Below are 54,123 nucleotides of genomic sequence, written 5' to 3'. Positions count from 1 at the left end.
TTTTAAAAAGCAGAGAAAAACAGACATTACAGAGCAAGCTGAATTTATTTGTCATATTTTCGATATGTTTGCATAATTAGTTTTTATTTGGATAACCAGATTAACTTTACTAGTTTCTGTAATCCCAATACAGAAGGAAAATTTCCATGAAAATTCTTTTGGTAGAAGACGATGAATTTACAACTTCAGTAGTTGTACAAGCACTTACAAATTATAACTATCAAATTGAGACTGCAAATGACGGTCAACTTGGTTTGGAGCTGGCAAAAAAAGTTGATTTCGATCTGCTTGTGTTAGATGTTTCACTTCCAGGATTGGATGGAATCAGCCTTTGTCGCCAAATTCGTTTTGCAGGCTATCAAATGCCAATTTTAATGTTGACTGGCAAAGACAGCACTACTATGCGTATCATGGGATTAGAGGCTGGAGCAGATGATTATGTTGTTAAACCATTTGATTTATCAGAGTTAATTGCACGAATTAAAGCTTTATTGCGTAGGGGAAAAGAAATTTTACCGACAGTATTAACTTGGGAAAGTTTGCAGCTTAATACCAATACTAAAGAAGTTACTTATGCTGCAAAACATCTACATCTTACCCCGAAAGAATATGGTTTATTGGAACTCTTTCTCCGCAATCCTCAAAGGATATATAGTAGAAGTGCTCTGCTAGATAAAATATGGTCTTCTGTTGAATTTCCTGGTGAGGAAGCTGTCACAACTCAAATTAAAGGTTTGCGGCAGAAACTAAAAGCAGCCGGTATGACTGTAGATTTAATAGAAACAGTTTATGGATTGGGTTATCGGCTGAGGGGAGAGGAAAAGGATAAATCAATTCAAAGGGAACAGGGGATTTTAGACTCCCACAGAGGAACAGATAATCACATAACTCCCAGTGATGAGCTAGCACAAAAGCATCAAGCCGAAGCAAAAGTGATGGCTGTAGTGGCGAATTTGTGGGAAGAGTTTAAACAGACTTTGGGGGAACAGGTTGAATTGTTTGAGCAAGTACAAGCTCAGTTATCAGACGCAAAGCCAAATCTTTCCTTACTCAAGCAAGCAACAGCACAAGCCCATCGTTTAGCTGGTTCTTTAGGATGCTACAGCCTTCTGGAGGGTTCAACAATCGCAAGGGAAATCGAAAGATTGCTAGAGGAAACTCAAACTACTCCAAAACAAAGTGCAAGCCTGCAGTTAGGAGAATTAATCAAATCACTGAAAAAAATACTGCATCAGCAGCCATCAATGCCTGCTACTAGTTCCTCCTCAAAAGTTTCCTCAAGACGGTTACTAATAATTGACGACGATGCCATACTAACCGAACGAGTTAAACTAGAGGCCAAAATTCACGGCTTCCAAGTAGAGATTGCAACAGATCTGAAAACAGCAAGAACTATACTTGCTCATCACTCTCCTGATGTCATTTTATTAGACCTCTCCTTTCCCGATCCACAGGAGAATGGTTTAAAGCTCTTAGCGGAATTAAATCAGAGCCAGCCTGAGATTCCTGTCTTAGTTTTGACTAGCTGCAATCAATTATCTAAACGAGTAGAAGCTGCAAGTCATGGTGCATATGGCTTTTTAAGCAAAACTATGTCTGCGGCTGAGGTAATTTCTGCACTCACAACAGCACTGAACCAGCATCATCTCACTGAAGCTAAAATCCTGGTTGTAGATGATGACTTTTTGGTACTTAATCATGTGACTGCATTACTGTCACCCTGGGGACTACAACTGACTACGTTAAAAGACCCCCAAAGATTCTGGGAGATATTAGAATACACTGTACCCGATCTACTGATTTTAGATATCGAAATGCCTGATTTCAGCGGTATTGAACTATGCCAAGCTGTACGCAACGATCCTCGCTGGAGTCATTTAGCTGTTTTGTTCCTGTCTGTACATTCTGATACCGAAATCGTGCATAAAGTTTATGCGGCAGGAGCCGATGATTACATCAGGAAACCAATTGTAGAGCCAGAGTTAATTGCCCGTATATTAAATCGCTTAGAGCGGGTACAACTAAGATAAAAATTAACATATCAGTATTATCATCAGTAAATATTTAATTGTTTCATGCTATGGTTCAAAACGAGTTTTTTTACCCCTAGCAAGGTTTGAAGGGTAAAAGTAAAGTTATGTCAGCAAAATGCATTTTGGTAATTGATGATGAAAAAAACCTGTGTACTATTATTCAAGCTTGTTTGGAAAAACTTGGGCGTTGGCAAGTGCTAACAGCCCACTCAGGTAGCGAGGGCTTAACTTTAGCTGAGATTGAGCATCCTGATGCTATTCTTTTAGATGTAATGATGCCAGATATAGATGGACTGGCGCTGTTTAGTAAATTGCAGAGTAATCCTTCAACTCAAAATATTCCCGTAATTTTGCTGACAGCTAAAGTACAGACGGTTGACTTAAATAAATTTGCTCAACTAGGAGTTGCAGGAGTGATTCCCAAACCTTTTGATCCATTGAAACTTTCACATCTGGTAGCTGAAGCTCTAGGGTGGAAATCTTAATGAGGAGCCAGCGCGCCCTAGCGGCTACCCTCCGGGAAGCCGCTAGCTAACGCAACGCCTGACGGCGAACGCGTCTAGCGCCGACTTGTAGCGACTGGCGTGGCAGAAGGGAAAGATTAGTTCTCGTTACCAGGTTGAACCTGATAACGAGGGTAACGGGGGTACGAGGGTTTCGATGCTGTTGCCTCCAGAACTAAAAGTGTTACCTTGAACATAAATTTCCAGCAAAAGTGTCGTTCCTCATAAAATCCTCATTTTTTTATTTTAAGTTATGGGATGAAGCTAAATTGAGGAACAAAAACCATGAGACACAACAGCGATCGCCAAAATTTTGAAACCATTGGCAATCAAACTCCCTCAAAACTCGCAGATAATATCATGTTTGCTGGATATACAAGCATAGTGCATGACTTAAATACGTTAATTGAAGACACTGAACGTTTAAACCATCAACTCGAATTGCTCAGACAGTACTACAATTATCAGCAACAGCTAGTTAGAAACAGAATTTTAACAATCATAGAAAATTATAAAAATTCAACTGATGATTTGTATGCTGATAACTGAAAACAACCGCTTTAGGTTCAAGAAGATGTCTTGTAATAGCGAGAATACTTTGACGGTTGATAAAGTTTCCATTTGGTTAATCTGCATTTAATATCCAATTACAAATAACCAAATCCAAACTAAACAAATTGTGAATACAAACATTTTTCTATATCCTAAAGTCGTTATTTTGGTAAACAGCATCCAAATCATTTACTTTTTAACTGGTTTAAAATGAGAAATCAAATACTCGGTTACTGTTAATTTTACAGGACTTACGCACAAGTTATAGAATAAACCGCAGAGGAAACAGAGGACACGGAGTCAAGAGGATTTTAGAGGGATTTTGCGTAAGTCCTATTTTAGCAGCAGAGGCTATGATTTTATAAATAGTCTCTTACACTTAATCATTAGTATTTCAAAAATCAAGGAAATATTAGAATGTTAACCAGTTGGCAGATATTACAGAGGTTGAGTATATTCGAGCAGTATCTATATAGTGTCATCCGAGAGTTTTTGTACAGCTATGGTGAAGATACTATATGGATTTATGAGGGCGGTACAACTAGCGGTGTATCTACGATTGAGATAGAGGAAACAGATACAGAAATTATCATTCAAGCAGACATTTCCGATATAGAAGCTGAAAATCTTGAAGTTCAAGTCTCTCCAGAAACAGCTTTAATCAAGGGAAAAGAAGTAACACTGACAGAGATTTTTAGTTCCTTTGATTTTGAATTTTGCCCAAGTCAATTTCAAATTGTGATTCCTCTACCTAGTTTGATTCAGCCTCATGCCACAATCGCAGAATTTAATGACGGTATCCTGAAGCTCACTTTTCAGAAATCTTACAATAAAAAGCGGCTAATTAAGGTGAAAATTTTCGACACAAAAGATTATGCACCAGAACCATCTTTAGCTGTAGACGCAGCTCTTGGAATGAATTGGGACAAATTAAGTTTAGTGTTCTCTCCCAGCGAACAGTGTGTAGGAAGTATAAATAATGCAAAATCTAGCTAGCAAAAGAATTCTATTTGTTGATGACGAACCCCATATGCACAAAATTGTCAAAATTAGCCTGGAAACAATCGGAGGCTGGGAAGTAATGGTAGCGAATTCAGGTGCAGAGGGTATAGTCAAAGCAGAGGATCTTAAACCAGATGCCATTCTTTTAGATGTGATGATGCCGGAAATGGATGGCATTGCTTGCCTGAAAAAATTGCAGTTGAATATCCAAGCTCAGTCAATACCAGTAATTTTCTTAACATCAATTTTAAGCTTCACTGAAGCAAATCAGTTCTTGGCATTAGGTGCAGTAGGAGCGATCGCTAAACCATTTAATCCTGTGACGCTAGTTTCTGAGATTGCTAAAATTCTTGGCTGGAACTTAGAGAATTCAGAAACACAAAGGGTACAAAAGCATTACATATCTTAAATCACAGCACAACATCTTTGTATAAACAGCGGTATAAAACAATTATCTAGCCCTTACCCTTCCGCTACTAGCTTAGGTATTGTGAAATAAAATATACTGCCTTTTCCTAAAGTACTTTCCACCCAAATCTTGCCACCGTGTTGCTGCACAATGCTCTTGCAGATAGCTAAACCTAAACCCGTTCCTCCTTTTTGGCGCGAGTCAGTAGCATCAACTTGTTGAAACCGTTCAAAAATACTTTCTAACTTACCATCTGGAATGCCCCTACCTTGGTCTTGAACTTTAAATAAAATTTGATCTGTAAGACATTCCACACTCACTGTTACTTTACTATCTCGTGATGAGAACTTAATAGCATTACCTATTAAGTTGACAAGAGTTTGAATAATCCGATCTGGATCTATCCAGATTGGAATAGAACTAGGCAACATCACAAGTGCAATGTTATTTTCAGTAGCCAGAGGCTGAACAGTTTCTACAGATTGACGCAAGATTTTAGTTGCATCATACCATTGCTTAACCAGAGTTACTTTGTTTGACTCTAAGCGTTCTAGGTCGAGAATATCATTTACCAAGCGCACTAAACGTTCTGTCTCGCTAGAAGCAATTTCCAACATTTGTTGGGCTGATTCTGGTTGCTCTTTGAGTACTCCAGCAGCTAGTAATCCTAAAGAACCACGGATAGAAGCCAAGGGTGTTCGCAGTTCGTGGCTGACAATAGAGATGAACTCATTCTTCATTTTCTCTATTGCCCGACTTTCTGTAATATCTTCTACAGTGCCCACATTACCCATTAATTCACCGGATTCGGAAAAAATGGGAACCGCCATTAATCGACAAAAGCGAACTGTTGCATCTGTGTGAACATAACGCACCTGGGTGCGAAATTCCTGATTTGTTGTTAAAAATAAAGTCCACTGAGGAAAAACAACTTCCAAATCTTCAGGATGAATAAACTGCATCCAGCCATCTCCCAACGCTTCCTCAAAGGTAAAGCCACAGATTGCTTGACAGCGAGGATTGCTGTAGATATTTTTCCCTTGAGCATCTGTTCTAAAAATACCTACTGGTGCAGACTCACTCAAAGTCCGAAATAAAGTTTCGCTTTGCTGTAAAGCTTCTTCTGCCCGTTTGCGATCGCTAATGTCAATACTAACTCCCGTTACAATCCAGCAATTGGCTACTTCATCCCGATGAGAGGAATAAATAGCAGAAATCCAACGCAGCGAACCATCTTTGTGATGGAATCGATATTCTACACCGAAAGTGCGTTCCGCAAAAATACTCTCAAAGTGTGGATAAATAACCTTATCCCGATCGTCTGCAAACACCCGTGACATCCACAACATTTTATCGGTGACAATTTCTGCAGCAGAATAGCCAAAAAGAGTCTCGCATCCAATCGACTGATACTCATATTCCCAGTCTCGATTTGCAAAGACGCGGAAACTGACAATAGAGGCATTCGCCGTGGTGAGAATATTGTCTAACCGATTTTCTGATGCTTTCAGGGCAAGCTCTAGCCGTTTGCGATCGTTAATATTGATGCTGCTGCCCACAATCCGATAGATGCGTGAACGTTCATCCCACAAAGGAGCCAAGCTAGTTATCCACCAAGTATCTTGCCCTCGAAAAGGTAAACATTCTTCATAGGTAATAACTTTTCCTGCTTCTTGACAGGCTCGGTAACGTTGCCGAACAGATGCAGCAACCTCACAAGGAAATATTTGTTCTAGAGACTTACCTTGTATTTCTGCTGAACGCATATTTGTAAAACGTTCGCAGGCGGGATTGAATCCAACTAATTTAAAATCACCGTCTTCGAGAACATCTACCACAAAAATAGCTTGTTCAACACCATTATAAATACTGCGTAAAAACTGCTCTTTTTCTTGCAGTGCCTTCTCAGTTTGAACACGCTCTGTAACATCCTGAGTAGTGCCATACAGACGAATCACTTGCCCATCGGCATTGAAATCTGCATAACCAATTCCCTCAATGTAGCGAATAGAACCATTAGGCTGAGGATTGAGCCTAAGTGTCAGTTTGTATGATTCACCTGTTGTAATTGCTCGTTCAACCGCTTTGTGCAATTTTTCTCGATCATCTGGGTGATAGAGATGCAAATTCTCAAGATAAGTGGGTTCTTTATATGTCGGATTTCTATGTAAGATGTGGAATAGTTCCTCTGTCCAGGTGATTTTTTGGGTAGCAATATCAAATTCCCAGTTGCCGATACGGGCAACTTTTTGGGCTTCTGTAAGGAGAGTTTTGCTTTTACGTAGCGTTTCTTCAGTAAGTTTAAGGTCAGTAATATCAAATCGGACACCATCCCAAATTATCCGCCCATCATCCATAGCGCGAGGGGTTGAGCATAAACGCGTCCAGCGAATATTGCCTTCAGGGGAATATTCCCGCACCTGAACATCAAAGACTGACATTGTTCGTGCAGACTCCTCCTGCTTCTGACTTACGTAGAGGAGATCCTCTGGAATTAAAGTATTATACAGAAGATTTGGATCTGCTAAAATTGCTTCGGGTTTCAGTCCATGTGCTTTTTCAACACCAGCACTAAAATAGTAAAAGCGATAGCTACCATCCAGTTCCCGCACAACCTGGTAAATGTAGCTTTTGGGAATATTATCCCCAATTGCCCGCAAAAAAGCTTCTCGCTCTTGTAAAGCTTGTTCTGCTCGTTTGCGAGCATCTATATCTCTGTGAATGCCAGCCATTCGTAAAGGCTGGGTATCTTTATCCCGCAATACAACCTTGCCATAATTGGCAATCCATTTCCACTTGCCCGATTTAGTTCGCATTCGGTATTCAAAAGCATAGGGAACAGAACTATCCTTCAAGTGAGCCTGCAAGACATTCATCACCCAGGGTTTATCGTCTGGATGGATACATTTTTCCCAGGTGCTAAACTCAGCTGGAAGTTCATCGGTTGCATAGCCCAGCATTTGTAGCCAGCGGGGGCTGAAATATACTTCCCCCGTTGCTAAATTCCAGCCCCAGATACTATCTCCAGATGCTTCCAAGGCTAGTTGCAATCGTTCTTCACTCTGGCGCAGTGCTGCCTCTGTAAGTTTTAATTCGGTAATATCGCGTCCAACCGACTGAAATTCAATAAAATTTCCTTCATCATCAAATAGCATTCGGTTAACCCACTGTGTCCAGCGAATTTCCCCTTTACCATCAATCACCCGATTCTCAATAGTTATGGTAGGGTTTTCAATACTCATTGACTCTAAAAGTTGAGCCACCCGATCTCTGTCTTCTTCATAGATAACAGGGTTGTAACTCTTACCAACAATGGCACGCCGCTCAATGTCAAAGTAACGGCAAAACCCCTGATTAACAAATAAAACAGTACTATCTGGCAAAAAACGAGCTACCATTTCCGTCTGATCTTCTACAATTGCTTGGTAGCGGGCTTGACTGTATTGAAGTGCTTCTTCCTGCTGCTTGCGTAGAAGCGTAGCGGCTTGCTGTGAGGCATCGCTAATATCAAAGACGATTCCCTGAAGCACTAGGGTTTGCCCATCTGCTGCCAGTGCAAGTTTGGCTTGATCTTGCACCCAGATAGTTCTACCGTCGGATCTAATCATGCGGTACTTGCAGCATAAGGGTTTACCCGTAGCAATGGTAGCGGCGATTTCTTGCTGAAGGCGATCGCGATCCTCTGGATGCACATATTCTACCCAACTCCTAAAAAATTCCGGATTCCACTCTTCGGCTGAAATACCGAGGAGTTGTTGCAGTTGAGGGCTAATGTAAGCAAATTCTAAGGTTGCGGTGATGGGCAAAGTGTAGACAACTCCAGGAATTTGCTCAACGAGATTGCGGTACTGCAACTCGGCTTGTTTAAGGTGGGTTTCTATCTGTTGTAAAGCTTCCAGAATACCTTCAAGCGTGATTACACCTACTAGTTGCTCTTGTTCGTCCAAAATTGGCAAGTGGCGGATTTTGTGATGGCGCAGCAGGTGTAGGATATGAAATAAACTGTCTAACTGCGATTCTTTGATGGTGATGACTGGATGAGTCATTACATCTGATAGAGTGGCAATGCTTAAATTCACCCCAGAAGCGATCGCCCCAACTAAGTCTCGCCCAGTAAAAATGCCAACTAGCTGTCTGTGCTCGAAGACTAAGACATAACCTGTTTTACTATGGTTCATGGCTGTCACTGCAGCCTCAACTGAGGTATCTGGTGGTAGAGTTACCAGACATGGCTGAATCAATTCTCTTTGGGGCAATGCCACCATACTCTTAGGTATAAAAATTAATGCATTAATATTTTAGTTCTAGCTACACAGCAAATCATTCTTTGGAAAAATGCGCCCAATGAGTTCCCCTAATTCCCATCAGAAGCCGGAGAACTGGGTTTTAAAGGCTTGGCAAAATAAAAAGCCCCAAACGGGGCTATAAATAAATGTTACCGTATGCTCAGTAAAAAGCAATACTCTTCAAGCATCCGCCTTGTACTGTGTAATAAATATTGCCATCTAAAAATGAGGAAATTCTGAGGAAAGTCTGAGAAGTAGCCAATATCACTTATCTACCTCTACTGCCACGCGGTTTGCACTCAGTGAGTGAATCTCTAAGAGCGCAGTGGCTCCTTCCTTCTTATCAATCAATTGGATGCGGTAAACAGCTCTACAAACCCCCGTTTTCCTAGCAAAAGGGTTGTGCTTTTGTCTGGTGATCATTGAAATGGCAGAAAATCAAGAATCTGAGCTAATTGCTAGATTCCTCAGATTTTCCTCATTTTTTAATTTTAAGCTAAAGAGAATAGTAAATAAGGAGCCTTTTATAGATTTTAAATTTACTCATCAACCAAACAAAAGTAAAAAATACCTCTTTTCTGTGTTTGAAAATAGAATCAAAAACCTCCTAATTTAGGTTTGAAATTATATACTATCATCACTATTATTCAGATAAATATATAGTATATTAACAGACTGAAATACCTTCTCTCAAAGAAATTAGAGATAATTACTTATATTTTTGAAACAAAGAATATAGGCGAGAGTCTCTATTTTTTATTTCTTATTTTGGATAATTTTCTTAATTGAATTGAAAATTCATTATTTCTACTGAAGTATTTTTTAGCTATAAATTATACATTCATAAATCATGGCTTTAAGCCTTTATCAAAGCTAAATATCGGTAAAGTTAGTTTAAATTATACCTGCAAATTTACCTTAATAGTTTTTGAGGTAAATGTCCTTAACTATGCACTCCTGAAACTTTAAAGTTTTGGGTGAATTGAAAATGGCAATTTCTCGATGAATTGTCAAGAAAAAATCCTGCCTCTTTTGGCAGGACAAATGTTGATTGAATAAACACACTTCCATCATGCCAAAACCCAAGCAAATTTTCAAACAGCCATCAAATTTCTATCGTTCTTTGGTAGCAACAGCATTATTAGCTAATGGCATTTTCCAGTTTGTTGCACCTGTATTAGCTGAAGGAACCGCTGCTGGACAGTCTATCAGCAACACGGCGACTGCTACTTACGAAGACCCAGATAACCCAGGTAACACAATAAATGCAACATCCAACACTGTTACCGTAACAGTAGCGGAAGTAACAGGTATTAACGCCCAAGCAATTGGTATAGACGATAGTACAGGTGGTACAGTTCAAGTAGGTGACGTATTAACTTACAGATTCGCAGTTACTAACATTGGTAACGATCCTACCAAGTTCAATATTCCTACCGCAGTCACACTGACGCAATCAATAGCAGGTGCAGGTACAGTAGGAACTATAGAATATAGTACAGATGGTGGTGTAACCTGGATTTCCGCTGCAACTACCCCGGTAACAGCTGACCCAGTTCCAGTATATACTCCAGGTGTGAAGATCGGCTCAACTACAGTTGATGTGGGTACGGTATTAGTTCGCGTACCCGTAACGGTTAATCCTGCTGCCACACCAGGTACAACTATTAACGTCCGATTAGGTAATACACCCGATCCTAATACTCAAAACCAACCTTCAAGCGTGAGCACAGCTACTGAAGAACTTAGCACCAAAGATTTAGATGATAGCGATCCTAATGATGTAGATGGTTCACCAATAGGGGGAGAGAAAGAAGCATCTGCAAATCAAACGGCGACTGTTGGTAATAAAGATTACGCTCTGGCAACCTTAAAGAAAACTCAGACTAACTATAGCAACAATAGTACCCTAAGTATCATCACTGATGATACTATCATCTATGGATTAAGCCTGAAAGTTGAAAGTAGCGATACTACAGGACAGAATATTACACCTTCTGCATTAAAGGGTAGCTCAATTACTGTAGACGGTGTTTCGGAATCTCGTATTTTGATTTCTGATGCTATTCCCGCAGATACAGAATTAGACTTAAGTACACCACCTACACCACCTAATGCAAATTGGGAACCTGTTTATACTACCGATCTTGTAACTACAGATGCTAACGCAGCCGGATGGAAACGCTTTAATGCTGGAGCGTTACAAAGTGGTGATACAGTAACAAGTGTCACTCGCGTCGGTTTTATTAACACAAATGCGATTACTTCTGTTCCAGCTAATGGAACAGAGATTACTGGCTTCTCAATCAAAGTTAAAGTTAAATCAACAGCTACAGCACCTTTAACTATTGCTAACATAGCCCAAGTATTTGGTAGCACAGACAGTAATAACCTGCCAGTATACGATGAATCAGGCGACAACAACCCCAGTAACTACGATCCTACTAGCGGTAATACATTAAAGTTTCCGGGAACTGATAGCAATGGTGATGGTGTCCCGGATACTATAGCAGCTGGTGATGTGGATGACGGTTATATTAATACACCAACTAATCCAGAGACAGGCTCAGAAGCCACTAACAATGGTAACGATGGTACTGGGCCTCTTGGTGAAGCTAATGTTTTGACAATTAATACATCTAGTCTGTTCAATGGCCCCAATGGCCAACCAGGAGCCTTAGGCCCTACCAATGATAATAATACGGACTTTACTAACAAGTCTTCTCTTGTTCCTGCTAATACAACACCCGGTAGCACTATCGATCCATCGGTGGTGACATTTACTAACACTGTTCAAAATGGTGGTAGTGCTTCCGCTTCCATTGTTTTAGTACCCACACCGCCAGCAACAGCCACAGATTTACCTTCAGGTACTACAGTAACAATTACCGATCCTGACAATACATCGAATACAGCAACATATACCTATAATGGTTCTGCTTTTACTTTAACTAGCGGTACACCAGTGACACTGACTGTTGGTGCTGCTAGCACAGACAATTACACTGTGGATGTTAACTTACCAGCAGGTACTCCACTCTCTACAGACACAGAAAAAGGTTATCCAGTACCCATTACAGCATTTGTTGATGGTGATGCTGACAAGGTGCTAGATTCTGGTGAAATAACTAATATCACCATTGACCGTGTATATACTGGCTTCTTGAAGTTGGTGAAGTTCTCCCGAATATTAAAGGGAACAGGCCCTGATGTAGGTGCTGGTCAGGGTGATTTTGAAAGTACACCGACAACCAATGGTTACGATCCTAATACCAGTGTTGCTGATGTACCAAGAACTCCTGCACCGGGTAACATTATCGAGTATCAAATCCGTTACAAGAATATTGCTGCTGAAGATAATGTGAGCAGTACATCTAGTAATAACGTTGTTCTTAATGTTAACAATTTGGTAATTACTGAAAGTGGTATTTTAGGCGCTAACAGTAATTGGGCCTTAGATAATGATACAAACGGAATCATTGATACTAGTAACGTTGTTGGTTCTGCTGTAGATTCTGTCCCCGCAAGCGCAACAATTACTCATTTTGAAGGTGCGGCTGGTAATACTTCTGCTTCAGACCAAACAGGTATTACACAGGATGATGATGTTACCAAGTATGTGAATACTATCACGGTACAAATTGCGCCTGGTGTGCAAAGAACCTTTACTTTCCAACGGAAGGTGAACTAGGAGGAAATTGTAGGTTGGATTTGTTTACACCAACCTACATAGATACGTTGAACCCAGAACTTTTGAAATTAAAATAGGTATTAGCCATGAAAAGTTTTTCTCTTGCTAGTATTGGAGCAGTTGCGATCATTGCCGCAACACCATTTGTTACACTGACATTAGTATTAACACCTGTGTGGCAGCCCAGTAGTGCGATCGCTCAAAACGCCAAAAAAGGGCCAGTACAATTGCGCCTAGAAGCAGAAAAAAAAGTGGTGCAACAAGATAAGCAAGGTAAGCAAATAGTTACTTGGCAAGCTTTGCAAGGGAAAGTAACGGTGCAACCGGGAGACGTATTGCGTTATATAGTAACGGGTGGCAACAATGGCGATAAAGCAGTGAAGAACCTCACCATCAATCAACCAATTCCCCAAGGAATGGTGTATGTACTGAAATCTGCTACAGTCAACGAAAAACAAGGCGCAAAGATTACCTACAGCATTGACGGCGGACGTAGCTTTGTTGAAAATCCCACAATCAAAGTTACTCTCTCGAATGGCAAACAAGAGACTCGTCCAGCACCAGCAACTGCTTACACTCATATCCGCTGGAATTTTGGCACATCTGTTCCCGCCCAAGAGAAAGTAAAGGGAACTTATCAAGCTCAGGTGCGCTAAGTCGATTTTAGATTTTTGTTTTTAGAGACGTTGCAACATAACGTCTCTAAAGAAATCGTCAAAAATTTCCACAGATCTGGGTGCAGGCTCAAACCCAGTTATCGTCAACTTTAACAGGAGAAAAATTCAGTGCGCCGTCAAAGTTTGCGACATCAGATTTCTGATGGTGGCTGGTTTCAGCATTTCGCAGCAACCATTTTAGTGGGAAGTTTTTTACAGAGTCCAATACCTGTTTTTGCTCAAATCAATAACGGGATTGCGCCTACAGCAATCACTAACCAAGCTACATATATCTATACAGATCCTAGCAGTAAACATACATATCAAGGCAGTTCTAGTTCAATTAACGCTCGTTCTAAACCCTTAATTGACCCTTTAGGGCGGATTTTAGGTTGTGGAGGGCAAGTTCTACCTGATTATCAAGGCTTTTCTATGGCTTTGTACGAACCTAATCCCAACGATCCGACGGGTACGGAACTAGGAAAATTGCTTTCCCTAACTAGAACAGAGGTTCCCGATATTCCTAATAACGGTATTCCTAAAGGAGTCAACCCAAATTCGGAAAACAGTAACCCCTTCTTCCTCACGAATACAAGTGAGGGTTACTACAACTTCTTATTTGACCAAAATAAGGGGCAAACTGCGAAGGGTAAAACTTATATTTTGGTAGTCAATCCGCCTGCTGACTCTATTTATACCCAACGGCGGATCAAATTAGAAATAGTGGACAGCACGGGTGAAGGTGAAAACCTGCTCGTCCAGTATACCGCTACTTCTTTAGATGGTTTGCCAATCAGTATTGAAGGTCAAACCCAGCTGAGTCACACAGTTTTAATATCTGACGCTGAACGAATCGGACTAGAGTTATTACCCTTGCAATTGGACTTGGGATTGTGCCAAACACAACAGGTGCAGATTATCAAAACAGGCGATCGCGCAACCGCTGAACCGGGAGATACGGCAATTTACCGCCTGTCACTCAAAAATCTTGTTGATACTGATTTGCATAACATAGTAGTGACTGATACCTTACCGCTAGGTTTCAAATTTCTGCCTAAATCCGTGCGGGGTGAGGCTGATGGTCAGCTAGTCAACGTCACAGCAGAAACTAGTGGTTCACAAATCATATTTCGGACTACAGCAACTATTCCATCTGGAAAGGTACTAAATATTGCTTACGCTGCTCAACTGACTCCCGATGCTGTACGTGGTTCCGGGCGGAATTCAGCAATTGTCAATGCCCGAAGGACTGACAACAATTTCGCTGTCAAAGACGGGCCAGCAACACATCAATTGAAAATTCGACCGGGAATAGTCTCTGACTGTGGCACAATCATCGGTCGCGTGTTTGTAGACAAAAACTTTGATGGCGAGCAACAACCTGGTGAACCTGGGGTTCCTAATGCAGTGATTTTCATGGCAGACGGTAACCGCATCACCACAGATCCAAATGGTTTGTTCTCCATTGCCAACGTATTACCAGGAAATCACACAGGCGTTCTCGATCTCAGCAGTCTTCCCGGTTATACTCTCGCACCCAATCGACGCTTCCGCGAACGCAATAGCCAATCTCGTTGGGTGCGTTTAGAGCCTGGTGGCATGGTACGCATGAACTTCGCAGTCACGGAGGCGAAGAAATGAAAACCAAATTGCGCCACATCAATATTTTCTATTTGACATTAATCGGGGCTGTGAGTTTGGTTGTGTACCCTGTCATAGCTAAGGCAGAAAATTCTGTGGTTGCACAGCAGCAGAACCTGACTGAAGAACCTTCAAACGGAGATTTCCTCCCCTCTTTGTTAACTGAGAAGGCAGTAGAAATCACAGATAATACCAAATCCGAATCGAATACCCTCTTTTACCCTACAGGCTGGAAGCCTGTGGCTATACAAACAAAGCCCGCCTACGCGGGCTATACAAAAAAGGGTTTGAACAACTCGATTTGGTATAAGTTAGATGTTGGACTGATAAATCAACCATCCACTAAATCTGAGCCAGAACCCGTTGGTATACAGCCATTTCAACCAGCATCTGATATCCAATTGCCTAGAGGCTTACAACAAGTAGCATCTGGAAGTACCGAAAAGCAATCTGTTACTGGTGCTATACGGCCCTTTCAACCAGCATCTGATATCAAGTTACCTAGAGGTCAAAAAATCGCCAATGGTGCAGAGGATGTAGGGAAGCAGGGAAACAAGGATACACAAACACCAATCCCTTCCATTGCAACCTGGGTAAAAATCCTCTCTCCCACGCCCGACACCGTAGTTGATGTAGCCGCTACTACGGTAATTGTGCAGTTTCCTGAAGGTGCAAGTGTGGAATTGCGGGTGAATGGCAACTTAGCAGACACCTCCCTGATTGGACGGACAGCAACTGATGCGACAACACATTTAGTAACGCAGACATGGTATGGCGTCTCCTTAAAGGAAGGAGAAAATATTATCACTGCCCAAATAGTAGGTTCTGCTGAATCTCCTGTAAGTGCGCGGGTAATAGTAAGAGGCGCACCCACACAAATGAAGTTAGAGACTGTGGAGGGAAGGATCCCAGCAGATGGACGTGCCACGGCAACAGTGAAAGGACAATTGCTAGATAGTAATCACAACCGCTCTAAATGGGATGCTGTTGTCACTTTGACATCAACTGCTGGAGAGTTTGTGGGGACAGATTTCAAGCCCAATCAACCAGGATTTCAGGTGGAAATTAAGGAAGGGGAATTCACAGCCAACCTGAAATCAAGTTTAAATGCTCAAACAGTAACAATCAGAGCTAACACTATTAATTTAGAAGCCTTTACTCAACTGCAATTTGAAACAGCGCTGCGTCCTAGTATTGTCACTGGTGTGGTGGATCTGCGTTTAGGAGCTAGAGGTACAAATTATTACGGTAGTTTCCGTGATTTTCTCCGCCCTGACAAAGACAACAGAACGCAATTGGATTTTAACTCGGCGGTATTTGCTACGGGTGCGATCGGTGATTGGTTGTTTACTGGTGCATATAATAGTTCTCGCAGCCTCAACGAAAACTGCAACTGTGATAATCGCCTGTTTCGCAGTTATCAATTCAGTGAGCAAAACTATCCTGTTTACGGTGATAGCTCCAGAGCAGATGTTGTCGCTCCTTCGATTGACAGCGTATATCTGCGTTTTGAGCGTTCAACTAGCATTCCTGGTACGGCTCCCGATTATGCCATGTGGGGTGACTACAACACAGAAGAGTTTGCTCGCCCATCACAGCAATTTACCTCGATCACCCGCCAACTCCACGGTTTGAAAGCCAACTACACCTTGGGAAATTTTCAATTTACAGGTTTCTACGGCAACCATCTAGAAGGTTTCCAACGGGATACTATTGCTCCCGACGGTACTAGCGGCTATTACTTCCTCTCTCGCCGCATACTGGTTCCAGGTAGCGAAAATGTTTTTCTAGAGTTAGAAGAACTGAATCGTCCCGGTAGTGTACTGGAACGCAAGCAGCTAAACCGAGGGCCAGACTACGAAATCGATTACGATCGCGGTACTTTATTATTCCGCCAACCGATTCTCCGCACTGATGTCGATCAAACTGGACAAGTTTTAGTTCGTCGGATTGTTGTTACCTACCAATACGACAGCAAAGACTCTAACAGCAATATCTATGCAGGTCGCTTGCAATACAATTTGTCTCGTACCTTTAATCAAGAAAGTTGGTTAGCCGCAACTTACATTAAAGAAAATCAAGGGTTGCGCGGCTTTGAACTCTACGGCGCAGATGCAGCGATCGCTCTGGGTGATAAGGGTAAGTTGATAACAGAATATGCCCATTCCACTAATGATTCTGATGTGATGGGCAAAGTTAGTGGTGAAGCTTATCGTATAGAAGCCCAAGGGCAGATATTCAAAGCTATCCAAGGACGTGCCTATTATCGTTTTGCCGATACGGGTTTTGCCAATAATGCCACTATTAGCTTTGTACCTGGTCAAACTCGTTATGGAGCACAGTTAACAGGTCGAGTTTCCCCAACTACAAATCTACGAGTGCAATACGACCACGAAGATAATTTTGGCATCGCTCCCCAACCACTAGATACCTTTGCAGAACTGTTTGCACCCCGTGTTCAAGCAATCCCTGGTAGTAAAGTTGATAACTCCCTGACAACGATTACCGCCGGGATTCAACAACGCTTTGGTCGTACCACTGTTGATGTGGACTGGATTCATCGCAACCGAGAAGATCGGATTCCGACAAATGCCCTCACTAGTAAATCCGATCAATTGCGATCGCGCCTCACTCTCCCCCTCGCAAAGAACCTCACTTTCCAAGCCCAAAATGAACTGACCTTATCTTCCACAAAAGATACTGTTTATCCAGACCGTACTATCTTGGGGCTGAATTGGGCTGTAATTCCTGGTGTCAATGTCAGTCTTGCTCAACAGTTTTACACTGGCGGTCAATTTTCAGGTAACTCCATTACTAGCCTCAGTGTCAATGGCGAATACAAACTCGGTTCAGATACTACCTTAATTGGTCGTTACTCAATTTTAGGCGGTGCTAACGAACTGACTACTCAAGGTGCAATTGGTTTGAATAATCGCTGGACTATTGCTCCTGGTTTGCGGCTGAATCTGGCTTACGAACACGTATTTGGTAGTTTCTTCAGACGGACTGCTGTGGGTTCGCAATTTGCTCAACCCTTTGCTCCCGGACAAAGTGCCTCTGCGATTGGGTTTGATGGTGGCGATAGTTACAGCGTTGGCTTAGAATACAGCGATAATCCTGAGTTTCAGGCTAGCGCTCGCTACGAGCATCGTAGTTCCTCTGGTGGTTCCAATACCGTCATCTCAGCAGCTGCTACGGGTAAAATTTCTCCTGCTCTCACAGCTTTGGTACGTTATCAGCAAGCAAGTTCTGCCAATCAAAAGCTGACGGGACTCCCAGATACAGCAAACTTGAAGGTGGGTTTAGCCTACCGCGATCCTGACAACGATAACTTTAACGCCTTATTGCGTTATGAATATCGCAAAAATCCAGCAACCATCCCTGACACCATCCTTTTCGGAAGTGGAACGGGTTCTGAGGATCATACCTTTGCCTTAGAAGCTATCTACGCTCCTAACTGGCAATGGGAATTCTATGGCAAATACGCTCTGCGTCATAGCACCTCTTATCTAGCGAATGATTTAGTGGGCACGAGTACGGCAAATCTAGGACAACTGCGAGCTACCTATCGCCTGGGATATAGCTGGGATTTGGTAGGTGAGGCTCGCATCATTAATCAATCTAACTACACTGAAACAGGCTTTGTCCTAGAAGCAGGCTACTACCTCAATCCCAACCTGCGCCTTGCTGTGGGATATGCCTTTGGTAAAGTCGATGACCGAGATTTTTCCGGTACACGTTCCGCAGGCGGCCTCTATTTGGGCTTAACACTCAAACTCAACGAATTATTCGATGGCTTTGGACAGCAGAAAGTTGCTCCACCCCAGCAACAAGAATCTGCGGTGAAATCGGTGGTTGATCGAGCAGGGGAAAGTAGGAAATTAAAAATATGAAACTATTGATGTGGAAACCTATATCAAGCGATCGCCCAGTAAATACCGATAACACTGGTAGATTCACCGCAAGATTGGGAAACCTAAAGGCTGGAGAACGGGTAAGTGCGATCGCTATTCATCCCCAGTATGGAACATCTGAACCAGCCTATCCTGCATTAATTCGTCCTATCAGGAATTATTAATGCTCCCCTCATATTTAACCTAATTTTTAACTTGGATACTCGGTTTTTATCTCAAAATCAAATATATGGAACTCATCATCAAAACAACTAGAAACATTGCTAAAAGACTGAAGTTATGCTGGCGTTTCATATTTAGAAATATTCTTAAAAATATTCCAAAGTTGTTAGTTAATATATTGATACTTTTTACTAAAAATGTCCTATGTTTATTCAGTGAACTATCATGTAATTTCACTAAAAAACAGAAGAAACAACCAGTTAAAAAACACAAATTTGCCAGATTTATAATAACTACCTTAACAGCCTTTATATTTACTATTAATTTTACAGGAATTGGGCTATTTTTTTCACCACCAGCGTTAGCCGCAGCTAGTTTAATTATTGAACCCCTAACATGGGATTTTGTGGGGTTAGATAGTAATAACGTTAACGTTGGCCCAAATACTTATGTTATTGGGGCGCGAGTCTGTAATGTAGGTAGTAGTCCAGCTAATAACTTAACGATAACATTTAATGCTAGTGGAAGCAGTGCCATTAGTTTACAATTTCCTGCATTTCAAACTATAAGTAAAAACACAGTTCCCGGTATTCCTCAATTAGTTTCATTACCGAGTGGGCCAGATCCAGAAATTGCTTATCCTAACTCAGGAGGAGGACAAACTAGAAGAGCAAAGTACAACATTAACTTTACTCCTCCTAATTGTTTTGATGCTTATTACAACATTAAAGTTGCTCGTAACCCTAGCTCTTATGACGCCACATTACCATATCAAATTACAGCTTCTGCTGATAATACCAGCCCTGTTTCTACCCCAGCCGGTAGACAATTGTATGTAGAAAGATTAATTTCTCAAGCACGTAACAGCATCTTGTCTTTTACTAACTTAACCACCGGTTCTAACACTGTTTACGTGGGTGGAACTTATGATTTTGCACTCAAAGCTGCAACAGCTACAGCTTATCCCCAGTTAGTATTAACTTCAGACTTTCCTAATATTGTTTTTCAATTATTGCGGGTAAAAACTACTTACGAAACTCCCACAGGAACAGTAAATAGTACCGTTTATGCTGATGCTTGTGGGTGGATTTCCGATCCGAGTTTTATAGGTTATCATACGAGTTCTAGTGCTTGTAATGGCATTAACTATCCTAAACAGTATGGTGATGGCAGTGATAGTGATGCCAAAGTTGGTAATAATGTAACTACTGTTTATACTATTAAAGTTTTAGCAATGCCATCTACTGCTGGTGTAGCTAACCCTGTACCAGTCAGTCACTTAATTTTAGATTATTCTGGTTCTAGTTATCACTACAACGCTGATAATGGTACAGGTTTAGGACTAACATACATTACAGTTGTAGACGCTCCAGATTTAACTATTAACAAAACTGCACCGACTAGTCCTTTAACCGTTGGCACAAATTTCAACTATACATTAAATATTTCCAACCTCAGCACCACAGCCGGAACTAATGGTACAACTACTATCCAAGAAAACCTTCCTAGTGGAATGCAATTTCAAAGTTTCACTGGTAGCGGTTGGAGTTGTAAAAATGCTTTAGGTAATGCTTGCACTGCGGGAGATCAAGGAACATTAAATTTCTCTAATTCTGGTGTAATTCCTGCTAATGGTACAAGTAGTATTACCTTAACTGTTAAGCCCACAATTAGCGGTAGCAATATTGCTAATACTGCGACTGTTTCCACACCCAATGATAAAGATACAACTAATAATTCCTCAACGGTTAACGTTAATGTTAACCCTGCACCAGATTTAAAAATTACTAAAACCGGTTCTGTGAGTGTTGGTCAAGGACAAACTGGTGTAAGTTATACTCTAGCAGTGCAAAATATTGGTACAGTCAGCACTTCCGGTACAATCACAGTTACAGATACCTTACCGACTGGTTTAACACCAAACGCTACAAAAATCAGTACAGATAACACTGCTAATGGTTGGACTTGTAATACTTCTGGGCAAGTAGTAACTTGTACTCGCAGTGATACTTTTGCCGCCAGTGCAAATTTACCCAACATCATTATTACCGCAGATGTCCCTGCTAACGCTACGGCGGGTGTAGTCACTAACACTGCAACTGTGTCAGGTGGTGGGGATGGTAACGCCAGCAATAATACAGCTAACTTGTCAGTGCAGATTGGTTCATCACCTGATTTAACGATTAGTAAAACCAGTACTCCAACATCTTTTACTAAAGGTGGGACAGCAACATACAACCTCACCGTCAATAATATTGGCAATCAGGCGACAAATGGGGCAACAATTACAGTTACAGATATCTTACCTACAGGGATAACTGCCAATTTCACTAACCCTAGTACATTCAATGGTTGGACTTGTAACGCTAGCGGACAAACGGTAACTTGTAGTAGCACCGTTAACTTAGTTGCTACTACAGGAACTTCTACCTTTGGCTTACCTGTAACTATTAGTGCTGCTGCTTCTGGGAATAGCTTTGTTAACCAAGCCCTAGTATCTGTTCCTGGAGATGGCAATATTAACAATAACTCTACAACCTTAACTACTGGTACAGGCCCAGATGTGACTATTTTGAAAATTGCTTCTGGTAATTTTAGTGCTGGTGGTACAGGTAATTATGCCATCACTGTGAGCAATATTGGCGGAACAACAACAACAGGAGCGATTACATTTAACGATACCATCAGTGATGCGAAAGTTGCTTATAGTTCCTATTCTGCCCCTGCTGGATGGACTTGTACAGGTTCAGCCCAAACTTTTAGTTGTACTAATCCTAGCCCTAATTTAGCTCCGGGTGCATCTGCAACTATTAATGTCACCGTCAGTATCGCTTCTGGGGTGGCGCAAACTGTTCCTAATACAGTGACTATTGACACGACTAATAATGGTGGTGATACTAACACAACTAATAATAGTTCTAGTACAACTACAGGTTCAGGTGCTGTTCCTGATTTAACCGTTTCTAAGTCTCTATCAGGTGGCACTTATACCATCACAGTTGGTAATAGTAGCGCCGCTACCGCTTCCACTCCCAACAACCGCGCCGTTACCATGACTGATACCCTCCCTAGTGGAGTGACGGTGAGTAATGTAAATACTACTGCTACTAATATTAATGGCTGGAGTTGTACGAGAACTACTACCAATCCCATTGTAGTTACTTGTACCATTCAACAGGCAATTGCCGCCGGTAATAATTACCCAGCTATTACTCTCAACGTTTCCGGTTTACCAACTTCGGGTAGTTTTATCAATACTGCTAACGTTGCTTTTCCTCCTAATACCTATGAGTTAAACACTAGCAATAATAGTGTTAGTTTAACTACAACTATACCCACTGCCCAAGATTTAACTATTAGTAAAATTGGCCCAACTACCTTAGCCCAAGGACAAAGCGGAAATTATATCCTGCGAGTTCGTAACCTTGGACAAACTGCAACTACAGCAACTCAAATTTTCGTCACTGATACCTTACCCACAGGAATGACAGCAACTTCCGCTAGCGGTACGGGATGGACTTGTCCCACGGTAGGCGCTACTGTCAGTTGTAATCGCAGTGATGCTTTAGCTGCTGGTTCTAGCTATCCAGATATTACAGTTGCGGTAGAGGTTGCGGGTAATGCAACTACGGGTACGAGAACAAATACTGCCCAGGTTACAGGTACTAATGTTTTTCCTGCAACTGCTCCCACTGCGGCGGGTGGTGAAACAAATACAGCTAATAACACTAGTTCTGTCAACATTAATATTACAGGTGTACCAGATTTAACCATTAGTAAAACTGATTCTGGTTCATTTACTCAAGGAGGAACTGGTAGTTATACTCTGACTGTAACTAATAGTGGTTCTGCGGCTACTAATGGTCAAATCACAGTCACAGATACTTTACCAACTGGGATTACGCCTAATTTTACTAGTCCTACTACCTTTAGTGGATGGAGTTGTAGTTACACAGGACAAACTGTAACTTGTACTAATAGCACTGTAATTAATGCTGCTGGTACTTCTAGCTTGACTTTGCCAGTGAATATTAGTACTACTGCGGCAAGTAGTGTCACTAATAATGCGATCGCTTTTGGTGGTGGTGAGTCCAATAGTAGCAATAACACCGCTAGTAAAACGACGACGGTTAATAGTGTTCCTGACTTAACTATTCTCAAAACCCATACACCCAGTAACTTTACCCAAGGACAAACGGGTAGTTATACCTTGAGTGTGGTCAATATCGGTAATGCGGCTACATCGGGCACAGTTACAGTTACAGATACCTTACCAGCAACTTCAGGATTAACCGCTACAACTGCTAGCGGTACAGGTTGGAGTTGTACAATTAGTGCCAATCAACTCACGGTAACTTGTACTACTAGCGATGCTTTAAATGGTGGTAATAATGCTTATCCCGATATTACGATTGGTGTGAATGTCTCTAGTACAGCACCTACATCTCCTACACCTGTGAACTCTGCCACTGTCTCCGGTGGGGGTGATACTAATAATGGTAATAACACAGCTACCGATTCCACGCCGATTGTTGCTCCTGCTGGTACTCCTGATTTAACAATTATCAAAACCCATACAGGTAATTTCGATCAAGGTGGTACAGGTTCTTACAGCCTGACTGCGAGCAATGTGGGAAGTGTAGCTGTTGCGAATGGGACTACTGTAACGGTAACAGATTCCCTACCGCCTGATTTAAGTGCTGCTCCTCCTACGGCTAGTGGTACGGGTTGGAGTTGTTCTCATACTGGTAACTCCACAACTGGCTATACAGTGACTTGTACTCGCAATGATGGTTTAACGGCTGGTAGTAGTTATCCTGTAATTACTTTAGGGGTGACAGTCAGTAATAATCCCCGTAATGAATTATTTAATAGTGCCAGTGTTGCTTTAGCGATCGCAGAAAATAATGTCAGTAATAATTACGTCAATGACACAACCTATATTAATCAAACGGATTTAAGTATTACCAAAACAGCACCAGCTACTTTAAGTCCGGGACAAAATGGTGCAGTTTATACCCTGAGTGTAGTTAACGTTGGTGGTAAAGCTACTAATGGTTCGACTGTTACCGTGAGTGATACTTTACCAGCAGGATTAACTCCTACTGCTGCTAGTGGTGCGGGTTGGACTTGTGGTATTAGTGGACAAACTGTAACTTGTACGAGAACTTCTGTGTTAGCTGCTAATGGTGCGGCTTATCCAGATATTAGTTTGACAGTGAATGTAGCAGCTAGCCCTCCGACTTACATTGTCAATACTGCTAGTGTTTCCGGTGGTGGAGATATCAATACTAGTAATAATGAGAACTCTGTGGGTACTTCAACTGGTACGGATTTAGCAATTAGCAAAACCCATACTGGTACATTCCTCAAAGGTGGAACGGGAACTTTTAATCTACTGGTGAGTAATGTTGGTGGTAGCGCTACTAGTGGTACTGTGACGGTGACAGATACTTTAGTAACCGGATTTACTCCTACTGCTGCTAGCGGTACGGGTTGGAGTTGTAATGTTAGCGGTCAAACGGTTACTTGTACTCGCAGTGATAGCCTAGCATCTGGACAAAGTTACAATCCGATTCTCATTAATGTGAATATTTCTGGTACTGCTCCCAACTCTTTAACCAATACAGCGAGTGTATCTGGTGGTGGTGATGTGGTAAATATATCTAATAATAGTGGGACGGATACTGTTTATTTTGGTGCTGATATCACTATTGTCAAAACTCACTCTGGTACTTTTAGTTCTGGTCAATCGGGAACTTATAATTTAACGGTTTCTAATGTCGGTGGTGCTGCTAGTAGTGGCACTGTAACAGTGACGGATACCTTACCATCAGGATTTACTGCTACTGCTGCTGGTGGTTCAGGTTGGGCTTGTAGCCCCAGTACAGGCGCTGCTATTAGTTGTACTCGCAGTGATGGTTTAGCGGCTGGTAGTAGTTACCCTGCTGTGGCTGTAACTGTGTCTGTTCCTGCTAATCCTAATCCTGCTGTGACTAATACTGCTAATGTTGCCGGTGGTGGTGATGTTAATACTAATAACAACAGCAGTAGTGATACAGTTACTTTCTCTAATACTCCCAAGTTGTTGTTAGTGAAACGGATTACAGCTATTAATGGTGTGGATCTCACAGGATTTGTAGATAATACTGATGCTGCCGATCCTACTGCTCCTGATGATAATGATTCTAAATGGCCTGCTCCTAATACTACTTACCTACGTGGCAAAATTGATGGTGGCTTTGTCAAACCTGGGGATGTTTTGGAATATACGGTGTACTTCCTGTCTAAAGGTGGTGGTGATTCTAAAAATGTGACTATTTGCGATTTAGTCCCAGCAAACACGACTTTCCAATCCCAAGGTTTTAATAGTGATACTGGTATTACTATAGACACGGGTGCAACGGGTACAGATTTAGGGATTGCTTTAGGTTGGAGTTCTAGTAGTTTACCTACTACTCCCACTCAGCGCATGAGTAGCGATCATACTGATGGTGATCGCGGTCAATTTTTCCCTGCAAATACCGGAACTGGCGGTGCTACCTGTTCTGCTACTAATACCAACGGCGCTGTTGTAGTCAAAGTGGTTTCCAGTGGAAATGTGATACCTAAAGCGACGGGAGCAGGTACACCTGTTGATTCCTATGGTTTCATTCGCTTCCGCGCCCAGGTGAAGTAGGCTGTATTAGCTACTCATGTGATCGCCACTGTATATAGGTGTGCGATCGCCTGTTGTCACTTCTCGAAGTGTGTATTACATTTGAATTACACTAAAATTCGCAGAATCAAACATTAACTTGATGAATTCGCAGCAAGCAGAGCTTTATCAACGTATTCAAAAGTTCTCGTTGGATCGAAGCGATGCTCAGTTACCATTTAGCAAGCGGCTAGCACGAGATAACGGCTGGACGGTAGAATACAGCCAACGTGTTATTGACGAATACAAAAAGTTTGCTTTTTTAGCTATAGCTACTGGGCATCCCGTCACACCTTCAGATCAGGTAGATCAAGCTTGGCATTTACACCTGACTTACACGCGCTCCTACTGGGATGAATTTTGCGCTCAAGTATTGCAGACATCATTACATCACGAGCCTACTCGTGGCGGTAGCAATGAACAAAGTAAATTTGACTGCTGGTACGCTAAGACATTGGAAAGTTATGAATATTTCTTTGAACAGCCACCACCAGCCGAAATTTGGCCGCGAGCCGAGTTGCGTTTTGGACGAGATATACATTTTGTGCGGGTGAATACGCAGCAGAATTGGATTTTACCTAAGTTTTGTGTTAAAAATAGCGCGATCGCCCTCATAACATTGGTGTTAGCTATAGCGATCGTCGGTTGTACGCCACTGATGATAGATAGTATTCCCAACCCGCTTAACTTCAAAGGTTCAGAGTTTTTAGAGTTTTATATATTGCTAGGAGCAACAATTATTATCTGTGCAACCTTGTTGCGATGGTATTTGCGACAACCTGCCAAAAATCCGTTTGCAGAGACAGTTTCCCTTGATACTTATGAGACAGCTTATTTAGTTGAAGGTAAAGAATGGGCAGTGGCTACAGCAATTACTAGTTTGGTACAAAGAGGGTATTTAAAGCCACATCCAACAATACGTACTCTCACTTTAGAATCACCTTTACCCAAAGACAGCCAACCTTTAGAACAGGGTATTGAGAAAGCTGTAAAGGAGAATGGCAATATCAATATAGTTAGAGCAGCAGTCATAAATGCTACAGGCTCAATAGGAATACGTTTACAGGAACTTGGTCTGTTAGTATCAGAGAATCAAGGTAAGTCAGCACAAAAATTGCCTGCTTTTTTAATCTTTGCGTTACTGCTGCTTGGACTGAGCAAGATTTTAGTAGGAATTTCCCGACATAAACCAGTAGGATATTTGACTGTACTATGTATCGCTACAGCTTTAATTGGCTATTCTTTCCTAAAAACGCCGATTTTTCGTAGCCGATACGGCGAGCAAGTACTACAAAAGATTTACGCTCGCCATCAAAAATTCAGACAAGCGACAACGGTAAATCCTCAAATAGAAGTAGCACTGGCATTTGCCCTATTTGGTGCCTCTGTTTTAGTAGGTAGTCCTCTGGGTGATTTACGTAAAGTGTTGTATCCTCCCAGTTATAGTAGTGGTGATGGTGGCTCTAGTGGTGACGGTGGCTGTGGTGGCTGGGGCGGCGGTGATGGCGGTGGTGGTTGCAGCGGCTGCGGCGGTTGTGGAGGTTGTGGTGGTGGTGGGGATTAAGACTTTAGAGAGCCATCTTCAACCAACCAAAAACCTGCTCTACTGTTAACTCTAGTTCAATGCCCTTCAGCACTGGTAGGCGATCGCTTCCTTTCAATAATTCTGGTTGCTGCTGGGGAAGAAATACCAATACACTGCTATCATCAGGGTCAAGAAACCAGCCTAATTGACAACCGTTCTGTAGACAGTAAAGAATGTTACCAATCACTTTGTTAGGCTTTTGTTCAGGTGAGAGAATTTCAATAGTCCAGTCTGGATGTAGTTTAAAGTCGTCAGGTACTTCTCCATCGGCTGTGAAGGGAATCCGATTCCATTGAAACACAGCAACATCAGGCACAATTGAACGATTATTGAATGTACACCGCAGTTCAGGGAAGGCATAGGCAATTTTCTTTTCTTCAGTTATCTGGTTAATGACAGTGCAAAGTTTACCCTGTAAGCGGCTGTGTCTTCCCTTCGGCATTGGCTTTTGAATAATTTCACCATCTATGTATTCGTTAGCTGGTTTAGTTTCAGGGAGCTTGAGGAACTCCTCTAGGGTAATAGGTTGGGATGTTGTCGCAGTCATAGCTAACCTCTGGTTGGTTTACCCCCACCAAGTTGATGCAATCTTAGACGATTTGCTTTTATTCTTCAACTAACTCGTTAACTTCTACTTCATCTCGCTCAACTATTGCTTTTATTTGTAGGATGGGTAGAGCGCAAGCATTACCCATCATAATGTTGGGTTCATCTAACAACTTGCCCCATCCCAATTAGCACCCTAGCCCCCCAAGAAATAAATTTCTTGGCTAATAGCTTAAGTCTACTCAAGTAGACTGTAATCACTAAGTAGAAGCAATTTTTGTAGGGTGGGCACTGTCCACCATCTTAAAATAAGGGTTTGAGGAAAGTTAGGCAGTGCCCACCTTACGGTTCTTGAGAATGGTGCTTGAAAAAAGGAAATAGGAAAACAAGAGGTACAAAGATGGTGTACAGCGATTTCAGTCTTGCTAAAGTTAAAAACGATTTTGGCTTGACATTAGATGAAAGCCGGAGTTTATTTGCTGATACAAAACCAGTATCACCATCTGACACTTTAAAAATTCTTCTTAAAGACTACATTCCGTTGGCAACTTCTATTTCTACTGAAAAAGCTAGATCGGAATTTTTAATTGCTCCAATTTTGGCAGAAGTTAGACGATTATTAAATAATCAAGTTTCTCTTTTTTCTGGTAATGAATTTAATGTTGATTCAACAAAAGGTTTACAAGGATTTTGCGATTACATTATTAGTGGTTCTCAAGAGCAATTATTTATCACTGCTCCGGTTATCATCATCTTTGAAGCTAAAAAGGAAGATATTATTGGTGGACTTGGGCAATGTGTTGCGGGAATGATTGCTGCCCAATTATTCAATCAAAAGCAAAATAATGAGGTTGAAAAAATTTATGGTTCGGTGACGACTGGAACTAACTGGAAATTCTTAATTTTAGAAGAAACTACTGTTTATATTGACACAATTGAATACTACATCAAAGAAGTTGATAAAATTTTGGGAATTTTAATGCAACCTTTTCAGCCTACTTTGACTGCTGTGTAAGTGGAAGGCATATGGCAGATGCGATCGCTCTCCAATTAACTCGCTAATTTGCGCTGCATTCTTGGAGCAATTACGCGTAGCAGCATTGCAAAAACTAGCAAAATTACTAACGGCAAATATATAAACATTGACTGAGAAATTCTCAGGCTAAACTCCATTGTAAAACCGAGCCAAAAATAGTGCATTCCCGCAGTGTGCAAAATCTTCCAAGCGCGTTGACTTAACAAAGCTGCCGGACGCTCGAAGGATGTTACAGTCATGGCTATAAGAAAAACATAACCTAAGATTCCCAAGGGATCAAATTTTGGATGAGCGCCAGAAGTAACAAACCATAATCCAGCCCAAGCGATCGCATGATAAGTATGAGAGACTGCAAACGATAATCCCAAATAGCGGCGATTTTTCAACAGCCATGTACTGATGGGGTTTAACCAAGCTCTTCGCAACGCAGAAGCGACAAAAGCACAGAGAAATAAAATACATGATGTTCTAGCAGTTGCTCGTATTGTCATCCGCATTCCTTGTTCGTCAATACCATGCACAAGCCAGATCGCAGCAACCATCGCACCAATCGCCAACGCAGACAAACCAACAATCCGCCATCCCTGTATACCTCTCATGCTTTGCAACTCCATAGAGAACATTACTCATAGGTACAAAGTTTAGCGATCGCCTTTTGCTCCAGTCTTGCCTATTCTTCTGAAAAATGTTCTAATCTTCCGCAAATTTCAACCTAGACAATCATGTAATAAATCACACAACAAGGTAAGGAAAATCTCTTTTCTCTAAGCCCCTAGCCTCTAGCCCCTAGCCTCTAGCCCCTAGCCTCTAGCCCCTAGCCCCTAGCCCCTATTTTCAAAACAGCTTTCTATATGCCTTCGGTGTAGTTTCGGTTAGTTGGCGAAACACTCTTGTGAAATGGCTTTGATTTTGAAAACCCACTTGTTGACAAATTTCTACAAGCGTCAAGTCTTGCTTGAGCAATAACTGCTTTGCTCTGTCTATTCGGCATTTCATCACGTACTGATGTGGAGACAATCCTGTAGATTGTTTGAATAAACTAGCAAAATAATGCGGACTCATGTGAACTATGCCACTCAATTCTGCTAAATTCAAATCTCGATCTAAATTTTCATTTATATAGCCAAGCACTTCCCGGAGTTTATATTTAGGCAATCCACCCGTATAGTTTATGATTTCTCGTTGCTGTGACGAGTATCGCCTTACTAAATGTGCAGAAAGTGCTGTTACCATTGACTCTAAATAAAGCCGACAGCCTGTATCTTTGGCTTCTAACTCTGCTTTTAGTGCTAACCCCAGATGTTGAATTAACGGATCGCATAACTTCCACTGCGGTACAAGTTCGATTTGATCTACATCCACAGATTCAGAAGCTACACGTGCCAACATCGCAGGTTCAACAAATAATTCGAGTAATGGAACTTCGCGATCGAGTTTGCTTCTCGGAAAAAGTTCAGTAGCTGGGAAAATTGCTATTTCACCCTGAGCATAATCTACCTCCTGCCAACGTCCATTCAGCATATAGCTAGCACGAAAATCATCTAAAGCTATAACGATAAAATGCTGCCCTAAGTAAGTTTCAGGCATTTCATCATTAGCGGGTTCTAACTCATAGATGAGGTGCAAACCATCACATCCAGCCTCTAGCAAGTGCAAATGTTGGGGAGGTTCATTCTTAGACACGGTTGGCATCGACTTTGAGTAACTGATTTTAATTTATCAGCTGCGATCGCCTAACTCAAAATTCCTGCCAAATCAAGCAAAAATCCAGGTAAAACATCCTCTCTTGATTCAGCCCAATTGCCCAATCGCTGCGTTAATCTGGCATTTCGATTTCTGCTTTCCCATCCCGTTGGCGGCATAATAATCAACTCTCCCTCTGCCGTGCGCTCAAGGTGCAAGTCTTGATTATGCTGACAAAGTTGAAAAAACTGTTCATCTTTTAACTCAATTGCAGGACGTAAATTGAGAATCGGGGAAGTCATACTTGCTTCTCAATGTCGCTAATTGTAAATTAGAATTACGTGATTTTCAGGAGTAAAAATAAACTTTTAAATTGTTTTTATTTTCCTCTTTTATAGAACTATATTTTAGCTCTAGTAGTAATTGGGAGGGCGAGCTATTTCGCCGAGATTATGATAGTAGCAATGCTTTCTTAATCTCAGTTTTCTGGCAAAACTTTCTTCCACATTTCACTAAAAATTTTCATACACCATCAAATCTTTTATGACAAATTCACCAAGAGGAATTCCATCTCCTCCATCACCCAGTTGGATACCTGCACCTCGTGCTTGGATAAGTGCAGTTGCTCTCGTATTGTTGATGCTTGCTTGGCAGCACACGATCGCTTATCTGTGGGTGATTATTAGCTTGCTAATTAATTGGTGGGTTCATCTACCACCTAAATTTTGGTATCTACTCAGTTTGTTCGCGTCACTATCTCCCATCTTCGTAGTGGCATTTCTTCACCATTGGTTGCATAAACTAATGGATAACTTCTTTCCCGAAACCAGACTTCCAGAAACAGAAACAGTACCAGGAGTTTTTCCTGGGGTGATGAGTTGGTGGCAAGGATTGTATGGTTGGTTGGTGAACGTTCTAGCAACCACGATCGCTTACAGTATCATCGCCTTATTTTCACCACAAACCGAACTTTTCAATATTCTGAGTTGGTTCACACAAAGAACAGTGCATTTGCATACAGCTACTATCATCATTCAAATTATTATTGCTGCTGGGCTTTATCAATTTGAATATGTAGTGCATCAGCGTTTAATTAGAGCAGCAAGAAGATAGAGAAAACTCTGCGTACCACTGCGCTTTCTCTGCGCACCTCTGCGTTTAAAAACACTACGATTTTACGCAAGCTTTAGTAACACAAAATTAGGAAAAAAATGATAAATTCCATTCTTTCTTTCGGCTATTCTGCCTTCGGTGCGCTGCTTTATACTTGCGGCAACTACCAAGGTGCAATTGATAACTACAATTTAGCAATTCAACTGAATTCACAAGATGATACAGCTTATCTGATTCGCGGCATGGCTCGAATTGTAACTAGTGATTACTCAGGTGCAATTGAGGATTTGAGCCAAGCTATTCAAATAGATCCTCTCAATGCTCAAGCTTATGCTGAACGGGGAGTAGCTCGTGCTGCGCTCGGTGAAAATCAAGCGGCGATAGATGATTGTAATTACGCTATTCAGTTAAATCCTGATTATTTGCGAGCTTACTACGGGCGTGGTGCAGCTCGTGCCTACACTGGTGACTATCCAGGAGCATTACAAGACTTCACTCATTTAAGCCGTTTGCAACCAGACGCTAATAGTTATTACAACCTAGCTACTCTTCAAGCTTGGCAGGGGGTGAATGCTCAAGCTATTAAGAATTTAACCAAGGTAGTAGATTTAAATCCCAACTGGTTTTTTGCTTACTACATTCGCGGCAATGCTTGTTATAACGTCGGCGATGAGCAAGGAGCAAATGAAGATTTCAAGGAAGCCATGCGAATTGAAGCCACAGGTGCAAGCGAAATGTTTGCTGAAGATGAACACGCCTTTTGGGGAAGAGGTTTGGCTCGTCACCGTTTGGGAAACCGTGAAGGTGCGATCGCTGATTTACGAAAAGCTGCGGAAATTGCTTTGAAGCATCAAAATACAACATTTCATCAAATGGTAATGGATTTGATGAGAGAAATAAATCCAGAACAGCCTAGTTAGTAACACCAATTTATTTTTTTAGAGACGCGATTTATCGCGTCTCTAGAACCAATCAAATTTTGATAAAAAATATCTTAAACGTTAAATTCAGAAGCATGAACGAGTCATCTCACCCAGAACAAAATAACTTTCCAGACTTTAGTGATTATGGCTTCCTGATATCAAAAGAATTGGGTAATAACCGTGCTGGTGGTAGAGTCACTTATCTGGCGATTGATATAAAAACACAGCAAAAAGTCGTCATTAAACAATTTCAGTTTGCTCAATTAAATTCTAATTGGTCTCGGTTCTACAATTTCCGGCTAACTCTTAAGATTGCGCCGCATCCAATCCAAAATCTAAAATCCAAAATAGGATTACACCTTACGCTACGCTAGAAAAGCACATTCTTTGAAAGCTCATACAGTAGTGGTTCGTTCAGCTAAAACAAAACGCTCGTCTAACAGTAGTCGCCAAGTTCGAGATCCAGAGGCGACGCAACAGCAGATTTTGGATGCAGCAGAAGAAGAATTTTCCAAGCACGGGTTGAGTGGGGCGCGGATAGAAGCGATCGCCACGCAGGAAGTGGAAGAATATTTTTACCATTAACTATTAGCGATCAGCTACTAACCACTATCTAATGACTAAAACCATCGTCGTCAAAATCGGAACTTCCAGTCTTACCCAACCAGAAACCGGACAACTGGCACTTTCGACAATTGCAACTTTAGCAGAAACTCTTTCGCATTTACGGCGACAAGGGCATCGGGTGATTTTGGTGTCTTCTGGTGCGGTGGGGGTAGGTTGTGCGCGTTTAGGTTTAACAGAAAAGCCGAAAGCGATCGCTCTCAAACAAGCAGTCGCCGCAGTTGGGCAAGGGCGGTTAATCCGCGTATACGACGATTTGTTTACTACCCTGCAACAACCGATCGCTCAAGTATTGCTGACGCGGAGTGACTTGGTACAGCGCAGTCGCTATCTCAATGTCTACAACACCTTTAAGGAATTACTGGAATTAGGCATAATTCCTGTGGTGAACGAGAATGATACGGTAGCGGTAGAGGAATTAAAATTTGGGGATAATGACACTCTTTCAGCTTTAGTTGCCAGTCTAGTTCATGCAGATTGGCTATTTTTACTTACTGACGTAGATCGACTTTACTCCGCCGATCCGCGTTCTGTACCCGATGCCCAGCCAATTAGTTTGGTTAGCAATATTAAAGAATTGGAAGAATTACAGGTACAAACAGGCGCTCAAGGCTCCCAGTGGGGTACTGGTGGCATGGTGACAAAAATTTCTGCTGCTCGCATCGCCACTGCTGCTGGTGTACGTACCGTAATTACCGAAGGTAGACACCCCAGTAATATAAAGCAAATTTTACAAGGAGAATCGATTGGTACTCACTTTGAAGCGCAACCAGAGCCAACTTCCGCCCGTAAACGCTGGATAGCATACGGTGTAGTTCCTTCAGGGAGATTGTATTTAGATGAGGGAGCAGTGATAGCAATTTCACGAGCAGGCAAGTCTTTGTTAGCTGCTGGCATTACCGCCGTCGAAGGGGAATTTGATAGCCAAGACGCCGTGCAATTGTGCGATAAAAGTGGGAAAGAAGTTGCTAGAGGACTTGTGAATTATAACAGTACAGAACTGCAAAAGATTTGTGGGCGTCGTTCAAGTGAAATTCCCACAATTTTAGGATATGAAGGTGCGGAAACTGTGATTCACCGGGATAATTTGGTTTTAACTTAAGTAGTCGCTTTTAATACTCAAATTTTGATGCCTCTGTGGTTACATTAATCTGGGCTGGTATAGTTTTTGTTGACGAATCTGCTACACCACAATCTCACTTCGGTGTGTGCGTAGAAGATAATCGCATTATTGCTACTGGTAAATATCATGAGTTACACGCCCGCTATCCCAATGCTCAAATAGTTGGCAGTGAAAAGTTTTTGCTTGCACCTACTTTTGTTAATAGCCACGATCACGGGCGCGCTTTGAATACACTTTCTTTGGGTGTCACCGATGATTTATTAGAAATTTGGCTCTTGAAACTATCATCTTTGCCAATCATCGATCCTTACTTAGCAGCAGCATATGACGGGTTACGCTTACTGCGCTCTGGAGTTGGGACAGTTGCACATAGTCACAATCCCCGTTCGTGGCAAAATATGGAAGCCGAAGCCATTGCTACCCTCAAAGGTTACCGTGATGCAGGTATTCGAGCCGCTTTCCACCCACCCATAGTAGATCAAAATCCATTAGTCTACGGCGATGCCAAGCAATTTCTTGCTACTTTACCAGCTGACAAAAAACCATTAGCAAAGCAATTTATGGCACCAGTACCATTAGCTCGGCAAGATTATTTTGGTTTGTGTACTGATTTAGTTAAGACTTATCATGATACTGAACAGTTTATGTGTCACATTCAAGTTAGTCCTGCTGGCGGGCAATGGTGCAGTGATGAATTAATTTTAGAGGCTGTAGATTTTGCTCGTAGATACCAGACAAGGTTACAAATGCATCTACTAGAAACGAGCTATCAACGCCAATATGCTTATCGTCAATGGGGTAAGAGCTTTGTACAGCATTTAGATGAAATTGGAGCCTTGGGAGAATGGCTTACCTGCGCTCACATGGTATGGGTAGATGAAGATGATTTATCCTTGTTGGCAGAACGAAAAGTAGGTATTGCCCACAATCCCAGCAGCAATTTGCGTTTACGTAGTGGCATGGCACCGATCGCCAAAATGGTAAATGCTGGAGTAGTACTGGGTATTGGTTTAGATGGGCATAGTTTAGATAACGATCAAGATTATTTACGGGAGATGCGACTGGCTTTAACTTTGAGCAATCAACCGGGAGCTAATGCTTTGACAGTAACTGCTCCAACTATTTGGCAGATGGGAACAACGGGGGGAGCAAAAATAACCCTGGGTAAAAACGTACCTCTTGGTAAATTAGTACCTAATCATTTGGCAGATTTAGTTTTAATTGACTGGTCAGCAGTGCAGGATGCTGCTATACCTGAGTTGTATGGGGAGATGACACCCACAGTTGAGATACTTTTACGACAAGCTACTCGTCATCATGTCAAACACGTGATGGTGAACGGAAAGTGGGTGGTGTGGGATGGTAAGAGTAAAACGTTAGCTGAAAATATGCTGATTGCAGCACTACGCGAGGAATTAGCCAAGCAGGATAAGCAAAAATTGCTACAAACAGCTAACAATGCTGAGATTGTAGCAAATTATCTCCGGCGCTTCTATGGACAATGGGATTAATACTAGATTCACATCTTGCACCAGTTTTTTAATTGCGATTTTTGTAAGGTGGGCATTGCTTAGATTTGGCTCAAAACCTTATTTTGACGTTATGGGCAATGCCCACCCTACGGTTATTGAGAAAGGTGCAAGATATCAGTAGAGCGATCGCGTTGTCATTACTTCAGCATATTTAATTAAGCTATTTGTGTTATTAATAACTAAATCTTCAACAACATCCCTCTATAATTTTTATACCTATCCAGTTAATTTAATGATGTTTTAAATTCTACGGAGTATCTGAAAGACAATACTTGGAAGTACAGGCTACTTATCCTAACACTCTTCCCGTTGTTGTCATTTCACCTTTTAAAAAGACTGGTTGTACAGGTACTCGCAATCAGAGATTAAGTTCAAGTCGATCTGAAAAAATTTGTTGGATTTTACATTTAATTACACCCATCTATATTAATGATGTGGAGTTTAATATATGTTTAATGATGGAATTCCTCAACCTGAATTATTAGAGAACAAAGCTAATAAGCAGCACAATGGCCGTCAGATTCTGAGTGCAAAAGAATTAAATATTTTAAGCGATCGCTCTAACAGTAAAGGGCTAGTTCATCTGGCTGGGCATTTAGCGATCGCGGGATGTAGTGGTTACCTGTGGGCGACTAACTTTGGCAACTGGGCGTTAGCAATACCAGCACTGATAGTCTACGGTTTTAGTTTGGCTTCTATGTTTGCACCTATGCACGAAGGTGTTCACAGAACTCCTTTTGCTAACAATCATTTGAATGATGCTGTTGCTTGGTGTGCAGGTGTTCTCTCGTTTTATAACAGCACCTTTTACCGTCATTACCACAAGTGGCACCACCTTTACACCCGTGTTCCTGACAAAGATCCGGAACTAACCGATATGAAGCCGAGCAACCTGGGTAAATACTTATTAATAATTAGCGGTTTACCTTGGTGGCTGGGAAAGATACGCGGGCATTTTCGCGCTGCACTAGGACAACTCAACGATTGTCCGTTTATACCAGACAAAGCACAAAAAGAAGTTATTCACTCGACTCGCTGGCAATTAGCCGTTTATGCAGCAGCGATCGCTATTTCAATTACAGTTAATCAACCTTGGTTTTTGCTCTATTGGCTGCTACCACTGGTTGTAGGACAACCAATTCTCCGATTTATTCTGCTGGCTGAACATACAGGTTGCACTCTTGACGCTAATCTACTTACAAATACGCGTACCACACTCACACTTTGGCCTGTACGATTTTTAATGTGGAATATGCCATTTCATGCAGAACACCATTTATACCCATCAATTCCTTTCCACGCACTGCCAAAAGCCCATCAACAGTTAAGAGAGCATTTTGTCTATGTCTGTTGGAGCTATCTAAAAGTCAATTGGGATATTGTAACTAAATCGGGACAATCAGCATTTTGAGAAAATCCCAATTAATCCTGAGCTTGAAAAGCTTTATACCCCTGTACGGCGTGATTGATGTACCAATCCTACGGCGAACTTGTGCGTGTTCGCCCTTATTACGCCCACAGAACTGTTAGCACAGGCAAGAAAAGCTCTGCGGGGTGTAGGATGCGCTCTGCGGAGCTTCTAATGCTATTCATCTTAAAAAGCACAATATGAAACCATTCATTAGCTAATTTGTCATATATTACTTATTCCATCAGGCAGATGATTGTATAACTGCTCGCTGTGTTAAATTATTCCAGACTAATTCTACTTATTTATGGTGGCCAAATTTGTACCCATCTGTTATTCCTATCTATAGCTAACTCTTCCAACCCTCTCTTGAAACTTGTGTAAATATATGCCAACCATATCTGTAATTATTCCTGCTTATAACGCCGAGAGCACAATCCTTGATACAATCGCCTCTGTTCAGAAACAAACTTTTTCTGATTTTGAGTTAATTGTTATCAATGATGGTTCAAGAGATAGAACCCTGAAGCTACTAAATGAGATCAAAGACAGCCGCCTCAAAGTATTTTCCTATAAAAATGGAGGTTTATCAGTCGCCCGAAACCGTGGCATCTATCATGCAAAAGGTGATTTTATTACCTTTCTTGATGCCGATGATTTATGGACAACTGATAAGCTAGAACTTCAGTTAGAAGCTTTGCAGAAACATCCAGAAGCAGGAGTTGCTTATAGCTGGAGTTATTTCATGGATGAGAAAAATGAGTATTGCAATACAGGCCAGCCTATCTTGTTTCAAGGAAATGTTTTTGCTAATTTACTAACATGGAATTTTATCGCTAGCGGTTCAAATCCTCTGATTCGTAGGCAAGCAATAGAGTCTGTAGGAGAGTTTGAGCCTTCAGTATCAGGAGCAGCAGATTGGGATTATTGGCTGCGTTTAGCCGCACAGTGGTCATTTGTTGTAGTTCCCAAACCACAAGTTTTTTATCGTCAATCTTCTAGTTCAATGTCATCTCAAATTGAATTTATGGAAGATTGTCAATTCAAAGTGTTGGAACGAGCTTTCCAGATAGCTCCAAAAGAATTACAAGTACTTAAGCAAGCAAGCTTTGCTTATGTTTATCGTTACTCAAGCAAGCTTTGCTTAACAAGAATTTCAGGAAAAGAAGGAGTCCAAAAAGCTAGACAAAAATTGTGTCAAGCAATTCAGCTAGCTCCTAAAATTCTACTCCAAATAGAAACTCTAAAGCTAATTATTAAATTGTTATTCAAAACAATACTTACCCCTAGTATTTCTGAATATTTACTTCAAAGTATTACTAAAATTCGTGCTACTGAGGTTCAAAAATTAAATATTTAGTCCTTCTGCCTCACCGCAATGCCCTGCTTTCTATCTTCTTGTGGCAGATTAAATATATATTCACTTAGCACTGCATCCAGGGTTATGTTGCGGAAACCGAAAAAGCGTTGGACACCGTCAAACTGGGCAAGCTGGAAGCCTTTTGGGATTGGGGAACAGTATCCCAATAACTACTGGGAAGTATTTCGCGCTATTTGGCTTTCACGCGATCGCCTACCCTATGCCTGGAATATCCTCAATCAAGGAGTGTGCGACGGTTGCGCTTTAGGTACAACCGGGATGCAAGATTGGACTTTAGATGGAATTCATTTGTGCAATGTGCGATTGCGACTGTTGCGGATGAATACGATGCCAGCTTTTAATCCCCAACTGCTAGAAGATGTTGAGCACCTGCACAAGCAAAAAAGCTCTCAGTTACGAGATTTAGGACGTCTTCCTTACCCGATGATCCGCCGCCGTGGAGAAAAAGGTTTTCGGCAAGTAAGTTGGGATGAAGCTTTAAATATCATAGCCTCTCGCATCCGTGCTACTACACCAGAACGTCTTAGTTTTTACATTACCAGTCGCGGCACTGTCAACGAAACTTACTACGCTACCCAAAAAGCTGTGCGGGCGATGGGTACTAACAATATTGATAATGCCGCCCGTATTTGCCATTCTCCCAGTACCGCTGGACTCAAAGCAGCTCTTGGTGTTGGCGCTACAACCTGTTCTTATCAAGACTGGATTGGTACTGATTTATTAGTCTTCATTGGCTCAAATGTCGCCAACAATCAACCCGTCACTGTCAAATATCTCCACTACGCCAAAAAAGCAGGTACAAAGATTGTAGTTATTAACACTTACCGCGAGCCAGGGATGGAGCGCTATTGGGTGCCTTCAATTCCTGAAAGTGCTTTATTTGGCACCAAGTTTGCCGAAGACTTTTTCCTTGTCAGTATGAGCGGTGATATTGCCTTTTTAAATGGCACAATCAAGCACATGATTGCTAACGGCTGGATAGACGAGTCATTTATTCATCGCCACACCACTGGTTTTGCAGAACTAAAAGCCAGACTAGAAACTCAATCATGGGAAGAGTTAGAGCAGCTTTCGGGAAGTAAGCGCGAGGAAATGTACGCCTTTGCCAAAATAGTTGGACAAGCTCAAAAAGCCGTGTTTGTCTGGAGTATGGGCATTACTCAACACGAATGCGGCGAAGATAATGTTCGCGCCATTATCAACTTAGCTCTCACCAAAGGTTTTGTCGGGCGAGAAGGGTGCGGTTTAATGCCAATTCGCGGACATTCTGGGGTACAGGGTGGCGCGGAGATGGGATGTTACGCAACAGTGTTTCCTGGTGGCAAGCCCATCACCCCGGAAAATGCTGCCGAGTTGAGCCAACAGTGGGGATTTGAGGTGCCTGCAAGTAAAGGTTTAATTGCTCCAGAAATGATTGATGCTGCGTACAACAGGCAGTTAGATGTATTGTTTTCAGTCGGGGGCAATTTCTTGGAAGTACTGCCAGAACCAGACTACGTGGAAACAGCCCTTGAGCGCGTACCTTTGCGAGTACATATAGATATTGTCCTTTCCAGCCAAATGTTAGTAGAGCCAAGTGATACAGTCGTGCTGTTACCCGCCACAACTCGCTACGAAATTCCCGGCGGAGTTACAGAGACGAGTACCGAACGCCGAGTAATTTATAGCCCAGAAATTCCCGGTGCCAGAATCGGGGAAGCACGCCCGGAATGGCAAGTGTTTATGGAAATAGCAAGGCGCGTTGTAGAGACACGGTATGCCGCGTCTCTATATTTTGAGAATACAGCAGCTATCCGTCAAGAAATTGCCCAAATAGTTCCTCAATACGCAGGCATTCAACACTTGCAGTCAGCAGGCGATCAATTTCAGTATGGGGGTTCCCATCTCTGCTTTGGTTGGAAATTCCCCACACCGGATGCAAAAGCCCACTTTGCCGTATTGTCTCCACCGCAAATTGAACTACCAGCAAGCTGTTTTTTAGTGGCAACACGCCGGGGTAAGCAGTTTAACAGCATGGTGCAAGAACGCAAGGATGCTATTACCGGAGCAATGCGTGAAGCAGTTTTAATGAATGCTTCTGATGCCGCCAAGCTGGGATTAAAAAATGGCGATGCAGTCATTCTCAAAAATGAGTTGGGAGAGTATCGCGGACAAGTTTATATTGCACCGATCCAGCCTGGTAACTTGCAGATTCACTGGCCTGAAGGTAATGTGTTGCTAGATAAAAGCAAGCGATCGCGTGAAGGTGTGCCAGATTACAATGCTGTGGTGCGGTTGGAAAAAGTTTCAGACGATGCCTAGAAGTACAAGCTATCACACAAAACTGATTGAAGACCTTAAAGATCCATTGGAAGCAGCAGCTTACATTGAAATTGTCTTAGAAGAAGGTGATCCGAAAATGCTAGGTAAGGCGCTGAAAAATGTGATTGAGGCACAGGGTGGAGTTGATAAACTTTCTGCATCAGTCAAACAATTTCATGACAAACTTGAACAGATGTTATTAGAGAAAGAAGAAATAGAATTTTATTGTCTGAGTGCCTTGCTGGATGCATTGGGGTTACAGTTAGCAGTAACAGTTAAGTCAACAAAGTAATCTCAGCAGCAATAATGTTCGACGTTGCTGGTAAATAGGGCATATTCACTGGCTTAGAGGGAATTTACTGCTAGATAAAAGCAAGCGATCGAAGGCGTGCCAGATTACAATGCTGTGGTGCGGTTAGAAAAAGTTTCAGAGGAAATAGACTTGTCCTGAAAATCGAAGAAATAATAGCTTAATCTTCTATGGCTCGCATTAACCTACTGGACACTCGTACAACTAGCTTCGGTGACTTGATCGGTAATGGAAAAATCTATAGGGTACCACCTTTCCAACGCGATTATTCCTGGACGGAGGAGAATTGGGAGGATCTCTGGCAAGATATTTTAATGTTGCATAATCACATTAGTGTTAGCCACTATATGGGAGCAATTGTTCTGCAAAGCTTTAGTACTACTGATAAAGAGTTTACAATCATTGACGGTCAGCAGCGATTGGCTACTCTCAGTATTATTGCTGTTGCTGTGATTGAAAAAATCCACCAACTTGTAGAGCAGAATGTTGAACCCGAAGCAAACAAAGAGCGACAAGAAATACTAAAGCGTACTTATTTAGGGGATAGAGATCCACGTTCTCTTCGTTATTCTAGTAAACTTATTCTGAATGAAAATAACAATGATTTTTATCAAAGTAATTTAGTCAATCTTAGAAAACCATTAAATATTCGTTCTCTATCGAAATCCAATCAACTACTTTGGCAAGCTTTTGAATACTTCTCCAGACAATTAGAAGAATTACCTGAAGTTATTCAAGATGGCGAAAAGCTTGCTACATTCCTTACAGATACTGTTGCTCAAAGGTTACTTTTCATCCAAATTACTGTTGAAGACGAACTCAATGCTTATACTGTCTTCGAGACATTAAATGCCAGAGGATTAGAGCTAACTTCCACCGATCTATTGAAGAATTATCTATTTTCGCTTTTTCAAGGGCCAGACGATTTACAGGAAGCACAACGTCAATGGAGACGCATCATAAATACAGTTCAAATGGAGAAGTTCCCGGAATTTCTTCGCTATTATCTTAATCTCAACCATCCAAGAGTACGACGAGAGCGCTTATTTAAAATAGTTCGAGAATATGTTAAAGATACTATACAAGCTTTTGACTTACTTAACCAACTTGAAAATTTTAGTGGCCTATTTGTGGCGCTTGGTAATCCAAATGATGAATTCTGGCGTGATACCCCACAGAATCAACCATACATTAGAGAGTTGAATCTATTTAGAGTCAAGCAGGTTTATCCAACTCTATTTGCTGCTTATCAAAAGTTTTCTACTGAAGATTTTACTCGCTTGCTCAAACTTTTAATCACGATTTCTTTCCGCTATATTATTGTTAGCAGCTTAAATCCTAATGAACTAGAATCATTTTATAATGAAGTTGCAACCGAGATTGTAAATAGAAACATAACTAATCCAAGACAGGTTTTTAATAAGCTTAGACCAGTCTATGTCAAAGACGACAAATTTCAACAGGACTTTTCACTATTCTCAATCGCTACAAAAGGTCAAAAGCGTAAACTGGTTAGGTACATCCTTTGTAAATTAGAAGCAGATGCATCTGGTGGCATACAAATTGATGAAGATAGTTTTTCAATAGAGCATATCTTGCCTGAAGCACCAACAAATGACTGGCGGCAAATCTTTACTGATGCTCAAATAGAGGAAATGGTTTATCGCCTCGGCAATTTAACACTTTTAGAACCCTCTTTCAATCGCGACATTGGGTAAAAGAACTATCAGACTAAAAAAGAAATATATCAGCAGAGTTTTTATGCTCTAACAAGAAGAATTACAGCTGAAGAGTGGACGCCCGATGCGATCGCCACACGTCAGAGATATCTGGCACAACGTGCAGTTCACATTTGGAAATCAGATTTCCTTTAACCATGAACAAACCTGTAGGCAGTAAAACTCAAACTAGAGCTTGGATATTTGAAAATGGCAAAATGCGATCGCGCCGAGACTATCTCACTACAGAGGAACCCCTAGAAATTCGCCTTGTATCTCCACGTCGTACCTTAGCTGTGACGATGCGAACTCCAGGAGCAGATTTTGAACTTGCTGCTGGTTTCCTTTATACAGAAGGTGTAATTAGCTCTCGGCAAGATATTCAACGCTTAAGCTACTGCGTAGATCCGGAAATAGATGGTGAGCAACTATATAACATTGTCAATGTAGAACTCCAAGCAGATTTAGAACTAGACTTACAGCCTTTAGAACGTCATTTTTACACTACTAGTGCCTGTGGGATTTGTGGTAAGGCAAGCTTAGAGGCATTACGTATGCGGGGTTGTGCGCTCATTCCCCCAGAACCAAAGGTGACGCCAGAAATTATCTACAGCCTACCCGATAAGCTGCGGGCGGCTCAAGGTGTATTTAATGCTACAGGAGGTTTGCACGCTGCGGCTCTGTTTGACTCCCAAGGAGAATTGTTGATGCTGCGGGAGGATGTCGGACGTCACAACGCCCTTGATAAACTAATAGGTACGGCTCTATTGTCCGAGGAATTGCCGTTAGGCGATCGCATTGTCATGGTTAGCGGACGCTCTAGTTTTGAAATTGTCCAAAAGTGTGCCGTTGCTGGAGTGCCAATTGTGTGCGCTGTTTCTGCTCCCAGTAGTTTAGCGGTGTCTGTAGCTGAAGAATTCGGAATTACCTTAATAGGATTTTTGCGGGGAGAAAGATTTAACGTGTACTCTGGATTAGAGAGAATCACTAATACCATTTCAATATGAAGATGCATATTATTAGCCTGCGGAGGCAGGCTTTGTTTGTTTAGCCCCAGGCTTCTAGCCTGAGGGCGTTAATTTAGCTATTAGCCAAGAAATTTATTTCTTGGCGGGATGAAAAGCTGGTACAAAATATGAAATAAGCATTTTCCCTTCTGCCATCTGCCATCTGCCTTGTATTGAGTAAACAAGTTTTTGATATGAAAGACTTTCAAATCAGGGGAATAAACCATATTGCGTTGGTATGTAAAGATATGGCACGCACTGTAGACTTTTACACCAACATTCTTGGGCTGAATTTAATCAAAACCATCGCCTTACCAGATGGTGGACAGCACTTCTTTTTTGATATTGGTAACGGTGATGCTTTAGCTTTTTTCTGGTTTCCACAAGCACCAGAAGCAGCACCAGGTATTGCATCGCCTGCTCGTGATATTTTTCAGACTGGTAATGCAGCTACAGCCCATGCCTCTATGAACCATTTAGCATTCAATATTCCATCGGAAAAACTTCAAGAATATCAAGAAAAACTTGTGGCTAAAGGCGTGCAAGTCACACCTGTTTTACACCATGCCGATGTTCCCTCTGGCTTTGTTCCCGAACCAGACGAAAGCACATTCATTTCCTCTATTTATTTCTTCGATCCTGATGGTATTTTGCTAGAGTTTGCCGCAAATTTGCGGGAGTTGGGCGATCCAGAGCGGGATCTACAACACAAACCAATCTCAACAGCCTTTAAGTAGGTAACAGGTTACAGGTTACAGGGAACAGAAGAGACAGGGGAGCAAGGGAGATAGTTTTTCCCCCTGCACCTTGCTTGCCCCTTCCCCTTTGCTTCTTTTCTTTCCCCTATCCCCTATCCCCTATATATGCTTTTCCAATGTACCGACGCGATCGTCACCCTGGCATCGGTTAATATTGAAAATTTAGTTGTGTTCTATACAAAATTGCTGGGTTTTGAGCCAGCAACCCTGATTCCAAATGTCTATGCTGAATTTCAACTTCCTGGTTTAAAACTAGGAATTTTTAAACCGAAACAAACCAACTCTTCTGAATTTGAGAACTCAGTTAGAAGTAAGATGAGTTTATGTTTAGAGGTGAGTGACTTGGAAAATGCGATCGCTCACCTAAGTTTATTAGGATATCCCCCACCAGGAGAAATTATCGTCGCTTCCCATGGCAAGGAAATTTATGCTTACGATCCCGATGGTAATCGTTTGATTCTACATCAATCTAAGAATTGAAATGGGTATAAATCAAAACTATAAACTAAATATCATACAGTGGTATCCTGGCCATATTGCTAAAGCTGAAAAGAACCTCAAAGAACAGCTCAAATCAGTAGATGTGGTATTAGAAGTCAGAGATGCCCGCATTCCCCTATCTACACGTCATCCCCAAGTACCTGAGTGGGTGGGGAGTAAAGCACGGGTGTTGGTGTTAAATCGCCTAGATATGGTTTCTCCGCAAGTACGGCAGCTGTGGACTAATTGGTTTAAAAACCAAGGTGAAGAGCCTTATTTTACTAATGCTCAACAAGGGCAAGGAGTAGCAGCTGTGTCAAAAGCGGCACAAGCTGCTGGAGTGGCAGTTAATCAACGGCGGAAAAGTCGCGGAATGTTACCCCGCCCTATTCGCGCTGTGGTAATTGGTTTTCCCAATGTCGGCAAGTCAGCTTTAATTAACCGTTTGGTAGGGCGGCGAGTGGTGGAAAGTGCCGCTCGCCCTGGGGTGACTCGTCAATTGCGTTGGGTGCGAATTTCCCAGGATTTGGAATTGCTTGATGCTCCTGGTGTGATTCCTGCCAAATTGGAAGAGCAAGAAGCAGCATTGAAATTAGCTATATGTGACGATATTGGCGAAGCAGCTTACGACAAACAACTGGTAGCAGCAGCATTTGTAGATATACTGAATCATTTGTACGCTACAGCAGGTGATGTTTTACCAGATTGCCCGTTGCGATCGCGCTACGAACTTGACTCTACATCCTATACAGGTGAGTCATACTTACACGCTTTAGCAGAACTTCGCAACCAAGGTGATTTAGAACGAACAGCAAGCCAACTATTGACAGATTTTCGTAAAGGATTGTTAGGCACAATACCTTTGGAGTTACCACCACAGTAAACTAATAGATTTTGCTAAAGCCTGAATTGATCACACAATCTCAGGCTAACTTTTTCACTAATACTGCGGCTCTTATTCTCAAAATCAACACAGTAACCGCCATAAATAATATACCTAATAGGATATTTCTCAAGCTAACGTCCTTACCGTTATCACTTACCAAACTAGCTTCCAGCATTAGAGAAGGTAATAAGATACCAAACACAATCAACCAGCGATGAATAATTTGCCTTTTCTTGACTAAAAGAGTGAGGAGCGTCAAATAAATTCCTAAAGGTATAAAAGTTAGGAAGTAATAAAATAATTTGTATTGTATGGGCATAAATTGTAGAAAATTAAGTGAATAAGAATTTTCTAAGTTATCTATATATACTTGGAGATTAGCTTGTGAATAAGTGATGAGGATATGATGTAGCTTATTGTCTACAAAAACATCAGGAATATTCATTTGTATATCACTTCCATTTGTGCCACTAGCTGGTGTTCTCACTCTTATATTTAAAGTTGTTCCTTCCTGTCCTAAGGTAAAGTTTCGGCGCACAGGATCATCGGAAATTGAGATAATACGAGCAGGCCCAGTTTGATTTAGATCAGTGGTGGCTATAGTAGTACTTATCGTAAATTCAGAAGTTTTAGATATTCTTTTATTCAATTGGTAAACAGGAGTTGCTGATTTCAACCAATTATTAGAACTTATAAAAACTCCCTTCCCTTCCTTAGTTTCTGAAGGTTGACCGCGCCACACCAACTTTGGTGTATTTCCACTTTGGTCTTTATAGTCAGATGTATTATCTAATTGGTAATCAGCTACAAGAGAATCTTTAATATCATTAAAATAATTTCTATTAGTTAATGCCCGATTAACCTCAGCAGTGTCAATAGCTCTATCAGCAATAATAACTTCAGATACATAACCTTTCCAAGCTCTATTTCCTGTTAGCTCATTACCAATTAATAATGGATAGGTTGGATTCCAATTACTTAAATATGTTGTGCTTTGCCAAAAAGAGATAGTGAGAAGATTTAATAATATATAACCAATCAAAAATACTGGTACTTTTTTGAAAACTTGATTACTTGCGCTGTTCTCTATTCTTACTAATCTGTTTGCAAATCTTCTAGAAATAAACCAATTAAAAAATAACCAACCAGCAAAACCACCGATAGTATTATTAATAACGTCATCAGGAGTAGATGTTCTGATTGGTAAAAAAGCTTGCAGAATCTCAACTGCCGTTGATAATAGCGCACTCAAAAATATAACTATTAAGATTTCAACTAGTAACTTCGTTCTTTTTTTCTGCAATAAGCTGGTGCAGAAAAATCCTAAAGGCATAAATAATAAAACATTTTCTACTTTGTCTTTTAAAGAACTATGGTTATGAAAGCTATAAGTTAAGTATTTGATAGAAAAATTTTCTGGAAATGTAAAATCAAATGGATAAAGTGTAGCTACCAATATCACTAGTATACTGATAGCAAAAAGTGTCCAATCCCTTAAAAATACTGAAGAATTTTTTATTTGAGAATTCTGGTTTCTTTTCATCATATCTGCTTGCTTTATATATTCATATTTCTATTATTTGTCTCAACTCAAGCTATTGTATTAAACATTACTAGTGACTAAATAAGTAAAAACACACATTTTTTAAGTATTTTTCATTAAGTAATGATTGGGGTTTAGAAAATGTAAATAATTTGTAAATTTATTGTAAAGAAAGTAAATAAAGATTTTTATTACAGTGTTAATAAAGTAGTTTAATATACTGAATTGTTAATTATTGCATGGGTATGTAGTATTAATCTTTGCTATCGTGATGTAATCCTCTTAATTCAGCCATCAGATTTATAGGCGTCGCTTTGCTACCAAACTCTTCCTCTGAAGCTTCTATTAAACTTGAGACGGTAAAGCCCTGTTCATGTAACCAAATCCGCACCTAATCTAAAAGTTCTGTTTTTGAAAAATCTTCGGTTTTGACGACCACATATGAAACATCAACGTAGTAGTCGTTATTGCTAAGTTTCTCAAGCATATCAGACTGAAACTCTGCTCGCTCAGAGCCATGCTCAGGATTATCAGCATTTCCTCAAGCATCAACTGTCAACCACAACGCTTCGCCAACTTAGCCTATATGATTTGCAGGTAAGAGATATACATCTTCCCAAGCCTGCCGCTCTTTCTCCCAACAATGGGGAATGTAGTATTTCCAATACATTCAGACAACACGATGCAGATGGAGTAATGAAACCTTCTGTGATAATAGCTGTTTGACGATTCGAGACTAAAGCCGTACATAGCTTTTTAGAAAAGATATCCGAAATTAGACACTCGCACCGAGATCGAAAGATTTTTGAAAAATTTTATACCTGCTATTGCGTAAGCTGTTAAAATAGCGTTCGTTGTGATTTAGATAGTTAATATGCTGTTAAAAAAATGTTATTTGCTGCAAAAGAGGACAGTCATCCGAAATTTGCGCTGCTTGTTGGCGGTAAATTGAGCGATCGCGTCAGTAAAATCAAGGCTGATATTTTTAATTTAGAGTTGTCGGAATGCCCTACCGAATGCCATAAAGAATAAGTGTCAAATCTTGGCATATCCTTATGTGTCAGAGACGTTTGCTTCTCCAGCTTTCACGACGGATCGATCGCAGCCATGACTGAACTCAAACTACGCATACAAGAGGGAAAGACTGAAAGAACGGTAACAGTTAGCCAAGATGTATTTACCATAGGTCGGTTACCAGAATGTGATTTATACTTACCCTTTGGAGGAGTTTCTCGTTGGCACGCTCGTTTGGTAAAAACTGCTGCTGGGGAATGGACTATTGAGGATATGGGTAGTAAAAACGGCACGCAATTAAACGATCGCGTCGTCACTTCTCCGCAAAAGGTTCGTAACGGAGATATGATTTGGTTGGGAGATGTGAACGTTTTGGTGTTGTTGGGAGAACTTGTGGAAACAGTGATGCCCAAGCAGGTTGATACTGGCGAACACAGAACTATTTTTCACAACGTTAAACAACTGCAAGAGCAATGGATACAAGCTGACAGCCATAATGGCGATATCAGCAACAAAGACAAAAGTATTGCCCGCCTCAAAGATTTAGTAGATATAGCCAAGAATCTGTGTGCAGCTGCATCCATAGAAGAAATTTTCTCCCAAGTGCAAGAAGTAGTCTTTCGTTACTTAACCAGTATCGATCGCCTAGCATTATTAATTGATGTCAGTGGTGGTGACAAACTGGAATTGCTAAATTCCGCCACTAGAAATACTACTCAGCATGAATCTTTACCAAATGACGGCAGTTGGATTAGCCGCAGTATCTGTCAAAAGGTATTTGAGGAAAAAGTTGCCATTCAAATTGCTGATGCCCTGTACGATGAACGCTTTGCTGGAGAACAAAGTATTTTGGTAAAAGGCATCCGCAGTGCCATGGCAGTGCCTTTGTGGGATGAAAATAAAGTAGTTGGCGTACTTTATGCCGATGCCCATCTTTCTTCTTATCATTGGGCAAAAGAAGGCGAAGAAGAACTCAGCTTTTTTTCAGCGTTGGCAAATATTGTGGCTTCTAGCGTTCAACGTTGGCTGCTAGCAGAAAAGCTCAAAAGCGAAGAAGTAATTCGCCATAGATTAGAACGCTACCATTCTCCAGCCGTAGTGCAGCAGTTAATAGCTGTCGGAGCATTGCCTGATGGGCGCTTACCTCCACGCGAAAGTGAAATTAGTATTTTATTTGCGGATATTGTTGGTTTTACGGCTATTTCTGAACGCTTCAGTGCCACTCAAATTGCCGAACTACTGAATAATTTATTTGAGGAGATGCTGCAAGAGGTATTCGCCTACGGTGGCACTCTAGATAAATATATTGGCGACTGCATCATGACATTCTTTGGCGCTCCCGAACCACAACCAGATCACGCCGATCGCGCTGTTGCAGTCGCCATGCGTATGCTTACTCGTCTTGAATATCTCAACGCCAGTAATTTTTGGCAGGAACCACTACAATTGAGAATTGCGATTAACAGCGGCAAGGCAGTGGTTGGAGATGTCGGTTGTTCGCAAAGGGTAGATTATACTGCCTTGGGTGCAACAATCAATTTGGCAGCTCGCATGGAAGCAGTTTGTCCTCCCGGAGAGTGCGTTGTTAGTGAAGCTACTTATCAAATGCTTTCCCAACCTTCATACTTCCAAGAGATGGGAGATTACCGTTTTAAAGGTATAAATAGATTAGTTAAGGTTTATCAGACTAAGTTACATTAATAGTCAACAGTCATTTGTCCTTTGTCCTTATACTAATGACCAATGACAAATGACTAATAACTAATCAATATATTTACTTACTTATTTGTATCTTTGATTGCATTTATTTTGCGAAAGATTAACAACCAAAAAACAAGCCTGTTCTGAAAGTCTAGAATTGGGTGGTAGCTTACCTCAAGAATGTGTTATTACCATTAAGCTACCGCAAGCTATCTTTCTAACGGGAGGTTAGGCAATGGGTATCGCCACCATTAATCCCGCTACAGGGGAGTTGCTCAAAACTTTTGAGCCACACAACGATCAACAAATAGCAGCTAAACTCGATTTGGCACAACAGGCTTTTGAGCATTACCGCACAACCAGTTTTCAACACAGATCGGGCTGGATGCAAAAAGCTGCTGAAACTTTGGAGCAACAAAAGGCAGACTTTGCCAAGATCATGACACTGGAAATGGGCAAGACTTACAAAAGCGCGATCGCTGAAGTCGAAAAGTGTGCCTGGGTTTGTCGTTACTACGCCGAACACGCCGCCCAATTTCTTGGTGATGTCTACGTAGAAACCGATGCTAGCAAAAGCTTTATTAAGTACCAGCCACTAGGTGCTATCCTCGCGATTATGCCTTGGAATTTTCCCTTCTGGCAAGTATTCCGCTTTGCTGCACCCGCATTAATGGCAGGAAATGTTGGTTTGCTCAAACACGCCTCCAATGTGCCGCAATGTGCCTTGGCAATAGAGGAAATTATCCAAGGTGCTGGTTTCCCCAAAGGCGTATTTCAAACTTTATTAATAGGTGCTGATAAAATTGCCGATTTAATTACTGATGAGCGCATTAAAGCCGCGACTTTAACCGGAAGTGAACCAGCAGGCGCAAGTTTGGCAGCAGCAGCAGGAAAACAAATCAAGAAAACAGTTCTAGAATTGGGGGGCAGCGATCCATTTATCGTGTTAGAAAGCGCTGACTTAGAAGCAGCAGTTGCCACAGCCACTACAGCGCGAATGCTCAATAACGGGCAATCTTGTATTGCAGCGAAACGCTTCATCGTCCACGAAGCGATCGCAGATCAATTTGAAAAACTACTGCTAGAAAAATACCAAGCGCTGAAAATTGGCGATCCTATGCAACCAGACACCGATATCGGCCCGCTGGCAACACCTAGTATTCTCCACGATTTAGATCAACAAGTACAAACTTGTATTCAATCCGGAGCAAAAATTCTCATCGGTGGAGAAGCTTTAGCAGATCGCCCTGGTAATTTCTATCCACCAACAATAGTCACAGAGCTTTCTCCCGACAGCGCGATCGCCAAAGAAGAATTTTTTGGCCCGGTGGCGTTGTTATTCCGTATACCCAATCTTGATGAAGCTATTAAACTAGCAAATGCTACGCCCTTTGGCTTAGGTGCAAGCGCTTGGACTACCAACTCCCAAGAACAACAACGTTTAATAGATGAAATCGAAGCAGGCGCCGTATTTATCAACGGTATGGTTAAATCCGATCCACGCATTTCCTTTGGCGGCATTAAGCGATCGGGATATGGCAGAGAATTGGGCATCCACGGTATCCATGAATTCGTCAATATTAAAACGGTGTGGGTTAAGTGATTGGGGATCGGGGATTGGATTGGTGATTGGGGATTGGTGATTGGGGATTGGGTATTAAGATTTCTCTATTCCCAGTCCCTAGCCCCTAGTCCCTAGTCCCTAGTTGTCTACTGAGGAATTTATTAAATGAATACAGCAGAATTATTAGTACAATGTTTAGAAAATGAAGGGGTAGAATATGTTTTCGGACTCCCTGGCGAAGAGAACCTGCACGTTTTAGAAGCACTAAAACACTCTTCCATTCAATTTATTACCACCCGCCACGAACAAGGTGCAGCCTTCATGGCAGATGTCTATGGACGCCTCACCGGAAAAGCAGGAGTCTGTCTTTCAACTTTAGGGCCAGGAGCTACAAACTTGATGACAGGGGTAGCAGATGCTAACCTCGATCGCGCACCATTAGTAGCAGTTACCGGGCAAGTAGGCACAGATCGAATGCATATCGAATCCCATCAATATCTGGATTTGGTGGCAATGTTTGCTCCGGTAACAAAATGGAATAAACAAATTGTACGACCGAGTATTACACCCGAAGTTGTACGCAAAGCATTTAAGCTGGCACAAAGCGAAAAACCAGGTGCAGTTCATATTGACTTACCAGAAAATATTGCTGCTATGCCCGTAGAAGGCAAACCTTTGCACAAGCATAATGTCGAAAAGACTTATGCCTCTTTTGCCAGTATTAGATCGGCTGCTGCGATCATTTCCCAAGCTGTTAACCCGATTATTTTAGTAGGAAATGGTGCGATTCGCGCTCAAGCCAGTGATGCTGTTACTCAATTTGCCACTCAACTAAATATGCCGGTTGCCAATACTTTCATGGGCAAAGGCGTGATTCCCTATACTCATCCTTTGGCTTTGTGGGCAGTAGGATTGCAGCAGCGCGATTTTATTACCTGTGGTTTTGATAATACAGATTTAGTAATTGCGATTGGCTACGATCTAATTGAATTTTCTCCAAAAAGATGGAATCCCGATGGGAAAATTCCCATTGTTCACATTGCTGCTACCCCGGCAGAAATTGATAGTAGTTACATTCCTAATGTGGAAGTAGTAGGAGATATTTCTGATTCTCTCTACGAAATTTTAAAGGTAGCAGATCGCCAAGGCAAACCCAATCCTTACGCCATTAGTTTACGGTCAAATATTCGGGGTGATTACGAACAATATGCAAATGATGATGGTTTTCCCATTAAGCCGCAAAAAATAATCTACGACTTACGGCAAATAATGGGGCCAGAAGATATCGTGATTTCTGATGTCGGCGCTCACAAAATGTGGATAGCCCGTCATTATCATTGTTATAGCCCCAATACTTGTATTATTTCTAATGGCTTTGCGGCAATGGGTATTGCCATTCCCGGTGCGATCGCAGCCAAACTGGTTTATCCCGATCGCAAAGTTATAGCTGCAACTGGCGATGGTGGCTTTATGATGAATTGCCAAGAATTAGAAACTGCTTTGCGTGTTGGTACTGCCTTTGTCACCTTAATTTTTAATGATGGTGGATATGGCTTAATCGAGTGGAAACAAGAAAATCAATTTGGTAAAGGCAACTCATCTTTTGTGCATTTTGGCAATCCGGATTTTGTCAAGTTTGCTGAAAGTATGGGTTTAAAAGGCTACCGTGTAGAAGCTGCTACCGATTTAGTTCCCATCCTCAAAGAAGCCCTCGCTCAAGATGTTCCAGCAGTAATCGATTGCCCTGTAGACTATCGAGAAAACATTCGTTTTACACAAAAAGCTGGTGAGTTGAATTGTGCATTGTAGGCAACAGATACTTCTTAGTCATTAGTCAATAGTCATTTGTCCTTTGTACCAACGACTCTAAATCCCCCAGCTTTTTGTAAATGCAGGAGTGGAGCGAAGTTTAAAAAGCCAGAGGATGAGCTTAACCAGTTCGTTGCCATTTAGGTAATTTAAATTACAAGTTACAATGCTGTTTTCCCTGCTGTTGAATCTTATCTTCAGCAGGTTTTTATTTCTGACGGCTTGCTGAACTAACTTAAGCTTTGTTTGAGATCGCGGATCGCGGCGCTGGTGTTACGCTCATAGGCAATTTGCACGCATCTGGCGATAATGAGTCAGAGTTAATTCTCGTTAACAGTTTGAAGCTGGTAACTAGAGTTGTGGGGCTGCTGTCTAATGGCTCTTGGTAGAAGTACAAGATGTAAAATTTTTAATAATCAGTATCATTTTTTACAATTCCTGTTTTTCAATTAGTAAAACTTATAACTCTTATTAGCTTTACAAAAGTTAAATTACTTGATTAATTTTTGTAAAGCAATGTAAAGTGATACTC

38 protein-coding genes and 1 pseudogene are annotated in these 54,123 nt (G+C 41.5%); 33 read left to right on the top strand and 6 right to left on the bottom strand.

The window, feature by feature from the left end; translation table 11 throughout:
• The first annotated feature begins 146 nt into the window (after positions 1-146).
• From UYC_RS0111270 to UYC_RS0111250, 5 genes are all read left to right on the top strand, one after another.
• Positions 147-2,030 carry a response regulator gene (locus UYC_RS0111270; protein ID WP_016878880.1) on the top strand — a complete coding sequence of 628 codons (1,884 nt, stop codon included), beginning with the start codon at positions 147-149 and terminating at the stop codon, positions 2,028-2,030.
• A 107-nt stretch (positions 2,031-2,137) separates the two neighbouring features.
• Entirely contained in the window at positions 2,138-2,518 is a 381-nt protein-coding gene (locus UYC_RS0111265) for a response regulator (RefSeq protein WP_016878881.1), read from the top strand.
• A gap of 303 nt (positions 2,519-2,821) precedes the next feature.
• Complete coding sequence (locus UYC_RS0111260; RefSeq protein ID WP_016878882.1) at positions 2,822-3,085, top strand: hypothetical protein; 264 nt, start codon at positions 2,822-2,824, stop codon at positions 3,083-3,085.
• Positions 3,086-3,505: 420 nt separating this feature from the next.
• On the top strand, positions 3,506-4,084 hold the full coding sequence (locus tag UYC_RS0111255) for an Hsp20/alpha crystallin family protein (RefSeq protein ID WP_016878883.1): 579 nt from the start codon (positions 3,506-3,508) through the stop codon (positions 4,082-4,084).
• The gene (locus tag UYC_RS0111250; protein WP_016878884.1) at positions 4,068-4,499 is read left to right on the top strand and encodes a response regulator; all 432 of its coding nucleotides are present in this window, start codon (positions 4,068-4,070) and stop codon (positions 4,497-4,499) included. Before UYC_RS0111255 ends, UYC_RS0111250 begins: the two co-directional genes overlap by 17 nt.
• A 53-nt stretch (positions 4,500-4,552) precedes the next feature.
• On the opposite strand, the gene UYC_RS0111245 is transcribed toward UYC_RS0111250, so the two are convergent.
• Positions 4,553-8,764, bottom strand: coding sequence for a PAS domain-containing protein (locus tag UYC_RS0111245; RefSeq protein ID WP_016878885.1), 4,212 nt, complete (start codon positions 8,762-8,764; stop codon positions 4,553-4,555).
• Between the two features lie 1,093 nt (positions 8,765-9,857).
• Here UYC_RS0111245 and UYC_RS0111230 point away from each other — a divergent pair.
• The 7 genes from UYC_RS0111230 to UYC_RS0111200 all read left to right on the top strand — a co-directional run bounded on the left by UYC_RS0111230 (position 9,858) and on the right by UYC_RS0111200 (position 27,110).
• Entirely contained in the window at positions 9,858-12,476 is a 2,619-nt protein-coding gene (locus tag UYC_RS0111230) for a beta strand repeat-containing protein (protein WP_016878888.1), read from the top strand.
• Between the two features lie 86 nt (positions 12,477-12,562).
• Entirely contained in the window at positions 12,563-13,132 is a 570-nt protein-coding gene (locus tag UYC_RS0111225) for a DUF11 domain-containing protein (RefSeq protein ID WP_016878889.1), read from the top strand.
• A 129-nt stretch (positions 13,133-13,261) separates the two neighbouring features.
• The gene (locus UYC_RS0111220) at positions 13,262-14,773 is read left to right on the top strand and encodes a DUF11 domain-containing protein (RefSeq protein ID WP_016878890.1); all 1,512 of its coding nucleotides are present in this window, start codon (positions 13,262-13,264) and stop codon (positions 14,771-14,773) included.
• Positions 14,770-18,666 carry a TonB-dependent receptor gene (locus UYC_RS0111215; RefSeq protein ID WP_016878891.1) on the top strand — a complete coding sequence of 1,299 codons (3,897 nt, stop codon included), beginning with the start codon at positions 14,770-14,772 and terminating at the stop codon, positions 18,664-18,666. Before UYC_RS0111220 ends, UYC_RS0111215 begins: the two co-directional genes overlap by 4 nt.
• Positions 18,663-18,851 carry a hypothetical protein gene (locus UYC_RS0111210; RefSeq protein ID WP_016878892.1) on the top strand — a complete coding sequence of 63 codons (189 nt, stop codon included), beginning with the start codon at positions 18,663-18,665 and terminating at the stop codon, positions 18,849-18,851. The genes UYC_RS0111215 and UYC_RS0111210 overlap by 4 nt, the downstream gene beginning before the upstream one ends.
• Before the next feature lie 65 nt (positions 18,852-18,916).
• Entirely contained in the window at positions 18,917-25,528 is a 6,612-nt protein-coding gene (locus UYC_RS0111205; protein ID WP_016878893.1) for a beta strand repeat-containing protein, read from the top strand.
• Positions 25,529-25,649: 121 nt separating this feature from the next.
• Positions 25,650-27,110: a TIGR04222 domain-containing membrane protein gene (locus UYC_RS0111200; protein ID WP_016878894.1), complete on the top strand. Its 1,461-nt coding sequence runs from the start codon at positions 25,650-25,652 to the stop codon at positions 27,108-27,110.
• Between the two features lie 4 nt (positions 27,111-27,114).
• Here the strand turns inward: UYC_RS0111200 and UYC_RS0111195 are convergent, their stop codons facing one another.
• Entirely contained in the window at positions 27,115-27,678 is a 564-nt protein-coding gene (locus UYC_RS0111195; protein WP_016878895.1) for a Uma2 family endonuclease, read from the bottom strand.
• A gap of 399 nt (positions 27,679-28,077) precedes the next feature.
• On the opposite strand from UYC_RS0111195, the gene UYC_RS0111185 reads away from it, so the two are divergent.
• Positions 28,078-28,692, top strand: a complete 615-nt coding sequence (locus UYC_RS0111185) for a hypothetical protein (RefSeq protein WP_016878897.1) — start codon at positions 28,078-28,080, stop codon at positions 28,690-28,692.
• A 35-nt stretch (positions 28,693-28,727) separates the two neighbouring features.
• Here the strand turns inward: UYC_RS0111185 and UYC_RS0111180 are convergent, their stop codons facing one another.
• From UYC_RS0111180 to UYC_RS0111170, 3 genes are all read right to left on the bottom strand, one after another.
• Entirely contained in the window at positions 28,728-29,312 is a 585-nt protein-coding gene (locus UYC_RS0111180; protein WP_200862371.1) for a ferric reductase-like transmembrane domain-containing protein, read from the bottom strand.
• 235 nt (positions 29,313-29,547) lie between these two features.
• Positions 29,548-30,405 carry a helix-turn-helix transcriptional regulator gene (locus tag UYC_RS0111175; protein ID WP_016878899.1) on the bottom strand — a complete coding sequence of 286 codons (858 nt, stop codon included), beginning with the start codon at positions 30,403-30,405 and terminating at the stop codon, positions 29,548-29,550.
• Between the two features lie 41 nt (positions 30,406-30,446).
• Positions 30,447-30,698: a Uma2 family endonuclease gene (locus UYC_RS0111170; RefSeq protein WP_016878900.1), complete on the bottom strand. Its 252-nt coding sequence runs from the start codon at positions 30,696-30,698 to the stop codon at positions 30,447-30,449.
• 241 nt (positions 30,699-30,939) lie between these two features.
• On the opposite strand from UYC_RS0111170, the gene UYC_RS0111165 reads away from it, so the two are divergent.
• The 15 genes and pseudogenes from UYC_RS0111165 (at position 30,940) to ylqF (ending at position 45,957) form a co-directional block, all read left to right on the top strand.
• Entirely contained in the window at positions 30,940-31,509 is a 570-nt protein-coding gene (locus UYC_RS0111165; protein WP_016878901.1) for a hypothetical protein, read from the top strand.
• A gap of 98 nt (positions 31,510-31,607) precedes the next feature.
• Positions 31,608-32,429 (top strand): tetratricopeptide repeat protein, encoded by an 822-nt coding sequence (locus tag UYC_RS0111160; RefSeq protein ID WP_016878902.1) that lies wholly within the window; start codon positions 31,608-31,610, stop codon positions 32,427-32,429.
• 95 nt (positions 32,430-32,524) lie between these two features.
• Entirely contained in the window at positions 32,525-32,806 is a 282-nt protein-coding gene (locus UYC_RS0111155; protein WP_016878903.1) for a hypothetical protein, read from the top strand.
• 13 nt (positions 32,807-32,819) lie between these two features.
• Positions 32,820-33,017: a hypothetical protein gene (locus UYC_RS0111150; protein WP_016878904.1), complete on the top strand. Its 198-nt coding sequence runs from the start codon at positions 32,820-32,822 to the stop codon at positions 33,015-33,017.
• A 31-nt stretch (positions 33,018-33,048) separates the two neighbouring features.
• A complete protein-coding gene (proB, locus tag UYC_RS0111145) occupies positions 33,049-34,158 on the top strand; it encodes a glutamate 5-kinase (protein WP_016878905.1) in 1,110 nt (369 codons plus the stop codon).
• Positions 34,159-34,193: 35 nt separating this feature from the next.
• Positions 34,194-35,690, top strand: a complete 1,497-nt coding sequence (locus UYC_RS0111140; protein WP_016878906.1) for an amidohydrolase family protein — start codon at positions 34,194-34,196, stop codon at positions 35,688-35,690.
• Between the two features lie 469 nt (positions 35,691-36,159).
• A complete protein-coding gene (locus UYC_RS0111135) occupies positions 36,160-37,122 on the top strand; it encodes a fatty acid desaturase (RefSeq protein ID WP_016878907.1) in 963 nt (320 codons plus the stop codon).
• Between the two features lie 385 nt (positions 37,123-37,507).
• Positions 37,508-38,479 carry a glycosyltransferase family 2 protein gene (locus UYC_RS0111130; RefSeq protein ID WP_016878908.1) on the top strand — a complete coding sequence of 324 codons (972 nt, stop codon included), beginning with the start codon at positions 37,508-37,510 and terminating at the stop codon, positions 38,477-38,479.
• 84 nt (positions 38,480-38,563) lie between these two features.
• On the top strand, positions 38,564-40,801 hold the full coding sequence (locus tag UYC_RS0111125; RefSeq protein ID WP_016878909.1) for an FdhF/YdeP family oxidoreductase: 2,238 nt from the start codon (positions 38,564-38,566) through the stop codon (positions 40,799-40,801).
• Positions 40,794-41,093, top strand: a complete 300-nt coding sequence (locus tag UYC_RS0111120; protein WP_016878910.1) for a helix-turn-helix domain-containing transcriptional regulator — start codon at positions 40,794-40,796, stop codon at positions 41,091-41,093. Before UYC_RS0111125 ends, UYC_RS0111120 begins: the two co-directional genes overlap by 8 nt.
• A 188-nt stretch (positions 41,094-41,281) precedes the next feature.
• Positions 41,282-42,889: pseudogene (locus UYC_RS0111115) on the top strand (DUF262 domain-containing protein); the annotation flags it as partial.
• A gap of 98 nt (positions 42,890-42,987) precedes the next feature.
• Positions 42,988-43,836 carry a formate dehydrogenase accessory sulfurtransferase FdhD gene (fdhD, locus tag UYC_RS0111110; RefSeq protein WP_016878912.1) on the top strand — a complete coding sequence of 283 codons (849 nt, stop codon included), beginning with the start codon at positions 42,988-42,990 and terminating at the stop codon, positions 43,834-43,836.
• A 194-nt stretch (positions 43,837-44,030) separates the two neighbouring features.
• Positions 44,031-44,573: a VOC family protein gene (locus tag UYC_RS0111105; RefSeq protein WP_026087751.1), complete on the top strand. Its 543-nt coding sequence runs from the start codon at positions 44,031-44,033 to the stop codon at positions 44,571-44,573.
• Between the two features lie 126 nt (positions 44,574-44,699).
• Entirely contained in the window at positions 44,700-45,074 is a 375-nt protein-coding gene (locus tag UYC_RS0111100) for a VOC family protein (protein WP_026087752.1), read from the top strand.
• Between the two features lies 1 nt (position 45,075).
• On the top strand, positions 45,076-45,957 hold the full coding sequence (ylqF, locus tag UYC_RS0111095; protein WP_016878915.1) for a ribosome biogenesis GTPase YlqF: 882 nt from the start codon (positions 45,076-45,078) through the stop codon (positions 45,955-45,957).
• Between the two features lie 40 nt (positions 45,958-45,997).
• On the opposite strand, the gene UYC_RS0111090 is transcribed toward ylqF, so the two are convergent.
• The gene (locus tag UYC_RS0111090) at positions 45,998-47,503 is read right to left on the bottom strand and encodes a VanZ family protein (RefSeq protein ID WP_016878916.1); all 1,506 of its coding nucleotides are present in this window, start codon (positions 47,501-47,503) and stop codon (positions 45,998-46,000) included.
• 888 nt (positions 47,504-48,391) lie between these two features.
• Between UYC_RS0111090 and UYC_RS38900 the strand changes: the two genes are divergently transcribed.
• The 5 genes from UYC_RS38900 (at position 48,392) to UYC_RS39445 (ending at position 53,980) form a co-directional block, all read left to right on the top strand.
• On the top strand, positions 48,392-48,535 hold the full coding sequence (locus UYC_RS38900) for a hypothetical protein (RefSeq protein WP_016878917.1): 144 nt from the start codon (positions 48,392-48,394) through the stop codon (positions 48,533-48,535).
• Between the two features lie 75 nt (positions 48,536-48,610).
• Positions 48,611-50,218 carry an adenylate/guanylate cyclase domain-containing protein gene (locus tag UYC_RS0111085; RefSeq protein ID WP_016878918.1) on the top strand — a complete coding sequence of 536 codons (1,608 nt, stop codon included), beginning with the start codon at positions 48,611-48,613 and terminating at the stop codon, positions 50,216-50,218.
• 235 nt (positions 50,219-50,453) lie between these two features.
• Positions 50,454-51,821 carry an NAD-dependent succinate-semialdehyde dehydrogenase gene (locus tag UYC_RS0111080; RefSeq protein ID WP_016878919.1) on the top strand — a complete coding sequence of 456 codons (1,368 nt, stop codon included), beginning with the start codon at positions 50,454-50,456 and terminating at the stop codon, positions 51,819-51,821.
• A gap of 126 nt (positions 51,822-51,947) precedes the next feature.
• Positions 51,948-53,591 carry an acetolactate synthase large subunit gene (locus UYC_RS0111075; protein WP_016878920.1) on the top strand — a complete coding sequence of 548 codons (1,644 nt, stop codon included), beginning with the start codon at positions 51,948-51,950 and terminating at the stop codon, positions 53,589-53,591.
• A 242-nt stretch (positions 53,592-53,833) separates the two neighbouring features.
• A complete protein-coding gene (locus tag UYC_RS39445) occupies positions 53,834-53,980 on the top strand; it encodes a hypothetical protein (protein ID WP_157171235.1) in 147 nt (48 codons plus the stop codon).
• The last annotated feature ends 143 nt before the right edge of the window (positions 53,981-54,123 follow it).

The organism is Chlorogloeopsis fritschii PCC 6912, from assembly GCF_000317285.1.
GTDB lineage: Bacteria > Cyanobacteriota > Cyanobacteriia > Cyanobacteriales > Nostocaceae > Chlorogloeopsis > Chlorogloeopsis fritschii.
This window is presented reverse-complemented; position numbering and strand designations above follow the sequence as displayed.

Excerpts from the sequence above, each read along its gene's own strand:
- UYC_RS0111105 (WP_026087751.1), top strand. The coding sequence starts at position 44,031 with ATGAAAGACTTTCAAATCAGGGGAATAAACCATATTGCGTTGGTATGT.
- UYC_RS0111175 (WP_016878899.1), bottom strand. The coding sequence starts at position 30,405 with ATGCCAACCGTGTCTAAGAATGAACCTCCCCAACATTTGCACTTGCTA.
- UYC_RS0111245 (WP_016878885.1), bottom strand. The coding sequence starts at position 8,764 with ATGGTGGCATTGCCCCAAAGAGAATTGATTCAGCCATGTCTGGTAACT.
- UYC_RS0111195 (WP_016878895.1), bottom strand. The coding sequence starts at position 27,678 with ATGACTGCGACAACATCCCAACCTATTACCCTAGAGGAGTTCCTCAAG.
- UYC_RS0111080 (WP_016878919.1), top strand. The coding sequence starts at position 50,454 with ATGGGTATCGCCACCATTAATCCCGCTACAGGGGAGTTGCTCAAAACT.
- UYC_RS0111135 (WP_016878907.1), top strand. The coding sequence starts at position 36,160 with ATGTTTAATGATGGAATTCCTCAACCTGAATTATTAGAGAACAAAGCT.
- UYC_RS0111210 (WP_016878892.1), top strand. The coding sequence starts at position 18,663 with ATGAAACTATTGATGTGGAAACCTATATCAAGCGATCGCCCAGTAAAT.
- UYC_RS0111085 (WP_016878918.1), top strand. The coding sequence starts at position 48,611 with ATGACTGAACTCAAACTACGCATACAAGAGGGAAAGACTGAAAGAACG.
- UYC_RS0111155 (WP_016878903.1), top strand. The coding sequence starts at position 32,525 with ATGAACGAGTCATCTCACCCAGAACAAAATAACTTTCCAGACTTTAGT.
- UYC_RS0111170 (WP_016878900.1), bottom strand. The coding sequence starts at position 30,698 with ATGACTTCCCCGATTCTCAATTTACGTCCTGCAATTGAGTTAAAAGAT.
- UYC_RS0111260 (WP_016878882.1), top strand. The coding sequence starts at position 2,822 with ATGAGACACAACAGCGATCGCCAAAATTTTGAAACCATTGGCAATCAA.
- UYC_RS0111090 (WP_016878916.1), bottom strand. The coding sequence starts at position 47,503 with ATGAAAAGAAACCAGAATTCTCAAATAAAAAATTCTTCAGTATTTTTA.
- UYC_RS0111205 (WP_016878893.1), top strand. The coding sequence starts at position 18,917 with ATGGAACTCATCATCAAAACAACTAGAAACATTGCTAAAAGACTGAAG.
- fdhD (WP_016878912.1), top strand. The coding sequence starts at position 42,988 with ATGAACAAACCTGTAGGCAGTAAAACTCAAACTAGAGCTTGGATATTT.
- UYC_RS0111250 (WP_016878884.1), top strand. The coding sequence starts at position 4,068 with ATGCAAAATCTAGCTAGCAAAAGAATTCTATTTGTTGATGACGAACCC.
- UYC_RS0111180 (WP_200862371.1), bottom strand. The coding sequence starts at position 29,312 with ATGAGAGGTATACAGGGATGGCGGATTGTTGGTTTGTCTGCGTTGGCG.
- ylqF (WP_016878915.1), top strand. The coding sequence starts at position 45,076 with ATGGGTATAAATCAAAACTATAAACTAAATATCATACAGTGGTATCCT.
- UYC_RS0111120 (WP_016878910.1), top strand. The coding sequence starts at position 40,794 with ATGCCTAGAAGTACAAGCTATCACACAAAACTGATTGAAGACCTTAAA.
- proB (WP_016878905.1), top strand. The coding sequence starts at position 33,049 with ATGACTAAAACCATCGTCGTCAAAATCGGAACTTCCAGTCTTACCCAA.
- UYC_RS0111160 (WP_016878902.1), top strand. The coding sequence starts at position 31,608 with ATGATAAATTCCATTCTTTCTTTCGGCTATTCTGCCTTCGGTGCGCTG.
- UYC_RS0111225 (WP_016878889.1), top strand. The coding sequence starts at position 12,563 with ATGAAAAGTTTTTCTCTTGCTAGTATTGGAGCAGTTGCGATCATTGCC.
- UYC_RS0111185 (WP_016878897.1), top strand. The coding sequence starts at position 28,078 with ATGGTGTACAGCGATTTCAGTCTTGCTAAAGTTAAAAACGATTTTGGC.
- UYC_RS0111255 (WP_016878883.1), top strand. The coding sequence starts at position 3,506 with ATGTTAACCAGTTGGCAGATATTACAGAGGTTGAGTATATTCGAGCAG.
- UYC_RS0111075 (WP_016878920.1), top strand. The coding sequence starts at position 51,948 with ATGAATACAGCAGAATTATTAGTACAATGTTTAGAAAATGAAGGGGTA.
- UYC_RS0111215 (WP_016878891.1), top strand. The coding sequence starts at position 14,770 with ATGAAAACCAAATTGCGCCACATCAATATTTTCTATTTGACATTAATC.
- UYC_RS0111100 (WP_026087752.1), top strand. The coding sequence starts at position 44,700 with ATGCTTTTCCAATGTACCGACGCGATCGTCACCCTGGCATCGGTTAAT.
- UYC_RS0111130 (WP_016878908.1), top strand. The coding sequence starts at position 37,508 with ATGCCAACCATATCTGTAATTATTCCTGCTTATAACGCCGAGAGCACA.
- UYC_RS0111165 (WP_016878901.1), top strand. The coding sequence starts at position 30,940 with ATGACAAATTCACCAAGAGGAATTCCATCTCCTCCATCACCCAGTTGG.
- UYC_RS0111200 (WP_016878894.1), top strand. The coding sequence starts at position 25,650 with ATGAATTCGCAGCAAGCAGAGCTTTATCAACGTATTCAAAAGTTCTCG.
- UYC_RS0111265 (WP_016878881.1), top strand. The coding sequence starts at position 2,138 with ATGTCAGCAAAATGCATTTTGGTAATTGATGATGAAAAAAACCTGTGT.
- UYC_RS38900 (WP_016878917.1), top strand. The coding sequence starts at position 48,392 with ATGTTATTTGCTGCAAAAGAGGACAGTCATCCGAAATTTGCGCTGCTT.
- UYC_RS0111125 (WP_016878909.1), top strand. The coding sequence starts at position 38,564 with ATGTTGCGGAAACCGAAAAAGCGTTGGACACCGTCAAACTGGGCAAGC.
- UYC_RS0111230 (WP_016878888.1), top strand. The coding sequence starts at position 9,858 with ATGCCAAAACCCAAGCAAATTTTCAAACAGCCATCAAATTTCTATCGT.
- UYC_RS0111270 (WP_016878880.1), top strand. The coding sequence starts at position 147 with ATGAAAATTCTTTTGGTAGAAGACGATGAATTTACAACTTCAGTAGTT.